General features: G+C 63.2%; 57 protein-coding genes (1 of these 57 only partly in view). 35 read left to right on the forward strand and 22 right to left on the reverse strand.

The features are described from left to right. Window positions 1–26: 26 nt before the first annotated feature. The 9 genes from IF803_RS06745 to IF803_RS06785 are packed head-to-tail and all read right to left on the reverse strand — an operon-like array spanning window position 27 to window position 8,165. Entirely contained in the window at window positions 27–902 is an 876-nt protein-coding gene (locus IF803_RS06745; protein WP_461191670.1) for a 5-oxoprolinase subunit B family protein, read from the reverse strand. 42 nt (window positions 903–944) lie between these two features. After that, complete coding sequence (locus tag IF803_RS06750; RefSeq protein WP_461191671.1) at window positions 945–2,345, reverse strand: acetyl-CoA carboxylase biotin carboxylase subunit; 1,401 nt, start codon at window positions 2,343–2,345, stop codon at window positions 945–947. A 16-nt stretch (window positions 2,346–2,361) separates the two neighbouring features. After that, window positions 2,362–2,604 carry an acetyl-CoA carboxylase gene (locus IF803_RS06755; RefSeq protein WP_018270951.1) on the reverse strand — a complete coding sequence of 81 codons (243 nt, stop codon included), beginning with the start codon at window positions 2,602–2,604 and terminating at the stop codon, window positions 2,362–2,364. Between the two features lie 38 nt (window positions 2,605–2,642). Next, window positions 2,643–3,509: a 5-oxoprolinase subunit PxpA gene (gene pxpA / locus IF803_RS06760; protein ID WP_461191672.1), complete on the reverse strand. Its 867-nt coding sequence runs from the start codon at window positions 3,507–3,509 to the stop codon at window positions 2,643–2,645. Beyond that, window positions 3,461–4,648: an ABC transporter substrate-binding protein gene (locus IF803_RS06765; RefSeq protein WP_461191673.1), complete on the reverse strand. Its 1,188-nt coding sequence runs from the start codon at window positions 4,646–4,648 to the stop codon at window positions 3,461–3,463. Before IF803_RS06765 ends, pxpA begins: the two co-directional genes overlap by 49 nt. Before the next feature lie 31 nt (window positions 4,649–4,679). Further along, window positions 4,680–5,753: a branched-chain amino acid ABC transporter permease gene (locus IF803_RS06770; RefSeq protein ID WP_016846056.1), complete on the reverse strand. Its 1,074-nt coding sequence runs from the start codon at window positions 5,751–5,753 to the stop codon at window positions 4,680–4,682. A gap of 3 nt (window positions 5,754–5,756) precedes the next feature. Beyond that, window positions 5,757–6,671 carry a branched-chain amino acid ABC transporter permease gene (locus IF803_RS06775; RefSeq protein ID WP_038381946.1) on the reverse strand — a complete coding sequence of 305 codons (915 nt, stop codon included), beginning with the start codon at window positions 6,669–6,671 and terminating at the stop codon, window positions 5,757–5,759. 1 nt (window position 6,672) lies between these two features. After that, complete coding sequence (locus IF803_RS06780; RefSeq protein WP_461191674.1) at window positions 6,673–7,395, reverse strand: ABC transporter ATP-binding protein; 723 nt, start codon at window positions 7,393–7,395, stop codon at window positions 6,673–6,675. After that, window positions 7,392–8,165, reverse strand: coding sequence for an ABC transporter ATP-binding protein (locus IF803_RS06785; RefSeq protein WP_304499640.1), 774 nt, complete (start codon window positions 8,163–8,165; stop codon window positions 7,392–7,394). Before IF803_RS06785 ends, IF803_RS06780 begins: the two co-directional genes overlap by 4 nt. Window positions 8,166–8,265: 100 nt before the next feature. Between IF803_RS06785 and IF803_RS06790 the strand changes: the two genes are divergently transcribed. Continuing rightward, window positions 8,266–9,186, forward strand: a complete 921-nt coding sequence (locus IF803_RS06790) for a LysR substrate-binding domain-containing protein (RefSeq protein WP_461191675.1) — start codon at window positions 8,266–8,268, stop codon at window positions 9,184–9,186. Window positions 9,187–9,329: 143 nt separating this feature from the next. Here the strand turns inward: IF803_RS06790 and IF803_RS06795 are convergent, their stop codons facing one another. Continuing rightward, complete coding sequence (locus IF803_RS06795; RefSeq protein WP_461191676.1) at window positions 9,330–9,692, reverse strand: hypothetical protein; 363 nt, start codon at window positions 9,690–9,692, stop codon at window positions 9,330–9,332. 8 nt (window positions 9,693–9,700) lie between these two features. After that, window positions 9,701–10,231 carry a hypothetical protein gene (locus IF803_RS06800; RefSeq protein ID WP_461191677.1) on the reverse strand — a complete coding sequence of 177 codons (531 nt, stop codon included), beginning with the start codon at window positions 10,229–10,231 and terminating at the stop codon, window positions 9,701–9,703. A 66-nt stretch (window positions 10,232–10,297) separates the two neighbouring features. On the opposite strand from IF803_RS06800, the gene IF803_RS06805 reads away from it, so the two are divergent. Both IF803_RS06805 and IF803_RS06810 read left to right on the forward strand, forming a co-directional pair. Beyond that, window positions 10,298–10,909: an exopolysaccharide biosynthesis protein gene (locus tag IF803_RS06805; RefSeq protein WP_461191678.1), complete on the forward strand. Its 612-nt coding sequence runs from the start codon at window positions 10,298–10,300 to the stop codon at window positions 10,907–10,909. Window positions 10,910–11,017: 108 nt separating this feature from the next. Then, window positions 11,018–11,290, forward strand: a complete 273-nt coding sequence (locus tag IF803_RS06810) for a DUF2312 domain-containing protein (RefSeq protein WP_016842183.1) — start codon at window positions 11,018–11,020, stop codon at window positions 11,288–11,290. A 215-nt stretch (window positions 11,291–11,505) separates the two neighbouring features. Here the strand turns inward: IF803_RS06810 and IF803_RS06815 are convergent, their stop codons facing one another. Continuing rightward, the gene (locus IF803_RS06815; RefSeq protein ID WP_461191679.1) at window positions 11,506–12,099 is read right to left on the reverse strand and encodes an alpha-ketoglutarate-dependent dioxygenase AlkB; all 594 of its coding nucleotides are present in this window, start codon (window positions 12,097–12,099) and stop codon (window positions 11,506–11,508) included. A gap of 511 nt (window positions 12,100–12,610) precedes the next feature. Between IF803_RS06815 and IF803_RS06820 the strand changes: the two genes are divergently transcribed. From IF803_RS06820 to IF803_RS06860, 9 genes are all read left to right on the forward strand, one after another. Further along, complete coding sequence (locus tag IF803_RS06820; RefSeq protein ID WP_051002594.1) at window positions 12,611–13,597, forward strand: ABC transporter permease; 987 nt, start codon at window positions 12,611–12,613, stop codon at window positions 13,595–13,597. Between the two features lie 59 nt (window positions 13,598–13,656). After that, complete coding sequence (locus IF803_RS06825; RefSeq protein ID WP_028334112.1) at window positions 13,657–14,679, forward strand: sugar ABC transporter substrate-binding protein; 1,023 nt, start codon at window positions 13,657–13,659, stop codon at window positions 14,677–14,679. A 115-nt stretch (window positions 14,680–14,794) separates the two neighbouring features. Beyond that, window positions 14,795–16,906, forward strand: a complete 2,112-nt coding sequence (locus IF803_RS06830; protein ID WP_411784126.1) for an ABC transporter permease — start codon at window positions 14,795–14,797, stop codon at window positions 16,904–16,906. Between the two features lie 3 nt (window positions 16,907–16,909). Beyond that, window positions 16,910–18,028 (forward strand): SMP-30/gluconolactonase/LRE family protein, encoded by a 1,119-nt coding sequence (locus tag IF803_RS06835; RefSeq protein ID WP_461191680.1) that lies wholly within the window; start codon window positions 16,910–16,912, stop codon window positions 18,026–18,028. Continuing rightward, window positions 18,025–19,566: a sugar ABC transporter ATP-binding protein gene (locus IF803_RS06840; protein WP_411784134.1), complete on the forward strand. Its 1,542-nt coding sequence runs from the start codon at window positions 18,025–18,027 to the stop codon at window positions 19,564–19,566. The genes IF803_RS06835 and IF803_RS06840 overlap by 4 nt, the downstream gene beginning before the upstream one ends. 49 nt (window positions 19,567–19,615) lie before the next feature. Further along, window positions 19,616–20,371: a GntR family transcriptional regulator gene (locus IF803_RS06845; protein ID WP_028345041.1), complete on the forward strand. Its 756-nt coding sequence runs from the start codon at window positions 19,616–19,618 to the stop codon at window positions 20,369–20,371. Between the two features lie 110 nt (window positions 20,372–20,481). Then, window positions 20,482–22,161 (forward strand): AMP-binding protein, encoded by a 1,680-nt coding sequence (locus IF803_RS06850; RefSeq protein WP_411784128.1) that lies wholly within the window; start codon window positions 20,482–20,484, stop codon window positions 22,159–22,161. Window positions 22,162–22,172: 11 nt separating this feature from the next. Then, entirely contained in the window at window positions 22,173–23,477 is a 1,305-nt protein-coding gene (locus tag IF803_RS06855; RefSeq protein WP_411784130.1) for an acyl-CoA dehydrogenase family protein, read from the forward strand. Between the two features lie 134 nt (window positions 23,478–23,611). Continuing rightward, window positions 23,612–23,806 carry a hypothetical protein gene (locus IF803_RS06860; protein WP_057017127.1) on the forward strand — a complete coding sequence of 65 codons (195 nt, stop codon included), beginning with the start codon at window positions 23,612–23,614 and terminating at the stop codon, window positions 23,804–23,806. 129 nt (window positions 23,807–23,935) lie between these two features. Here IF803_RS06860 and IF803_RS06865 read toward each other — a convergent pair whose 3' ends face one another. After that, a complete protein-coding gene (locus IF803_RS06865; RefSeq protein ID WP_461191681.1) occupies window positions 23,936–24,319 on the reverse strand; it encodes a hypothetical protein in 384 nt (127 codons plus the stop codon). Window positions 24,320–24,451: 132 nt separating this feature from the next. Between IF803_RS06865 and IF803_RS06870 the strand changes: the two genes are divergently transcribed. After that, window positions 24,452–25,744, forward strand: coding sequence for a c-type cytochrome (locus IF803_RS06870; protein WP_461191682.1), 1,293 nt, complete (start codon window positions 24,452–24,454; stop codon window positions 25,742–25,744). 65 nt (window positions 25,745–25,809) lie between these two features. On the opposite strand, the gene IF803_RS06875 is transcribed toward IF803_RS06870, so the two are convergent. Both IF803_RS06875 and IF803_RS06880 read right to left on the reverse strand, forming a co-directional pair. Beyond that, window positions 25,810–26,100 carry a hypothetical protein gene (locus tag IF803_RS06875; protein WP_304499651.1) on the reverse strand — a complete coding sequence of 97 codons (291 nt, stop codon included), beginning with the start codon at window positions 26,098–26,100 and terminating at the stop codon, window positions 25,810–25,812. 4 nt (window positions 26,101–26,104) lie between these two features. Continuing rightward, entirely contained in the window at window positions 26,105–28,075 is a 1,971-nt protein-coding gene (locus tag IF803_RS06880) for a 4Fe-4S binding protein (protein ID WP_461191683.1), read from the reverse strand. 152 nt (window positions 28,076–28,227) lie between these two features. On the opposite strand from IF803_RS06880, the gene IF803_RS06885 reads away from it, so the two are divergent. The 10 genes from IF803_RS06885 (at window position 28,228) to IF803_RS06930 (ending at window position 37,397) form a co-directional block, all read left to right on the forward strand. Continuing rightward, window positions 28,228–28,983, forward strand: a complete 756-nt coding sequence (locus tag IF803_RS06885; protein WP_461191684.1) for a biotin/lipoate--protein ligase family protein — start codon at window positions 28,228–28,230, stop codon at window positions 28,981–28,983. Further along, window positions 28,980–29,519: a DUF6505 family protein gene (locus tag IF803_RS06890; RefSeq protein WP_461191685.1), complete on the forward strand. Its 540-nt coding sequence runs from the start codon at window positions 28,980–28,982 to the stop codon at window positions 29,517–29,519. Before IF803_RS06885 ends, IF803_RS06890 begins: the two co-directional genes overlap by 4 nt. Then, complete coding sequence (locus IF803_RS06895; protein WP_461191686.1) at window positions 29,516–30,523, forward strand: DUF6352 family protein; 1,008 nt, start codon at window positions 29,516–29,518, stop codon at window positions 30,521–30,523. Before IF803_RS06890 ends, IF803_RS06895 begins: the two co-directional genes overlap by 4 nt. After that, window positions 30,520–31,035, forward strand: a complete 516-nt coding sequence (locus IF803_RS06900; protein WP_028345030.1) for a DUF3305 domain-containing protein — start codon at window positions 30,520–30,522, stop codon at window positions 31,033–31,035. Before IF803_RS06895 ends, IF803_RS06900 begins: the two co-directional genes overlap by 4 nt. Further along, window positions 31,032–31,652: a DUF3306 domain-containing protein gene (locus IF803_RS06905; protein ID WP_461191687.1), complete on the forward strand. Its 621-nt coding sequence runs from the start codon at window positions 31,032–31,034 to the stop codon at window positions 31,650–31,652. Before IF803_RS06900 ends, IF803_RS06905 begins: the two co-directional genes overlap by 4 nt. 116 nt (window positions 31,653–31,768) lie before the next feature. Continuing rightward, complete coding sequence (locus IF803_RS06910) at window positions 31,769–32,560, forward strand: Cro/CI family transcriptional regulator (protein WP_461191688.1); 792 nt, start codon at window positions 31,769–31,771, stop codon at window positions 32,558–32,560. Window positions 32,561–32,589: 29 nt separating this feature from the next. Continuing rightward, on the forward strand, window positions 32,590–32,808 hold the full coding sequence (locus IF803_RS06915) for a twin-arginine translocation signal domain-containing protein (RefSeq protein WP_028345027.1): 219 nt from the start codon (window positions 32,590–32,592) through the stop codon (window positions 32,806–32,808). A gap of 2 nt (window positions 32,809–32,810) precedes the next feature. Further along, complete coding sequence (locus IF803_RS06920; RefSeq protein WP_461191689.1) at window positions 32,811–35,753, forward strand: formate dehydrogenase subunit alpha; 2,943 nt, start codon at window positions 32,811–32,813, stop codon at window positions 35,751–35,753. A gap of 13 nt (window positions 35,754–35,766) precedes the next feature. After that, window positions 35,767–36,363 carry a formate dehydrogenase FDH3 subunit beta gene (gene fdh3B / locus IF803_RS06925; protein WP_011088224.1) on the forward strand — a complete coding sequence of 199 codons (597 nt, stop codon included), beginning with the start codon at window positions 35,767–35,769 and terminating at the stop codon, window positions 36,361–36,363. Window positions 36,364–36,404: 41 nt separating this feature from the next. Beyond that, window positions 36,405–37,397, forward strand: a complete 993-nt coding sequence (locus IF803_RS06930) for a formate dehydrogenase subunit gamma (protein ID WP_411783995.1) — start codon at window positions 36,405–36,407, stop codon at window positions 37,395–37,397. 31 nt (window positions 37,398–37,428) lie between these two features. On the opposite strand, the gene IF803_RS06935 is transcribed toward IF803_RS06930, so the two are convergent. Continuing rightward, window positions 37,429–37,551: a hypothetical protein gene (locus IF803_RS06935; RefSeq protein WP_304499659.1), complete on the reverse strand. Its 123-nt coding sequence runs from the start codon at window positions 37,549–37,551 to the stop codon at window positions 37,429–37,431. A gap of 690 nt (window positions 37,552–38,241) precedes the next feature. Between IF803_RS06935 and IF803_RS06940 the strand changes: the two genes are divergently transcribed. Both IF803_RS06940 and IF803_RS06945 read left to right on the forward strand, forming a co-directional pair. Then, the gene (locus IF803_RS06940) at window positions 38,242–38,895 is read left to right on the forward strand and encodes an ATP-dependent Clp protease proteolytic subunit (RefSeq protein ID WP_461191690.1); all 654 of its coding nucleotides are present in this window, start codon (window positions 38,242–38,244) and stop codon (window positions 38,893–38,895) included. 439 nt (window positions 38,896–39,334) lie between these two features. Then, window positions 39,335–39,652: a hypothetical protein gene (locus IF803_RS06945; RefSeq protein ID WP_038385254.1), complete on the forward strand. Its 318-nt coding sequence runs from the start codon at window positions 39,335–39,337 to the stop codon at window positions 39,650–39,652. A gap of 36 nt (window positions 39,653–39,688) precedes the next feature. Here IF803_RS06945 and IF803_RS06950 read toward each other — a convergent pair whose 3' ends face one another. Next, on the reverse strand, window positions 39,689–40,117 hold the full coding sequence (locus tag IF803_RS06950; protein ID WP_461191691.1) for a hypothetical protein: 429 nt from the start codon (window positions 40,115–40,117) through the stop codon (window positions 39,689–39,691). Between the two features lie 403 nt (window positions 40,118–40,520). On the opposite strand from IF803_RS06950, the gene IF803_RS06955 reads away from it, so the two are divergent. Then, window positions 40,521–41,600: an AI-2E family transporter gene (locus IF803_RS06955; protein WP_461191692.1), complete on the forward strand. Its 1,080-nt coding sequence runs from the start codon at window positions 40,521–40,523 to the stop codon at window positions 41,598–41,600. Next, entirely contained in the window at window positions 41,600–42,037 is a 438-nt protein-coding gene (locus IF803_RS06960) for a potassium channel family protein (RefSeq protein ID WP_028345020.1), read from the forward strand. Before IF803_RS06955 ends, IF803_RS06960 begins: the two co-directional genes overlap by 1 nt. A gap of 8 nt (window positions 42,038–42,045) precedes the next feature. On the opposite strand, the gene IF803_RS06965 is transcribed toward IF803_RS06960, so the two are convergent. Then, window positions 42,046–42,714, reverse strand: a complete 669-nt coding sequence (locus IF803_RS06965) for a helix-turn-helix domain-containing protein (RefSeq protein ID WP_028345019.1) — start codon at window positions 42,712–42,714, stop codon at window positions 42,046–42,048. 249 nt (window positions 42,715–42,963) lie between these two features. Here IF803_RS06965 and IF803_RS06970 point away from each other — a divergent pair, with 249 nt between their 5' ends. The 3 genes from IF803_RS06970 (at window position 42,964) to IF803_RS06980 (ending at window position 46,101) form a co-directional block, all read left to right on the forward strand. Then, complete coding sequence (locus IF803_RS06970; protein ID WP_461191693.1) at window positions 42,964–44,808, forward strand: sensor histidine kinase; 1,845 nt, start codon at window positions 42,964–42,966, stop codon at window positions 44,806–44,808. 117 nt (window positions 44,809–44,925) lie between these two features. Beyond that, window positions 44,926–45,558, forward strand: coding sequence for a response regulator transcription factor (locus IF803_RS06975; RefSeq protein WP_080687042.1), 633 nt, complete (start codon window positions 44,926–44,928; stop codon window positions 45,556–45,558). A gap of 168 nt (window positions 45,559–45,726) precedes the next feature. Then, complete coding sequence (locus tag IF803_RS06980; RefSeq protein WP_028345016.1) at window positions 45,727–46,101, forward strand: response regulator transcription factor; 375 nt, start codon at window positions 45,727–45,729, stop codon at window positions 46,099–46,101. A 16-nt stretch (window positions 46,102–46,117) separates the two neighbouring features. Here IF803_RS06980 and IF803_RS06985 read toward each other — a convergent pair whose 3' ends face one another. Further along, window positions 46,118–46,699: an invasion associated locus B family protein gene (locus IF803_RS06985; protein ID WP_028345015.1), complete on the reverse strand. Its 582-nt coding sequence runs from the start codon at window positions 46,697–46,699 to the stop codon at window positions 46,118–46,120. 27 nt (window positions 46,700–46,726) lie between these two features. Then, on the reverse strand, window positions 46,727–47,614 hold the full coding sequence (locus tag IF803_RS06990; RefSeq protein ID WP_461191694.1) for an alpha/beta hydrolase family protein: 888 nt from the start codon (window positions 47,612–47,614) through the stop codon (window positions 46,727–46,729). Between the two features lie 163 nt (window positions 47,615–47,777). Between IF803_RS06990 and IF803_RS06995 the strand changes: the two genes are divergently transcribed. The 3 genes from IF803_RS06995 to IF803_RS07005 all read left to right on the forward strand — a co-directional run bounded on the left by IF803_RS06995 (window position 47,778) and on the right by IF803_RS07005 (window position 52,934). After that, on the forward strand, window positions 47,778–49,472 hold the full coding sequence (locus IF803_RS06995) for a SulP family inorganic anion transporter (RefSeq protein ID WP_461191695.1): 1,695 nt from the start codon (window positions 47,778–47,780) through the stop codon (window positions 49,470–49,472). 185 nt (window positions 49,473–49,657) lie between these two features. Beyond that, window positions 49,658–52,408, forward strand: a complete 2,751-nt coding sequence (locus IF803_RS07000) for a decarboxylase (RefSeq protein WP_461191696.1) — start codon at window positions 49,658–49,660, stop codon at window positions 52,406–52,408. Window positions 52,409–52,499: 91 nt separating this feature from the next. Next, a complete protein-coding gene (locus tag IF803_RS07005; RefSeq protein ID WP_304499672.1) occupies window positions 52,500–52,934 on the forward strand; it encodes a hypothetical protein in 435 nt (144 codons plus the stop codon). 41 nt (window positions 52,935–52,975) lie between these two features. On the opposite strand, the gene ppk2 is transcribed toward IF803_RS07005, so the two are convergent. Continuing rightward, window positions 52,976–53,776 (reverse strand): polyphosphate kinase 2, encoded by an 801-nt coding sequence (gene ppk2, locus IF803_RS07010; RefSeq protein ID WP_411784544.1) that lies wholly within the window; start codon window positions 53,774–53,776, stop codon window positions 52,976–52,978. A 22-nt stretch (window positions 53,777–53,798) separates the two neighbouring features. Continuing rightward, window positions 53,799–54,254: a hypothetical protein gene (locus tag IF803_RS07015; protein WP_461191697.1), complete on the reverse strand. Its 456-nt coding sequence runs from the start codon at window positions 54,252–54,254 to the stop codon at window positions 53,799–53,801. Window positions 54,255–54,410: 156 nt separating this feature from the next. On the opposite strand from IF803_RS07015, the gene IF803_RS07020 reads away from it, so the two are divergent. Both IF803_RS07020 and IF803_RS07025 read left to right on the forward strand, forming a co-directional pair. Continuing rightward, window positions 54,411–54,848 (forward strand): hypothetical protein, encoded by a 438-nt coding sequence (locus IF803_RS07020; RefSeq protein WP_461191698.1) that lies wholly within the window; start codon window positions 54,411–54,413, stop codon window positions 54,846–54,848. Next, window positions 54,841–55,914: the 5' portion of an HlyD family secretion protein gene (locus tag IF803_RS07025; RefSeq protein WP_304499676.1), read on the forward strand. It continues 159 nt past the right edge of the window; only the first 1,074 of its 1,233 coding nucleotides appear in the window; its start codon is at window positions 54,841–54,843; its stop codon lies beyond the right edge, outside the window. Before IF803_RS07020 ends, IF803_RS07025 begins: the two co-directional genes overlap by 8 nt.

A 55,914-nucleotide genomic window follows, 5' to 3' on the forward strand; every position in this document is an offset into this window, starting at 1 on the left:
TGGTCGCAAGACCCGGCTTCAAAACCCTAACGGCCATGGAGAACTCCATCGAGCTTGCTGTTGTAGCCATCAATGTCGCGGTTGAACTCGGTCAGCGAGAACGAGACGTCGCGGATCACGGGCGCAAATCGGCCGGCGTCGACGTCGGCGACCGCAGAGTCATAGGCTGCCCGGTCGATCGGTTTCCATTTCACGATGTCGCCCGGTTTGAACAGGCACATGAAGTCGCGCAAATAGCTGATAGTCTGGTTGGGATCATAGATCGGCATCGGCGTGATGCCGAACATCTGGTAACCGCCGGCGCCGCGCACCGAATAAATGCAGCTGAAACAGCCGCCATGCCCGACGGTGAGCTTCGGCGTATCCGTGCGCGGGCGCAGATATTTCGGGGCCTGAAGCTGCCGCTTGCGCTCGACCATCTGGTAGAGGAAGGGCAGGCCGGCGACGAAGCCGACCATCGAGACGAACCAGGGCGCGCTGGAATGCGCCTTGATGAAGGCATCGACGCTGTCGAGGCCGTTGATCCGCGCGGCGTATTCGAGGTCGGTGCCATCAGGATCCTGGTGACGCTCGCGGAAGCGCATCAAGGTCTCATGGGTCCAGGGATCGTTGTAGAGCACGGGAATCTCGATGATCCGCGTCTTGATCACCGGTTCCGATTTCTCGGATGCGGAATCCAGCCGCTTCAGCTCGGCGAGCAGATCGTCCGGCTTGATCTGATCCGGATCGAACTTGACCTGATAGGACGCGTTCGCCGGGCAGATCTCGGTGACGCCCTTGATCCTGGCATCGCGCACCGCATTGGTGATGAACAGGCTCTTGAAAAAGGCCTCGAGCGACATCGCTTCGCCGACCTCGGCGAAAATGTGCTCATCGCCGCCGAAGGAAAATCGAGTTTGCATGCTAGCGGCCTCCTGTTGCTGACGGGGCGGATTTTCTCGCCATCATGAGGCGACCTTCGCGGCTGATGGCGGCTGATCGGCGGCAAGGGCGGTGGCATGGGACTCAAGCCATGGTTCGAGCCATGCCGTATGGAAGCGTCCAGCCTGGACGTCGGCGTCGCGCGCCAGCGCCTGGTGCAGGGGCTTGGTCGTGAAAATGCCTTCGACGCTGAGCTCGGCAAGCGCGCGCTCGAGTTTCTTCATGGCGCTCGGCCGGTCCTTGTCGTGCACGATCAGCTTGCCGAGCAGGCTGTCGTAGAAGGGAGGCACCGTGTAGCCCTGATAGAGCATGCTGTCGAAGCGAACGCCGTCGCCGACGGGCACGCTGAGCGCGCTCACCGTGCCCGGGTTCGGCAGGAAGTTTCTGGCGGGATCCTCGGCGTTGATACGGACCTCGATCGAATGGCCGCTGACGCGCATCTCGTTCTGGCTGATGCGCAAGCGTTCGCCGCCGGCGATCTGGATCATCTCGCGGACGAGGTCGATGCCCGTGATCATTTCCGTGACCGGATGCTCGACCTGGATGCGGGTGTTCATCTCCAGGAAGTAGAATTCGCCGGTGGCGTCGTCGTAGAGATATTCGAGCGTCCCGGCGCCGCGATAATTGACCGCTTTGGCGAGTGCCACGGCCGAGGTGCAGAGTCTCTCCCGCACGGCCGGGGTGAGCGAGGGCGAGGGGGCTTCTTCCCAGACCTTCTGGCGGCGGCGCTGCAACGAGCATTCGCGCTCGAAGCAATGGATCACGTCGTGTCCGTCGCCGAGCACCTGCACCTCGATATGCCGCGCGCCTTCGATCAGCTTTTCGACGTAAAGCCCGCCGTCGCCAAAGGCCGCGAGCGCCTCGGCCTGTGCCTGCGGCATCAGATGCTGAAACTCCTCTGGCGACCGCGCAATGCGGATGCCGCGTCCGCCACCTCCGGCGGCGGCCTTGATCATCACGGGGAAGCCGGTTTTCTCGACCAGCGCGAAGGCCGCCTCCGCCGACTCCAGCCGCCCCTGGCTGCCGGGGACGGTCGGCACGCCGGCCGCGGCGGCGGCCTCGCGTGCCGCGACCTTGTCGCCCATCAGCCGGATCGATTGCGCGGTCGGGCCGACAAAGATCAATCCCGACGCTTCGACGGCGGCGGCGAACTCGGCGTTCTCGGCCAGGAAGCCGTAGCCGGGATGGATGGCGTCGGCGCCGGTGCTCCGCGCCGCGGCGAGGATGGCCGCCTGGTTGAGATAGGATTTCGACGCCTGCGGCGGACCGATATCGACCGCTTCGTCGGCCAGCCTGACTGCAAGCGAGTCCTGGTCGGCCTTGCTGTAGACCTGCACGGTTGCAATGCCGAGATCGTGCGCTGCGCGGATGATGCGCACCGCGATCTCGCCGCGATTGGCTATGAGGAGCTTCTTGATCGCCATGGCTGGTCGGAGAGCCCTAAACGTCGATTTCGGCGATCGGCTGGCCGGCCATCACGGCATCTTCATTCTCGGCCAGGAAGCGGACGATCTTGCCGGCGATGCCGGCTTTCACCTCGTTGAACGATTTCATCACCTCGATAAGCCCGATCGTGTCGCTCTCGGCGACGGCGTCGCCGTCGTTCTTGTAGACCGGCTTGTCGGGCGCGGGCTTGCGATAAAAGATGCCTGGGAGCGGCGAGAAGATCTGCTGCGTTGCCATTGTTTCCTCGTGTTGTATTGGTTCGTTGCCGCGTCGGTTCAGCGCGCGGTGAGATATGGGCGCACCGCCTCGCGGACGGCCTCGGCGATGGCGACGGCGTTCGGCGTGTCGGAGTGGATGCAGATCGAATCGGAGCCGACCACGATGTCGTTTCCCGCCACCGTGCGCGTTTTGCCTTCATTGACTGCCCTTGCGCATCGGGTGGCGGCGTCGGCCGGATCCTTCGCCTCGTGCTCGCGGGTGATGATCAGGCTGCCGTCGGCATTGTAGTCGAGGTCGGCATAGTATTCGGCGACGAAGGCATGACCGCGCCGCTCGTAGACCTTCTGGTGCAGCGTTCCCTTCATGCCGAGCAGCGGCACCTTGTAGACGTCAGCGGCATCAGCCACGGCCTCGGCGATCTCCTCGCTACGCGATGCCATGCCGTAAAGTGCGCCGTGCGGCTTGATGTGATTGAGCGCCATGCCTTCGGCATCCAGGAAGGCCTTGAGTGCGCCGATCTGATAGAGCAGGCAATTGGCCAGCTCCTCGCGGTCGATCTTCATCTCCCGGCGACCAAATCCCTGCAGATCGGGCAGCGACGGGTGCGCCCCGACCTTGACGCCAAATTGCTTGGCGAGCTGCACGGTCTTGCGCATGTGATTGAAGTCGGAGGCATGAAAGCCGCAGGCGACGTTCGCGACGTCGATATGAGGCATCAATGCCTTGTCGTCGCCCATCTTGTAGAGGCCGTAGGCCTCGCCCATGTCGCAGTTGATCACGACCATCTCCTGATTTCCTTCCAACTGGCTTTGCATATGACCGGCGAAGGCCGCCCCGGGTATGACTGGCGCACCCAGGGCGGCGCATTGCCGGGTTACTTGGACACCAGATAGTCGAGCGGGATCTTTTCCGAGATCGTCCACTGGTCGATCACCTGCGGCTTGCCGGCCTCGGTGTCGACGATCAGGTAGCGACCCTGGTTCTGGTGGTGGATGTCCTTGGTGAATGTGCGCGGCCCGAACAGCGTGGACTCGTTGTTCATCTTCTCGAGCTCGGCCACGACGGCTGCCGCATCGGTCGATTTGGCGCGTTCGACCGCCTTGGCCCAGACGTCGATCAGGACGTAGCCCGGATAGACGTACTGGCTGGAGGGGTCACCGCCGGTGACCTCCTTGTACTTCTTGTTGAACTCGTTGACCTTCGGGTTCGGATCGTCGCCATAGACCGAGCCCTGCACCGGGACGTAGAAGTTCGAGAGATCAGGAACGGCGTTCATCCAGTAGCTGCCGTCGACACCCGACCCGTTGAGGATCATCGACTTGATGCCGGCGGCACGGATCTGCTTGATGGCGGAGACAGCGCCCGGCATCATCGTGCAGAGCATGATGGCGTCAGGCTCCTTCGGCAGGCTCTTGATGCGCGTGATCTGCGAGGCGATCGAGGCATCGTCGTTCTTGAAGGTGTCGCTGCCGACCAGCTTGGCCTCCTTCAGGCGCGGCAGCATCCAGTCGAAGCCGTCGCAGATGCCCTTATTGTAGACGGTCCAGCTGTCGAGCAACCGATAGAAGCTGCGTGCGTTCTTCTTGGTGTAAGCCCATTCCGACATGGTCGCTCCCTGCACCGGTGCCAGCACCGAGGCCGAGAATGAGAACGGGCCGACGCCCGGGATGCCGGCCTTGATCGATTCGGCGCAGAGGAAGAAGGAAACCTTGCCGGCAGCCTGCGCCTGCAGCGCCGCGGGCGCGCCGAAATCGTAGTCGCAGGAGACGATGACGAGGTCGGCACCCTGGTCGAGCACCGCAAGGCCGGCTTTGGCACCCTCGGCCTGATCGGTCTTGGTGTCGGCAAAGACGGGCTTGATCTTCTTGCCGAGCAGGCCGCCGACCTTGTTGATCTCCTCGATCCGGATCAGCGCCGCGTCTTGCGCCGGCTTGTCATAGGCCTGCATGAATCCGGATGCAGCGGTCGCAAATCCAACAACGATCTCGTTGGCTGCCCGGGCCGGCGTGAACCAGAGCGCGGATGCTCCGGCCAAGATGCTGAGTAATGTCGTAAAGCGCATAACCCCACTCCTCCAATTGTACAAACGAGCGTCAGTGCAGTTCCTTCAGCGCGGTCTGGACCGGTGGCGTCAGGCGGCGCTGCAACGGCCATCGACGCCAGGAGAATTCCTGGTTGCGGGTCAGTCCCGTCGGCAAGTACATCAGGATCGCGATGGTGATGATGCCGATCGCGATCTCCTGGACACCGTTCGGCAGGCCGACGGTGTGACCGCCGAGGCTGATGCCCTTCTCGAGATTGCGGAACAGCTCGATCAGCACGGATATCGCGACCACGCCCGAGACGGCTCCGCTGAGGCTGTACATGCCGCCGACCACCAGCATCGACAGCGTGATGAACGTCGTCCGCAGATAGAATGCGCCGGGATTGACGATGCTCAGGAAATGCGCGTAGAGCGCGCCGGCGAGCCCGATGATGAAGGCGCTGACGACGAAGGCGATCAGCCGCTCGCGAACGATATCGATGCCGGAGGCGCTGGCCGCGACGGCTTCGTCTCGCGTGGCGCGAAGTGCCAGTCCGGAGCGCGAGATCGAGTAGAGATAGGCGATCGCGATGGCCACGGCGCCGCCGATCCATCCGGTCCAGACATTCATGGTGGGCGGAATGCCGACGATCGAACCCTGTCCGCCCGTCACCGAATCCCAGTTCGAATAGACATTGTTGATGACGCCGAGCAGGCCAAAGGTCGCAATCGAGGCGGCGATGCCCGACAGGCGCATGATGACGCGGCCGACGATCAGCGCGAACAGTGCCGCAAACAGTCCGGATATCGGCGTCGCCACCCACATCGGCAGTTGCGCGTGGAGCAGCCACGCCGGCAGGCCCTTGAGCGTGATCGACTTCATCACCGGTGGAATCGTGAGCCAGGCGGTCATGTAGGCGCCGAGGCACATGAAGCTGATATGGCCGAACGACAGCAGGCCCGAATTGCCGACGAAGACGTAGAGCCCGACCACCACCATGATGTTGATGAACATCTCGACCACGGTGCGGTTGAAGGCCCGGCTGCCGAATTGATAGGAGAGGGCGGCCATGATGAGCAGCGCCACGATCAGCACGATCGGCGTGATGATCGTTTGCCGGATGACGGACGGCCGCTGCGACATCGATCAGACCCTCTGCTTGGCGGATTTCGGTGCGAACAGGCCCTGCGGCCGCACCAGAAGGACGACGATGACGGCGCCGTAGACGAAGGCGTCGCGGAATACCCTGGCGTCGTGTGGCAGGGTCGCCTGGAACACGACGCTGGCCGCACCGATCAGGAAGCCGGCGGCAACGGCGCCGGGAATGCTGCCGAGGCCGCCGATCACGGTCGCGATGAACGCGATCAGCATCACGTTAGCGCCCATGCCGATGTCGGCGGTGCCGGAATTGGTCGCCAGGATCAGGCCGATCGCCGCCGCCAGCATGCCGCTGATGGCGAAGGCCAGCAGGATAACGCCGTTGGCGCGGACCCCGAGCATGCGCGCCATGGTGAAATTGTCGGCGGCCGCGCGCATCTCGAGCCCGTAGCGCGTGCGCTTGAGGAACAGGACGAGGACCACCAGCACGGCCAGCGTAATGATGATGGTCACGACCTGGAGCATCGGGATGTGAGCGCCCAGGAGTTCGACCGGCAGGCCGAGGCTCGGCCACAGCGTGATCGACTTCGGCCGGCTGGAAAACAGCATCAGCAGGAGATGCCGGATCACGAAGCCGAGCGCGAAGGAAGCGATCATCATCGTCGCCGGATTGGCATTGCGGAAGCGGCGGAAGACGACGATCTCCGACAGGATCGACAGCGCGGCTCCGATCAAGAGCAGCAGCGGGATCAACAGATAGAACGGCAGCTGCCCGGCAAAGACGATCGCCGCCGCATCGATCGACGGCCACAGCATGGCGAAGACGCAAAACGCGATGAAATCGCCGTGGGCGAAGTTGACGAGCCGCATCACGCCGAAGATCAGGGCGATGCCGAGCGCACCAAGGGCGTAGAGGCTGCCGAGGCTGAGGGCATCGAAGATGATCTGGAGCAGCTCGCGCATCTCAATGATCTCCGAAGCCGAAATAGGACTGCTTCAGACGATCATCCCTGACCATATCGGCCGCAGGGCCCTCGAGCACGATGCGGCCGCCGCGGATCAGGACCATCCGTCCGCCCGTCATCATGGCGCGTGTCGAGCTCTGCTCGACGATCAGGAGGGTGAGCTTGCGCTGCGTCCGCAGCCGCACCAGGATCTCGTAGACTTGGTCGATGATCTTTGGCGCAAGGCCGAGCGACGGCTCGTCGATCGCCATGATGCGGGGCGCGGCCATCAAGGCGCGGCCAATGACGAGCATCTGCTGCTGGCCGCCGGAGAGCATGCCCGCCGGGGTGTGGCGGCGCTCGGCCAGCATCGGGAATTCCTCGTAGACCTGATCCAGATCGTCGGCGATCTTCTTGCGGTCGGCGCGCATCCCGGTCCCGACCTTCAGATTCTCCTCGATCGTCAGCGCGCCAAAGACATTGCGTCCCTCCGGAACCAGGGAGAATCCACGCCGGGCGATGTCTTCGGGCGCGGCACCCGTGATCTTTGCGCCATCGATCATGATGGACCCGGAGCCCGGTGGCACGACGCCCGCGATGGCGTTGAGCAAGGTCGACTTGCCGGCGCCGTTCGGGCCGGTCACGAACAGGATTTCGCCTTCCTTGATGTTCAGCGTCAGGCCGCGGAGAGCCGTCAGGCGCCCGTAGCTGACGGTGATGTCGTCGACGGCAAGCAGCGTCATGACGCGACGGCCTCTTCGGCGGCGACCGGCGGAAGCAGCTCGTCGCGCTGCGTACCCATATAGGCGTGCCTCACCGCATCGCTGTCACGGATCTGAGCGGGCGGGCCGACTTCGATGACCTCGCCGGAATCGAGGACGTAGATCCGTTCGCAGAGCTCGAGCACGAGGCCGATATTGTGCTCGATCAGCAGCACCCCGACATTGAGCTCGCCGGCGATCCGCCGGATGATGGCGGCAAGTTCGTGGCTCTCGTGCTCCGACATTCCAGCCGCCGGTTCGTCGAGCAGCAGATAGCGCGGTGTGCACATGATGGCGCGGCCGATCGCGACGCGGCGCTCGTCGGTATAGGGCAGGGCGCCGGCAATCGTGTTGGACAGATGCGAAATGCCGAGCCAGGCCATCACGCGCTCGGCTTCTCCGATCGCCTCCGGACGGGATTGGCCCAGGCCGACGCCGGTCACCTCAAGGTTGTCCATCACCGGCAGGTCGCGGAAAAGCCGGCCCGACTGGAAGGTCCGCGCCACGCCTTTGCGGCGCAGCTTGTGCGCTGCAATGCCATTCAGCGTGTCGCCCTCCAGTTCCATGGTTCCGGCGCCAACCGGCTGGAAACCTGTCAGCACATTAATAAGGGTGGTCTTGCCGGCTCCATTCGGGCCGATCAGCCCGACGATACGTCCCCGCGGTACGGTCAAGGTCACGTTGGACAGCGCCTTCAGGCCTTCGAATTGGACGCTGATATCGCGAGCGACCAATTCCAGACCATCGGACATGACCTCAATGCCTCTCACTCGCGAACCGACGGATTGATTTTTCCGTTCCCCCGGGGGATTGTAAAATTCGAAATATCGTTCGCTGATATCGGAAATTTTTATGTCTCTGACGTTCCGTCAGGTTCGGCATTTCATCGCAACCGCCGAGACCGGGCGCGTTTCGGCCGCCGCGGCGGCGCTCAGCGTGACGCAGTCTGCGGTCACCGCGTCCATCAAGGCGCTCGAGGCGGAGCTCGGCCACAAGCTGTTCGACCGTCACTCGAACGGCGTGACGTTGACCTTCGACGGACGGGAGTTCTTGCAGCGTGCCCGCGCCATCGAGGCCAGCGTGTCGGATGCCATACGTGGGCCGCATCGCTGGGGAATGCAGGTCGACGGCACCGTCGATGTCGCCGTCAGCTACACCATCGCTGGATATTTCCTGCCGCCCTTGTTGTCGCGCTTCTGGCGATCATTCCCGGGCATCACGGTGCGTCTCCACGAGTTTTCGCGCGACGCGATCGAGCAGAGCTTGATCAGCGGTAGCGTCGATGCGGCCATCATGCTGATTGCAAACTTGCATGACCGGCACTCCATTCGCTCGCGGCTCTTGTTGCGCTCGCCGCGTCGCTTGTGGACTTGCGTCAATCATCCGCTGCTGCGCAAGGACAGCATCAAGCTGGCGGACCTGGCAAGCGAGCCCTATCTGATGTTGACCGTCGATGAAGCCGAACGCTCCGCGATGCGTTACTGGCAGCATACGGCGCACGTGCCGAACGTCATCTTCCGGACCCTGTCGGTCGAAGCGGTTCGCAGCATGGTCGCAACCGGCATGGGAATTACCATCCTGTCCGACATGGTCTACCGTCCCTGGTCGCTGGAAGGACATCGCATCGATCTCAAGACGCTCGATGACGATGTCCACACCATGGATGTCGGGCTTGCCTGGAAGGACAAGGCGAAGCTTTCTCCGGCGGCTCGCGCGTTCTGCGAGTTCGTTGCTCATTCCTATCCCGGATCCGAGCCGGTCCAATTTGAATAGCGGACTTGCCCCTGCCAGGGGCAGGCTTGCGCAGCGTCTTTCCTTGGCCGGAGCCTGGTTAAACTGCTCATGATGGATTGGACTGAAGGTTGCCGACACGTGCCTCTGCCCCAACGTCGAACAGGCAGAGGCGGCGCAGGATGTCAGGGGTTACCTGTAGGCTTGGACATCGCTGAACGCGCGCGTCTCAGGGCAGAGGCGGCGACAACGCCTGCGCAACAGCCGGCGCCTTTGACGAATATGTCTTTTATGTAGCCATGCCTGCCGGCGAGCAGCTTTTGAATGAGTTCGAAGCCGACAATGACGGCGAGAAGTGCCAGCAGGATTGGCAGGACATGCTTCGGATAGGCGAACGAAAAGACGGCACCGACAACGAAGAGCGCGGCAAAGCGATCGGCGTTTGGCGATATCAACGTGTGGGGACGAAATGCCAGCGTTGTATCGGTGACGATGAAGAGGCCCAGGATCAAACCCCAAGCCAAATATCGGAATGCGGTTTGGGGCATTTCTGGGCTCAATGGGCCATGCCGCCGGGCGCGGCATTGAGCGGTGCGCCGCCAATCGAAACGGGACCCGAGGACCTGGCTGCCCGAGGCGGCGGCTTTCTCGGCTGCGGGGCGGGTGGCGCGATCGGGGCGCGCGGCACCTCGGCCGCAACAGGTGGCGGCGGCGCTGCCGGCGGGGGCAGATGCTGTAACTCGTCGACCTTCGAGGTCAGGGCCGCCAGCTGGTCAGCGATGGCCTTCAACTGCGCCTGCCCGTCGGCTACCGACCGATCGAGTGCGGCGAGGTCTTCCTCGAGCTTCTGCTGGGCCGCGAGGAGAGTTGGCAATGCCTCCTTGTCGCTCGTCGTCATCGCCTCGCCGGACGATTCGTGGCTTATGGCGGGGACCAACGCCGCGACTTCGGGCCAAGCGTAGACGCCGCCGGCGCCGACAAGGGCGAGGACGACGATCAGAAGGAACCACGGCCAGCGGCGGCGACCGGCGGGCAGGGGGCTTTTCGGCGCATGGCCGTGCCACGCCTGGTCGGAATCGTTGTCCATCAATGCTTCCTAGGCGCCTCTGGCATTCGTTGCAATCGATACGGAGTTCGACCATGTTACCGGGCAATGCTCCATTTGCCCGTTTCCCCCTCAGCGCCTACCCGTACTTCCCAACTCCTCGAAGAACTCGTCGCGCAAGCACCTGACGGCCCCGTCGACCTTGAATGGCTCCTCAGCCATCTGGACAGGCGCTCGTTCGGGCTGCTCCTGCTGTTGCTGGGGCTACTCGTGATCGTCCCTGGCGTGGCCACGGTTGCGACGCTGGCCCTCCTGTTTCCGGCGGTCGAGATGATGTTAGGGCACAGTGCTCCATCTTTTCCCCGCTTCCTGTCGAAGCGGCCGTTCGACTTCAAGCGATTCAAGCGGTTTACCGTCAGGGCGGGCCCGCTGCTGCGCGCGATCGAGAACATCAGCCGGCCGCGCTGGAACGCGCGCCATGACGTGACTGACCGGCTTGTTGGCTTGGTCGTGTTCCTGTTGGGTCTGTTGGCGGGCTGGCCCCTGCCTCTGGTCAACGTCATTCCCGGGATTGTGGTCGTCCTGATCGCGATTGCTTACCTGCAGGAAGATGGTCTGCTGTTGGCTGTGGCAATGGCGGCCGCGGTGATGTCCTTGCTCGGCCTTGGATGGACGCTCTGGACGTCGGCCGCGGCCGTAATCAGCTGGATTGCGATCTGAAATACCGCGGCAAGCCGCGGGGTAGATGCGTTACAGGACCGCTGAAGTTTAAGACATTGGTTATCACTTTGCTTTCATTTTCACCGCCTCATTCAACAAAGAGGCACCATGTCTGACATCACCATTCCCGGCGGAAAAATTCGTTCCTTCATTGAGCGGATCGAGAATCTGGACGCTGAACTGCAGGAACTGAACGAGCAGAAGAAGGAAGTGTTTTCGGAAGCCAAGGGTGAGGGTTTCGACGTGAAGATCCTCAAGGAGATCGTCAAACTGCGAAAGCAGGATCAGGATGAGCGCGACGAGCGCGAATCGCTGCTCGATCTCTACATGCGCGCCATGGAAACGGCACCGGCGGACAAGGCTGCTGCGAAAGCGGCGTGAGAAGCCCGGTGCGTTCCCCGCGATCGAGATCCGGGGGCGCGCGATCTCTCGGCGGACGAACTTCCCAAGCTCGTCCGCCTCCGTCCCATCAACCATTCGCGCGGCGTTGGTCGCGCCTTCCGCTCATGATTGCGTCTTCCGATCGGATCGGAGCAGTGCTCGATCAGGGTTGATGCGGCAATGGGCAGCGGAGCGCTGGAACCGGCAATCCAAGGTCATCGCGACGCTTTGGCGCCCCGCGCCGTTTCGACCATGGTTCGAAAGGTGATCGAGTATCTGGGGGCCTCGACCGGCGGAATGCTGTGCTCCCATATCTGCCGTGCATCACCGGCCATCAGGTAGAGTGATCGGGACGCCGCATCGAGCGTGAACCGCTCCCATCCGTTTTCCGTCCGACGACGAAAGCGGAACTTGCATGCGGATCCCAGGGACAGTCCAAAGATGCGGTCGAAATGCGGCTTGTCGCGGCGCCAGCCGATGCCGACGCCGCGATCATACTCGGTGCACAGGATCTGCCCGATCTCGGTCGACGCGCCGCCGAAGGTTTGGATCGCGGCGACGATGCCGTTTAACCACGAGGGGATCGGTTCGGCACATTCCAGTCGGCGCGACGCATAGTCGTACCGGTAACCGAACGAAGCCACGCGGCGCTTGCCTTCGAACTGTCCGAACTGGAAGGGGGCAAGCGGAAGTGCCCGGATGTGGCGGATGAGCTCGCCCTCGGTCGCTTTGGAGATGAAATCCGGCGCGTAGTGCAAACCCGCCGGTCCTGCGGCGGGCGCATCGAACATCGACAGTTGTTCGGACAATCTGGTGCCGTCAGTGTTTGCGAACCTGTCACGAATATGGGCGCGCCGAGACAGAATTTAAACCGGCCGTCAGGTCACTCGGGCTTCCACCTGGCGCGGCTTCGATGGGCGAAAGACGGCGTCAACGCTCGGTTTCGGCATTCTCTTTCGCCACGATCTTCAGGCCTTGGCCAGGAAGCGATTGCCGCAACGTCGTCGGCTTCGTCCCGTCGCCGCGGGTGATGGCGCTGTGAGGACCAGTTGACCTTAGGCACGGGTTCCCAGGCCGAATGTATCCAATATCGTATTATCGGCTTCAGAAAGGCCGATAGAACTCGGAAAATGCGCTTCGATTGCGGGTCACCGAAATATAAATATATCCATTTAGATATAGATAGTTATGGAGTGTCTCAGGTGTGAATATATCCTCCAGTCAAACCAGTTGCTGTCCAAATCTTGGATACGGGCGTTGACTTTTGGATACATTCTGTTCAATTTCCGCCCACAATAAAATCAATCCTGGGAGGACCCGGTGACCGGCAGTTCGGGCGCGCGCGGGGCGAAATTGACGCAGACGACGGCCGTGCTGGTGATGTGCGCGGTCCTGATCGTCATTTTTTCGATCTTCCTGAAGGGCTTCCTGACGCTGGGCAATCTGTTCGCGCTGGCGCGCAACATTTCGATACTCGGCATTCTCGCGCTCGGCATGGCGGTGGTCGTGATCGGGCGTGGACTGGATCTGTCGCAAGTCGCCTCCTTTGCCGCCTCCACCGCGATCGCGATCATCCTGATGAATTCGGGCTACGCGACGCCGGTCGCGCTGCTGATCGGCTTCGTGATGGCGATCGTCATCGGCATCCTGAACGGGTTTCTGATCTCGGTGATCGAGATGCCGCCACTGCTGACGACGCTGGCGTCGAGCCTTGCGGTGCTGGGAATCGTACGCACCACAGCCGTGCAGCACTATGTCGTCTATCTTTCCAAGGGGCATGACGAATTCCTGCGGCTCGGCGGAAACATCTGGGGCGGTGTTCCGATCTCGATCCTGATCTTCGCGGCCACCGCGGTCGTGGTGCATCTCTTCCTGTCGCGCACCGTGATCGGGCGCTTCGTCTATGCCCATGGCGACAATCCTGACGCTGCGCGTCAGACCGGTCTGCCGACCCGCCCGCTGACCATGATCGAGTACGCGCTGTGCGCCGCGATCGGGTATGTCGGCGGTGTCGTGATGGTCGCGCAGACGGCGCTGATGCATCTCCAGGTCGCGGAATCGACGATCATTTTCGACGTCATCATGGTTGTGGTGCTGGGCGGCGTCAGCCTCGTCGGCGGCCGCGGCAACGTGATGAGCGTCATCGCCGGAACGCTGCTGATCGGCGTGCTGCTGAACGGCATGACCATCATGGACATGGACGTGCAGACCCAGAACATCGTCAAGGGAGTCGTGCTGCTGATCGCGATCCTGCTCGATTCCCGGCTGCATCCACGTGACGAGGAGACGTCGAAGCAGGGCGATTAAAGCTCTGCATCAACCAACGGGCCGCAACAGTCGGCCGACATAACAGGGGAGGAATTGACATGACGAAAGCTGTGCACAGAAGGGCGTTTGCCGGCATCGGGCTCGCCGCGATGGTGGCAACCGCCGCACTGGTGGCGGCGCCATCACAGGCGGCCGGGCCGCGCGACCAGCTGCGCGAGAAATTCGACAAGTCGCTCAAGGGCAAGACGGTGGCCTGGTCGCCGGTCTGGATGGGTGTTCTGGAATCCGAATGGACGCGCGTGATGAAGGATCGCTTCGACGATTACGGCATCAAGCTCGTCACCCGCGACGCCAACATGAAGTCCGACATCCAGCTTCAGACCGTCAGCGACTATATCAACGACAAGCCCGACGTGATCGTGGTGCAAAATCCGAACGTCACGCTGCTCGCCAAGGAGCTGAAGCGTGCGATGGATGCGGGCATCTATGTCGTGCAGGTCAACATGGCATCGAATACCCTGACCGACGCCTATGTCGGCGTCGATGCCAAGGATCTCGGCACCAAGATCGCGCGCGAGGTCATCAATCAGTGTGGCGGCGGCAAGGGCTCCGGCGAGGTTGCGATCCTCGAAGGTGAGGCGACCGCGGCCTATTCGCTCGACATGAAGAATGGTGCGATGGAGGTGTTCAAGACCGACCCGTCGATCAAGGTCGTGTCGTCGCAGCCGACAAGCTGGGACGCCAACAAGGCCGGCGACATCACGACCACGGTGTTGCAGCAGCATCCCAAGCTGTGCGGGATCCTCAGCGTCTGGGGACCGCAAACCGCGGGCGCGGCGCAGGCGATCAAGGCGGCCAACATGGGCGACAAGGTGAAGGTGTTCGTCGCCAGCGACGGCCAGCCTGCGGATTGCGATCTGCTCGAGCAAGGCGCGTTCTCCGCGAACCTGTCGTATCGCGCCGACGTGCAGGGCCAGACCATCGCCGACGCGGTCATTGCGCTGTTGCAAAGCGGCGACAAGCCGGGCGCGAAGAACATCGCCTATTACACGACCCCCGCCTGGGTGAAGTCGAAGGACGATCGCATGTACTGCTTCAGCATCCCGAAGGGCGCGAAGTAAGTCGTTCCGGCGCCCGCGCCCACTGCGGCGCGGGCAGGCCGGAGCTGTCGATCCAAATCCCCCGCGTCGTCCCGCCGTTCGGCCGCTTCCGCGCCGAGCCCGCCGGAGTCTGTTGATGAAGAGCCTGCAACGAGCCTGGCACCGCCACTCGCCCCAGTTGTTCCTGGGCGAACTGCTTGAGAAGCGCTGGATGGAGCCGATCATTCCATTCACGCTGACGATCGCGGTTTTCCTGGCCTTCGCGATCATGATCCCGCGCTACCTGACGGCGGGCAGCCTGCAGGAACTGATGCGGAATTTCGCGGAGCAGGGGATGGTCGCGGTCGCGATGGCCTTCTCCGTGCTGTCGGGCGGCATCGACCTGTCGGTCGGCGCGGTGTTCGCGATGTCGAACTTCCTCGCGCTCTATCTGTATCTCATCCTCGGGCTGCCGCTGCCGGTGACCATCGTGCTTGTCGTCCTGTTCGGCGCGGCGATGGGCGCGATCAACGGCGGCCTGATCGCCTACGGCAAGACCCGGCCGTTCCTGACGACCCTCGTCGTCCTCATCATCGTCCGCGCCGCCTACAACAAGGTGACGGTCGCGTTCACCAACGAGCTCGCCAGCATCGACAGCGGGTCCGGTACGTGGGACTTCATGGGATCGGGGAGGGTTCTCGGCATTCCCTTCAACATGCTGGTGCTGATCCTGCTCGCGGTCGGAACGCACTTCTTTCTCACGCGCGTCAAGCCCGGCGTCCACATCATGGCGGTCGGGTCGAGCCGCAAGGCGGCCCGCCACGCCGGCGTCAACGTCAAGCGCGTGCTGTTCTCGGCCTATGTGATGTCGGGCGCGATCGCGGCGCTGGCGGGAATCCTCTATGCCGCGCGGCAGAGCAGTTCGGGCACCGACACCGGCGTCGGCTGGGAGATCAACGCACTGGCCGCGGTGGTTCTCGGCGGCATCAGCCTGTCCGGCGGCCGCGGCACCATCGCGCGCGCCGTCATGGGCGCGGCGATCATCTTCATGCTCACCAGCGGCATGGTCCGGCTCGGCATCTCCGGCAACCTGACGACCGCCATCATCGGCATCATCCTGCTGCTCGCGGTCGGCTTCAACGTGAAGTGGGTCAAGAACAAGGGCAAGGTGCTGCAAAAGGTCTACGTCACCCCAAGCTGGGTCGATTTCGAGCCGCCGCCGTCGGTCGAGCGGGGCAGCGGCACGCCGTTCGCGGAGAACGACCGCCTGAAGAACGCGGAAGCGATCGCGCTCAACATGATCGAGGGCCCGGAAGACATCATCCTTGACCGCAACGACAACCTCTACACCGTCAACCGCAACGGCTCGATCATCCGCTTTCTTGCGCCGGATTATAGCGTCCGCGAGGAATTCGCGCGCATCGGCGGCCGGCCGCTCGGGTTGGCGTTCGATCGGGATCAGAACCTCCTCGTCTGCATCGCGGGCATGGGCGTTTACGGCGTGAAGCCCGATCGTTCGGTCTTCAAGGTCACCGACCGCACCACGCGCACGCGCACGCGCCTCAAGGACGATTCGCGACTCTATCTCGCTGACGATCTCGACGTCGCGCCCGACGGCAAGATCTATTTCAGCGAGGCCTCGACCCGCTACGAGCTGACCGACTGGGCGCTCGACGGCTTCGAGGGGCGCGGCAACGGCCGGCTGATCTGCCACGATCCGAAGACCGGCACCACCAGGACGGTCCTCAAGAACCTGACGTTCCCCAACGGCATCTGCATCTCGCATGACGGTCAGTCGGTGCTGTGGGCCAGCACCTGGCTGTGCCAGATCAACCGCTTCTGGATCGCCGGCCCGAAGGCGGGCACCAGCGAGATCCTGATCGACAACCTTCCGGGGTATTGCGACAACATCAACCGCGCCTCCGACGGCAAGTACTGGCTCGCCTTCGTCGGCCTGCGCACGCCAGTCTACGACCTTGCGATGCGCAACCCTGTTTTCCGCACCCGCATGGTCAAGCAAATCCCGCCGGACGAGTGGCTGTGCCCTGGCATCAACTACGGCTGCGTGGTCAAGTTCGATGACAACGGCGTGGTAACGGAATCGCTCTGGGATCCGGGCGGGCTTTCGCATCCGACCATCACCTCGGTCCGCGAGCACAAGGGCCATCTCTATATCGGCGGTCTGGAGAACAACCGCATCGGCCGCATCCGCCTACAGGACGCCGACCCGACCTGGGAAGCGCACAAGTCCTATTGGGGAGGGGCCTGAGCCATGTCTCTGCTTGGCGATATCATCGATCGCGTGTTGTCCCCGAACCGGGAAATTCACGGCATTCCGGTGCTCGACGGCGCCTTCTCCCCGAACCAGCGGCTCGATCAGGCCCGCCAGCTCGGCGACGAGATCGAGCGACCGGACGACATCGCGCTCGGGCGGGACAGCGTGCTCTACGTCTCGACCGGCAACCGCGTCCTGCGTTGCACGGGGGACGACTTCAAAACGCGCACGGCGTTCGCAACGCTCGACGGCCCGGTCGGCGGGCTCGCCTGCACGCCGGACGGCCGGCTGCTCGCCTGCGTCTCTGGCGTGGGGCTGGTGGCGCTTTCGCCAACTGGCGAGATCGTCGGCAAGCTCGAAAGCGTCGGTGGCGAGAAGATTGCCTGTCCGTTGTCGGTGGCGGTCGCGCCGGACGGGGCGATCTACCTGACCGACGGCTCGCGAAACAATCGGCCGGAGCATTGGCTGACCGACCTGATGCAGAACCGTGCCCCGTCGGGCCGGCTCATCGTCTGCAATTCTTTGCTCGGCGGTGCGAGCGTGCGTGCGGACAAGCTCGCATGGCCGCTCGGCTTGGTCGTAGCCGGTGACGGCAAGGAGGTCTGGGTCGCCGAATCCTGGGCCCACCGCCTGACCGCTTTTTCACGCGCGGGTGACGACAAGCGCGTGATCGTCAAGAATCATACCGGCTATCCGGCGCGTCTTGCCCGAAGCGCGAATGGTGAGGTCTGGATGGCCTTCCTCGCGCTGCGCACGCAATTGACCGAGTTCGTGCTGCGCGAGCGGGCATTCTGCGAAGAGATGATGCGGACGGTACCACCAGAGCTTTGGATCGGGCCGGCGCTGGATGGCCGCCTCAATCCGCGCGAACCGACCCAGATCGGCCGCATCAAGAAACTCGGCATCCAGAAGCCATGGGCGCCGCCGCGTTCCTATGGCCTCGTCGCCCGGCTCGACGCCAGGGGCGCGGCGACGGAGACGCTGCACAGCCGCGTCGATGGTCGTGTTCATGGGATAACCGCCGTCCGCCCGATCGGCTCGCGTGTGCTGGCGGTGTCCAAGGGACGCGATTGTCTCGTCGAACTGCCGCCTGGCCGCGGCACGCAAGAAGGATGAACGCCATGGCGGCCAAACAACAGGCAGGAACCCCGCTTCTTCAGATCGTCAATGGCAGCAAGGTCTATGGCGGCCTGCACGCGATCGATGCTGTCAATTTCGATCTGCGGCCGGGCGAAATCCACGCGCTGCTGGGGGAAAACGGCGCGGGGAAATCGACGCTCTGCAAGGCGATTGCCGGTGCGATCGTGCTGACCTCCGGCGACTACCTGATCCAGGGGCGCAAGGTTTCGTTCGCGTCGCCAAAGGAAGCGCTCGAGGGTGGGGTCGCGATGGTCTACCAGGAATCCAGCCTGGTCCCCTCGATGACGGTGGCGCAGAACCTTGAACTCGGCATGGAGAAATGGGTCACGGTCTACAGCAAGATCAACATCGCGGCGACCCAGTCACTGCAATCGATGAACTTCAACGTCGACCCGCTGGTGCTGGTGGAGAATCTCGGAACGGCCAAGCGGCAGATGGTCGAGATCGTGCGTGCGGTTCGCCACAACGCCCAGGTCTTCATCTTCGATGAGCCGACCGCATCGCTGACCCCCGAAGAGACGCAGCATCTGTTCCATCTTCTCAACACCCTGAAAGAGAAGGGCGCCGGGATCATCTTCATCTCGCATGCACTGGAAGAGGCATTGAACATCGCCGATCGCATCACCGTGCTGCGCGACGGCAAGCTGGTCGCCACCGTACCGGCGAAGGACGTCACGCGTGACGCCTTGGTGCGGATGATGGTTGGCCGTGAGGAAACGGCAGCGCAGTACGCGACCCACGGGGCTGATCCGGATGCGCCGAAGCCGCATGCCTCCCACGGTGAGAAGGTGCTTTCGGTCGAGAACGTGACGATGGGCAGCATCGTCAAGAACATGTCGTTCTCGGTGTTCAACGGAGAAGTCGTCGGCATCTTCGGGCTGGTCGGGGCAGGACGCTCCGAGATCGCGCAGATCGTCAGCGGCGCGCGCAAGCGCAACTTCCTGCGCGGCGGGATGATCTATCTGCGGGACAAGCCGGTCCGCTACCGGGTGCCGCGGCAGGCGGTGCGCGACGGAATCGCCTATATCACCGAGGACCGCAAGGTCGACGGCTTCTTCGAAACAATGACGGTGGATCAGAATATCTATCTTGGCTATCTGTCGTCGCCGCGCGTCAAGCGGTTCCTTTACTCGACGCGCGAGATGAAGCGGATCGCCGATCAATGGATCTCGGCGCTCTCGATCTCCGCATTGAAGCGGACGCTGAAGATTGTCGAATATTCCGGCGGCAACCAGCAGAAGGTCGTGGTGGGAAAGTCTCTGGCCCAGGAACCCACGGTGGTCATCTTCGACGAACCGACGCGAGGCGTCGATGTGAGCGCCATTCCGCAAATTCACGAGGCGATTCGCAGGCTGGCGCGCGAGAACAAGGCGGTTGTCGTTATTTCTTCCTATCTGCCGGAGATTCTGGCTATCTCGGATCGGATCCTGGTCGCTCGCGGCGGACGTATCGTCGAGGAAATGGCTCGGGCTGATGCGACCGAGGACAAGATCATGTACGCGGCCATTCATTGAAGGAGGGCCTTTCATGAGTCCTTATCAGCGGCCTCCCCATTGGAAGGACATGACGCGGGACGGCAATGAGGACGATCCGGAGTCCCGTCGCCTGATGAGCGAGAGGATAGCAAGCGAGATTCGCAGCGCGGTGCTGAGCGGCGAGATGCGGCCAGGCACGCGGATTCGGCAGGAGCTCCTTGCGGCTCATTTCGGAGCAAGCCGCATTCCCGTGCGCGAGGCGCTGAAGCAGCTCGAGAACGAGGGGCTCGTCGTGATGGCGCCGAACCGTGGCGCCTGGATTGCGGACGTCAATTCGGAAGAATCGATCGAGATCTACAAGATCCGTGAAGCGGTCGAGCCGCTCGCCATCGGCGAAAGCGTGCCAAATCTGACCGACGAGGACATCGAGACGCTCGATCGCATTGTGCGCGAACTTGAGCAGGTCACGACGCTCGAGGAATACATCCAGCTTGATCGGGAGTTCCATCTGCGTACCTATTCGCGGGCGCGGATGCCGCAACTGCTCGCGATGGTCGAACGCTTCTGGAACAGCACGCAGCATTTCCGGCGGCAGTTTGTGAGCGAGACCTACGCCAAGGACGGATTTCCGTTCTCCGATCCCCAGCATGTCCTGATCATGGACGCGATCCGGGCGCGCGATGTCGAAGCTGCGCAGGTGTTGGTGCGTCTCCACATCCGGCGCACGCGCGTTGTCATTCAAGCAAAAGAGAGTGGGGCGGCCCAACCGCCCCTTGCAAGCCGTGCCGCGCTACCGCATGCGCGTCTTGGCTCGGTTTATCGAGGAAAAAGTGCCAATGAGTAGTGGCGGCGAACGCCTTTTGCCACGGTTCCTGCTGCGCCAGGTGGCGGCGGGCTATAGCGGCCGCCGGGCCGGACGGGGCGCCATCGTTGCGACACTGGTGGCAAGCGTCGATGACTGTTGACCTGGATTCCGTGTCGCGTGCGCGCGCCTACGAGGAAGCCGCGGGCCGGCTGCGCGCGCGGCTCGGGGAAGCGTCGGTCGCTCCGCCCGATCCCGGAAGGCGGACGGCGCTTGATCTGTTTCGAGCCGCGCCGCGCGAGGCGCCGGCCGTGTTCTATTTCGATGCGACGCAGACCTATGCCGATATCGATTGGCTCAGTGACCGGCTCGCTGCCCGCTTCGCGCGGAAAGGGGTCGGGCGCGGCGATCGGGTCGCCGTCATTCTTCAGAATGTGCCGCAGTTCGTCATCGTCAGCGTGGCGGCGTGGAAGGTCGGGGCCATCGTCGTCAGCCTCAACCCGATGTACCGCACGCCGGAGCTTCGCAAGCTGTTCGGAGATTGCGAACCGAAGGCGGTGATCTGCCACGACGATCAATGGGAGAACGTTTTCCCGGCCGCCGGTTCGGTCGATTCCGAGCTGGTGTTCTGGACCGGCGCTGGCGAATTCCAGACGCGTAACGATGTCCGGGTGCTGCCGGAGCCGGGCGCAGCGCCGCAGGCCCATGCGCTGGCGACGGTTTTCGCCGAGAACGCAGCCGCCCCACCGGCACCGGTTCTGACGTCCGACGACATCGCCCTTCTCTTATACACCTCCGGAACCACGGGCGTTCCAAAGGGCGCCATGCTCACGCATCGTAATCTGGTGGCGACCGCGTTGATCTGTTGCGATCATTTCGAATTGAACAGCATGTCGCGCATGTTTGGCGTCGCGCCGCTGTTCCACATCACCGGCTTTGAAATCCAGATGGTCGCGGCGTTTGCCGCGCGTGCGGCGATCGTGCTGACCTATCGCTTCCAGCCCCAGGTCGCGCTCGATGCCTTCCTTGAATGGCGGCCGACATTCATCGTCGGTGCCATCACCGCGTACATTGCGCTGATGAACCAGGCTGACGCGACGAGCCGGCATTTCGAAAGCTTCGTACATATCTATTCCGGCGGCGCACCGATCGCGCCGTCGGTCATCGATGCCTTTGCGAGACGGTTCGGACGGGCGATCCGCAGTTCCTACGGAATGACCGAACTGACCTCTGCAAGCCATCTTGCGCCCAACGAAGGTCGGATTCCGGTCGATCCTGACTCAGGCGCGCTATCGATCGGCAGGCCGACCTCGGGCGTCGATGCAATCGTCGTCGACGACGAGCGCCGCCCGCTCGGAGCCGGCGCGCACGGCGAGGTGGTTGTGCGTGGCTCAGGCGTGATGGCCGGCTACTGGAGAAAGCCGGCGGAAACCGATGAGGTGCTGACCAACGGCTGGCTGCATAGCGGCGATGTCGGCTTCTTTGACGAGAGCGGCTGGTTCTACCTCGTCGATCGCAAGAAGGACATGATCTCCGCCTCCGGCTTCAAGGTCTGGCCGCGCGAAGTCGAAGACGTGATCTATGGCTTTCCGGGCGTGCGCGAAGCAGCCGTCGTCGGCGCCGCCGATCCCTATCGCGGCGAGACGGTGGTCGCCTTCGTCTCCGCTCAACCCGGCACCGTGATCGACGTCGCCGCGCTCTCGCGCTTTTGCCGCGAGCGACTGGCGGCCTACAAGTGCCCGGTCGACATTCGCGTGCTGGACGATCTGCCGAAGACGGAATCCGGAAAAATCACCCGAAACACGCTCAGGGACGGCCTGCGCGGCCGGTAAGGAGAATTTACGTGGATATCACCCAAAGCGAGCGTAGCCAGCAACTGGCCGCGCATCTCCAGCGCTTCATGACGGAGCACATCTACCCGAATGAGCGCCGATACTATCAGGAGGCCGAGCGGCTCGGGCCCTGGGCCGTGCATCCCGTTGTCGAGGTACTGAAGCCGCTCGCACAACAGGCCGGCCTATGGAACCTGTTTCTGCCCGCTCACGAGGACGGGCTGACCAACCTCGAATATGCCCCGCTATGCGAGATCATGGGACGTTCGCATCTTGCTCCCGAGGTCTTCAATTGCAGCGCCCCTGACACGGGCAACATGGAGACCATCCTGCGCTACGGTACGGAGGCGCAGAAGGAACGCTGGCTGAAGCCCTTGCTGGCCGGCGAGATCCGGTCTTCCTTTGCGATGACGGAGCCCGACGTTGCCTCGTCCGACGCGACCAATGTGGCCAGCTCGATCGTCCGGGACGGCGACGATTACGTGATCAACGGTCGCAAATGGTACACCACCGGCGCCACCGATCCGCGATGCAAGATCATCATCTTCATGGGGCAGACCGATCCGCAGAATCCGGATCGTCACAAGCGTCAGTCGATGATCCTCGTGCCCAAGGAGACGCCCGGCGTGCATGTCGTCCGTTCGCTGCCTGTGCTCGGCTTCTACGGCGTACCAGACCGTGCATCCGAGGTGATATTCACCAATGTACGCGTGCCGGCCGCCAACATGCTGCTCGGCGAGGGGCGCGGATTCGAGATCGCGCAGGGGCGATTGGGTCCCGGCCGCATTCATCATTGCATGCGGCTGATCGGCCTTTCCGAGCGCGTGCTCGAGCGCATGTGCCGGCGCGCGCTGAAACGTGTCGCCTTCGGCAAGCCGCTCGCCGAGCAAACCGTGACGCTCGAGCGCGTGGCCGAAGCGCGCATGAAGATCGATCAGGCGCGGCTGCTGACGCTCAGAGCTGCCTATATGATGGACACGGTCGGCAACAAGGCAGCGCGGCAAGAAATCGCGATGATCAAGGTCGTCGCGCCGAACATGGCGCAGACCATCGTCGACTGGGCGATACAGGCGTTCGGGGGAGGCGGCACCAACAACGACCATTTCCTTTCGGCAGCACTCGCAACGACTCGCTTGTTGCGACTGGCCGACGGCCCCGACGAAGTCCACCGCAACCAGATCGGCAAGCTCGAATTGCGCCGATGGCTCAATGTCGATCCCGCACGAACCGGCGGTGGCGCGGATCCGTTGTCGCCAGATGAATCTGAATCCTGGTCCGAAGGCGGCTTGTGGCCGCGCCCGAAAGATCTGCCATAGGCGTTGGGAACGGGCTGGAGCCGGAGGGCATCGGCTCCAACGCTGATCAACAAAAGGAGAGTTGTGAGCGATCTCACAGGGGGACGTCGAGACCTGCACTAGTCAGGAATCGCTCAGAACCAACGGAGATTCGCATGAAGCTCCTGATGATCGCCGGCCTGACCGCCCTCGCGCTTTTTCTAGCTGCGACGAATGTCCCGAGATCGCATCCATCGTCCGTCAGCCACACGTCAGTGGCAGGGATGCCCGCTGTGCAAGAACAAGACAAACTGCCGGTCGAAGATTTCGACGATCGATCGCTGGTGTTTCCGAGGGGAACTCAGCAATAGAGAGAATGGTGCCGTCGCATCCGAACGCATTGCGGTTCGGGATGAGCGGGCTGGAAATCGTCTGGCGTTGAACAGCGCGACGCGTCGGACGGCTTGTCCGCTTGCGCAGCCCCCGTCGCGCGCTGTGTTTCAAAAACTCATGAAGATCGGGTTGATCCCAGCGGGATCGCCGACATGTTCCGGGAATTGAAACGGCGCACCGTGGCGATCGACGATCAGGATCGCCAGGAGTAACGCCAACACGGCGACGATGTAGATCAGCAGTGGCGACGCGTCCCGGCTGGCGGGATTGCGATCCCGCGGCGGCAACACGCGAAAATGCCAAATGCGCGAGATGAACTGCAGATATGCTTTCGGATGTATTTGCATGTTCGACCTCGATTGTGAGGCGCCTTTCCCAAGACTGCGACCGCGTGGGCCGCCCTTCAAGGCGCCGCTTGTCGCACCCCCGAACCGAATACGAGCTCCCTTGTTGATTACTGGTGAAATGGGCCCGTTGTTGCCGGGGGCCAAGCCCGTCGCCCACGGACACGCCAGATTCAACGATCGCTGGCGGGCCCGATGGACGCCAAGGGAGCACTTTGGCCGGGCAGCAAAAACGGGCAGAATGGCCCGGGGGCTTCGCTGCGAGTGTCTCCGACGGCCATGGATTTGATTTTTCGTCTCGCCACGTTCCTTGTGACGGCATCGTTGCTTCTTGCGCTGCAACCCGCGCAGGCGCAATTGGCCGGACACGGCGGACCCGTCCGCGCGATCGCCGTTTCAGGCGATGGCAAGACGGTTCTGTCGGGCAGCTTCGACACTGCGGCGATCCGATGGTCGCTGGCAACCGAGTCTGCGGAGCAGGTCCTTCGCTTCCATTCGGGTGCGGTGAACGCAGTTGCCTTCCTCGGCGATGGAAGGATGGCAACGGCTGGTGCGGACGGTCAGATTGCGATCTGGACGTCGGGTCGGCCTCAGCCGGACCGGGTTTTCGCGGACCATGCGGGACCCATCGTCGGGCTCGCCGTTTCGCCCGATGCATCGAGGCTCGCATCGGCCTCGTGGGACCAGACCGTGCGGATCTCGTCGTTGTCCGACGGGGGCACGCGGGTGCTGCAAGGCCACTCGCAAAACGTGAATGGCGTGGCCTTTGCCGCCGACGGACAATCGCTGGTGAGCGTGGGCTACGATCTGACCGTGCGGATCTGGCGCCTGCCGGACGGCAGCGCCGAGATCGTCACGGTGCCGTCGCCCCTGAATGCCGTGGCGATCTCGCCTGATGGCGAAATCGTCACCGGCGCAGCGGACGGCAAGCTGCGCATGATGTCTGCCGATGGCAGGGCAAGCGGCGAGGTCGTGGCCGGTGCCACGCCAATCGTCGCCTTGGCGGTCTCGCATGACGGCGCCTTGATCGCCGCGGCGGCAATTGACGGCACCGTGGCGATCGTCGACCGCAAGGCGCGCAGCGTGCTGCGCACGCTTGCCGGGCTGCGCGGGCCGGTTTGGTCGGTTGCATTCCTGCCCGATGGCGTGACGCTCCTGACCGGCGGCGCCGACGGCAAGATCAGGCGCTGGAACGCACTGACCGGCGCGGCGATCGGATCGAACCTGATGGGCACGCCAGCGGATCCGCTCGCCGCTTATGCCGGCGATCACGGCGCTGAAATCTTCAGGGCCTGCGTCGCCTGCCACACATTGTCGGAGACGGAGCTGCAGCGTGCCGGTCCGACGCTTGCCGGACTGTTCGGCCGGAAGATCGCCTCGCTGCCTGGCTATCGCTTCTCCGACGCACTCAAGACGATGGACATTGTCTGGACGCCGGAGACCGTCTCCAAACTGTTCGAGATCGGGCCGAACGCCTATACGCCCGGCACGAAGATGCCGGAGCAGCACATCGGCTCGGCCGAGGATCGCCGCGCGCTCACGGACTTCCTGGCGCGTGCGACGTCGAAATAGCTCGATCTGGCGGCAGCCACGTTGCGGCGTCCTCAAGCGAAGGCGTCAAGCCGCGGTATGAGGCTCTAATACCCCGGCCATTGCTCCACCGGGATCTTCGTCAGCTCCGGGTTCTCCTTGAGCATGTGGGCGATATTAATGCTGGGATGTTCCTTGAGCGCCGCCACGACGCACTGGTTGACGTATTTGCGGCGTGACAGCCACTTGATCTTCTTGCCCTTCGCCTCGGCCTTGCAGGCGACGACCGCCTGCTTGAGGGCAACCTTTTGCGCCTTCGTAAGGGCTGCCTCGACGGCCGTGCCGGAGAGGACCGTGGTGACAATGCACGTCGACAGAACCATCGTGAATCGAGGCATGCGGCTAGTCCTTGTTCTCGCGTTGACGCAGATAGTCATCCGTCGTCCGTGGTGGCGCGCGTTCCGGCACGTCCTGGATCGGATCGAACTGTTGTTCGCTCATGACAATGACCCGGCAATCGGCGCACATCCGCAAGGTCTCGGTCCGGCGGTCCCCGGCAGGGTACATCCAATGCCGTCCCTCGAGTTTGGTCGCGATCCGATCGATCGTGCTCTTGACGCCGAAGGGCGTGCCACAGCGAACACACAGGGCCGGTTCTTCTTCCTTGATCACCCGCGCCGGCGCTCGTCTTGCCCGGAAGTCGATCTGCGGGGTGAGCTTGATAACTTTTTCAGGACAGGTGCTCTGACACAAACCGCATTGCACGCAGGCATCTTCCACGAATTTGAGGACGGGGCGGTCGGGATCGGCGCGGAGCGCGCCGGTTGGACAGGCCGAAACACAGGACAGGCACAGCGTGCAACCGCCGACATCGACGGTGATCGCACCGATAGGTGCACCCTCGGGCAAGGCGATCACGTCAACCGGCTTGGGGGCGAGGCGATGCAGCTCGCTCAAGCCGAAGCGAAGCAGATCGCCGCGCTTGCCGACCGTCAGGAAAGTCGCGGGATTATCGAGGCCGCCGAGGGGACCAATCCCCGTCAGTTGCTCGGCCAGGGTGTCGGGATCGTCGGTTTCGATCGTGCTCACACGGCGGCCGTCAAATCCGAGTCCGGAAAGAATGGTCTCGGCCATCCGGATCGTCTGCAAGGATCCGGTCACGTCGTGTCGTGGCTTGGCGCGCAGCAGGAGCCGCACGGCAGCCGCGCCATAGGCGAAGGCCCCGATGATGGCTTCCAGGCCGATCTGCGTCAGCTCGTTGACGGCGAGGGGAAGCACATTGGCCGGCAATCCGTCGCCATGGCGGGCGAGCGCATCGATCAGCGGCGTGCCGTGCTGGCTGTCGTGCAGCAGCAGGACCGGATGCGTGCCGCCGGCCTCGCGATAGGCGCGCAACATGGCGCGGAGGATCTGCAACTGGGTATCGGCGGGGGGCAGCGCGTAGGATGCCGCTCCCGTGGGGCAGGCGGCCGCGCATTGCCCGCAGCCCGCGCACACCTCCGCGTTGACTGCGACATGGTCGCCGTCTGGCGTGATCGCGCCGGTCGGGCACAAATCGAGGCAGCGATGGCATCCGGTCAGCTTCGAGCGCGAATGCGCGCAGAGGCTGGGTGTGAAGTCGACATATCTCGGCTTGTCGAAGCTTCCGACGAGGTCGCGGGCCGCAAGCACCGCACGCAGCATGGCCGCGGGATCTCTCGGATCCGCGCGGAGATAGCCGTCCCGCAGATCGTGTGCGGGAAACAGAGGCGGCTCGCCGGAGAGGTCGAGCACGAGATCGCAGCGCGAGATCGCGCCGTTGCGCGGGGCTTCGAACTCGAAGCGGGCGCGTGAGGACGGGCGCGGCTGCGCGTAGTCGTCGGCCGTGAGCTCGAAGCCACCAAAATGCCCGCGCGCGTTGCGTATCGTGCCCTTCACGATCGGGAACACCGCCGCGGCAGGCGGCACGACGTCTGCCGGCTTCCTGAGCATGACCGTGACGTCGAGATGGTCCGCCAGCAGCCGGCCGGCCTCGATCGCGGTCTCGTCGCGCCCATAGATCAGGATGATGCCGTCGCTCGACAATGTGACCAGCGGATAGTCCGGCGCGGGAATCGCCGCCGCCGCGAGCAGCGCCGCCATCTTCGGGCCCGCATTCGCGCCGTCGCGCGACCAGCCCGCCGTCTCGCGGATGTTGACGAAGTTGATCGCGCCAGGGCGTTCGCCCATCTCATTGGTGAACTGGCCGGCCTGCTGCGTGCAGGCGACGGTCAGCGGGCCGTCGACTTTTGCGGCGGCGCGGAAATCTTCGAGCTCCGCGCCGCAAAGATGACGATGGCTCCTGATCTCGCAGTTGGGACAGCCCCGCTGGATCGCGGCCACGTCAAGGCGCATCGTGTCTTCACACGAGCAGATCAGGACGGTCTTCGCTGGCTGCTCCAGGTCGATCCCTCCGCGGGTGCGGCGCCGTCTTGCGGACTCGCGCCATTCCTTCACCTCGTATAGATATTCACTATCGGAAGGAAAAGGAAAGTGGAGGACGGCCCTTGCGGTCGACCCCGACCAGCCGCGTCTCCGTGGCGGAAGCGATCCATCTGCCGCCGCCATTCACGCTCGTCCGGTTGCGTGAGAGCGGAGACGCCTTTGCTCACGCTTGCCGCATTGCACCTAAAAGCGGTGCCGGCACGCTGGTCTGCGTCGGGCGGTTCGATCTTGCCGAATTCGCCGTCGTGCTCGAGCCGGGCGAGCCTTTGGGCACCGCTCGGCGCGTCTTCTATGCGGGCATGGTTGCGCTCACCGATGCTCTGCGCGCCTATGCGCCGCCGCACAAGACGGTCGCGATCGGCTGGCCTGACACCGTCGTGATCGACGGTGGGCTGGTCGGCGGCGGACGGATGGGATGGCCGAGATCGGCGCGCGAGGACGAGCCGCCTGCCTGGCTGGTGTTCGGCGCCATGATCCGGACGGTCGCAATGGCCGATCAGGGACCGGGCATCCATCCGCTCGCGTCCGCGCTGGATGAGGAGGGGTTTGGCGAAGCGGGAGCCGTGCAGGTGACCGAGAGCTTTGCGCGGCACCTGATGCGGGCGATCGATAGCTGGCAGACCGATGGCTTTGGCAGCCTCGCGCGCGATTATCTCAGCCGGGTTCCCCGCGAGCGGCGAACCGTGCTGCGGATCGACGACGGCGGCGATCTCCTCACGCGCCGCGTCGGTGCCGACAGGATTGAACGCAGCGTACTCGTCAAGGCACTCGGAACGCCGTCCTGGTTCGATCCGAAGCTCGGAGGGCCGCGACTATGAAACTGCTCCGCAGCATCGCGCTCGATCCCTCCGACACCTTCGTATTCGATGTGGCGGCCGAGCCGGGCGAATGGGCCGTCTCCGGTGCCTTCCGCTTTTGCGATCAGGATCCGACGAAGCTGACCGGCAAGGCGCGCGTCGCGTTCCGCAGTGGCTTCCTCGGGGTGCAATCCTGGGGCTGGTCGACGCTGGTGCAGATTGTGCCTGCGACCGAGAACGATTGCAGCGCGCTGATCGACCGCCTCGCGAGGCAACTGATCGATCGTTTCGGTGCGCCGGATCTGGCAACCGCGCGGACGGCCGCGGAGGAGGAGGTCGCCTTCGCGCGGTCGCTCTGCAACCATCCGGTCAGCTCGCTCATTGCCGTTCACCGTTCGGTGAACGACGGCGAAGTTCGGGAATCGTTCCGCAGGCTGCAACTGCGCCAGGGTCAGGGACACAGCAAGGCGTTCTCGTTCATGGAAGTCGAGGACGATGTCGAGCCCGACGCTGATCTCAAGCTTGCCGATATGCGCGGGGAGTCGCAGCACCGATGAATGATTTCTGGATCGCGTGCGGCCACCATCTGCTCGATCGCGACGAGAACGGCGGGCTTTGCATCACCGACGAGTTCCTGAAGGCCTATTTTGTTCGTCCGGAGCTGATTCCGCCGGATGAAGCATGCCCGGTCGAGCGGCGGCTGCACCGCGCGCTGCTCGCTTCTCCCCGCAGGCCGGTCGGCGCGGACGAGATTGAAGCGATTGTCGATGCGGATGCCCGGGAGAACTGGCGGCTCGTGCTTGCCTTCCGCGATCTCCTCGTGCGGCATCCGACGCTGGAGCAGGCCTATCTTGCAACCGTCCGGTCCGGGACGAACGACTTGCCGCCGCTGTTCGTCAATCAGCTTGTGCACGTGATCCTGCGCAATGCACTCGACGGCTGCGATGATCCGTTCGTGCTGCGCGCAGCCGAGCTGTTCTTCCGTCCCCAGCGCATCCTGCCGCAGGAGCAGGCCCTGCTGCTTGGCGATGAAGAGGTCGTCGGTGGACCAAATCCGACCCCGGTGCTCTCGCTGATGTCGATGCTGGGGGCGGTGACCGATGCCGAGCTGGATGTCTTGCGCGAGGACAATGCTGACGACTACTGGCGCCGAAGCGACCATTTCGACATGGCATTCGACCTCACCGCGGGCGGCCGCGGGCCGGCGGCGCTGGCGCTGGCGATGGCGCGATGGATCTCCCATCTGCTCGGGATCGACGTCAGCATTGAGCCGCTGCGCGAGCTGCGTGATGCACGTCTCACCTGGTACGTCGGGCTCGACGCCGACGCGACCAGGCTCGGCGACCGTCTCTGGCATGGCGAGCAGCTCGACGACCGCAGCGCCGGACGCGTGCTCTCATTGTTCCGCCTGACGTTTGCGGACACGAGCGCGGCCGCAGACGAGATGCGGGGCGAGCCGGTCTATCTCATTCTGTCGATGAACGCCGATCAGAAGCTCCGGATGAAGCCGCAGAATTTGCTGACGGGGCTGCCGGTCAAACATCTGGAGATGGCGACATGAGCCCGGCTGCGCTGCCGCTTGTGCGCGTTCCCGTCGGCGTCGTGGTGGAGCGGCACCAAGCGGATTCGCCGTGGACCGACTTTGTCTGGCGCGCGGTTGCCGTTCTGCCCGACGAACCGGATACCAAACCCTGGACCGTGCTTCGCGAAGAGAACGGGACGACGCTGTTTTATGCCGGCAGCGCCACGGTCGATCTCTATGGTTCCGAGACGGCGCGCTACCGCGACAATCTCGCCTCGGGCAGTCCGGGCATCTGGACCGTATTGTCGCCGGCGGAAGGCGCCTGGCCCTATTCGGTGGCTGCCGCGACCGCCGATCCTTCGGAAGGGGAGGCGTTCACGGAGGCCGGTGCGAATCTGGTCGAGGCCGTCCCCATGCCGGAGATGCTGCGTGAGCAGATTGAAAGCTTCATTGCCGAGCACCACGTCGAACGTGAGTTCTTCAAGCGCAAGCGACGGCAGGCCGATCCGGAGGCGCTCGCGCGCCGGCAGCATGAAGGCGGACACGAATGAGTGAGGACAAGTTCCTGGCGCGCTGGTCCCGTCGCAAGCAGGAGGCAAAGGCGAACGCCACGCAACCGGACCCAGCCATGCGCGACGACATGCAGTCGATGCCGCCGCTTGCCGTGAACGACGACGACACGGAATTCGACCTATCGAGCCTGCCTTCGATCGACTCGATCACGTCGGCGACCGACATCACGGCATTCCTGCGCAAGGGAATTCCGCAGGAGTTGACGCGTGCGGCGCTTCGTCGCGCCTGGAGCGCCGATCCCGTCATCCGCGATTTTGTCGGGCTTGCCGAGAATGCGTGGGACTTCAACGACCCGACCGCGATGCCGGGCTTTGGCCCGCTGGATTGCTCCGAGGCAGAGCTCGCCGCGCTCATCGACAGGATCGTCGGCGGCCTCAGCAAGCCGGCCGAGGCGCTGCCTGAGCCTCCGGTTGAAGTCGTGGATTCTTCGCAGGAATTGTGCGAGGCCGAGTTGCCGGGCATCGCGGCCGAAGAAGCCGCGACCACGGGATCCGCACCTGATCCTGCTGCAACGCAACGAACGGTCGCCGACAGCACCGTAAGCGAACGGCCGTCGGTTGAGCGCCGCACGCACGGCAGTGCGCTGCCCCGCTAGGGACCGCGACGAAAGGCCATAGCCTCAGACTATGGCGCCGATTGACCCCCCGTTGGACCGGGACTAGGCTTTGCTAGCGCTTTGTAACAAAAGCAAAATCAGCAGACGGGACTTGGATGGAGGTCCACGTGCGTGATGCTGGCCTTGAGCGAGCCATTGACGCCGCTGGCGGCGTTGCGGAGCTTGCGCGCAAAATCGGCATCAGCCAGCCCTCTGTTTCGAACTGGAGCAAGGTGCCCGCGCAACGGGTGATCGCTGTCGAAGCCGCCACCGGCATATCGCGCGATAATTTGCGGCCTGATCTGTACAGCGAGCCGCTCCTCTCCGAAGAGCCGATCGATTCTGTCGATGCCGCACGTGCGCAGGAATATCTGCTGCTCGCGGCGCTGTTGTCCGCCGCACCATCGAAGAAACTGCTCGATCAACTGGCTGCATTGACCGTCGATGCGACCCCGCTCGGGCGCGCGCATGCCGCGCTGGCTGAATCCGCCGCCAATGCAGTCGCGGCCAAGGTCGAACGCGAATATTTCGATCTGTTCACTGGTCTTGGCCGCGGTGAGCTCTTGCCCTACGCCTCCTACTATCTGACCGGCTTTCTCAACGAGCGGCCGCTGTCGCGTCTGCGTGCCGATCTCGCTGCGTCCGGGATCGAGCGCATCGCGAATAATTCCGAGCCGGAGGATCACGCGGCTATCCTGTGCGAGATCATGGCAGGCTTCGCGGGAGGGCGTTTCCCGGCGCCCTTCGACACGCAGCGCGCCTTCTTCGGCAAACACGTCGCGTCCTGGATGGGGCGGCTGTTTGCCGACATCGAGCGCGCGGAGAGCGCCGTCTTCTATCGTACGGTCGGTGCGCTTGGTCGCGCCTTTATCGAGATTGAGACAGAAGCATTCACGTTCGCGAACTGACCTGCATCCGCAGGTCCAGGAGAGATGCGATGAGTGAAGACAGGACTACCACAGTCGGGCGCCGCGATTTCCTGCGCAAGGTCGGCGTCGGCACGGTGGGCGCCGGCGCGACACTCGCAACGCCGCTGGTCGGGGCGGCGCAAGCCGACAGCGAAACCAACGATGAGAAGCGCAAGGCGCGCTACAAGGAAACCGATCACGTCAAGGCCTTCTACCGCGTCAATCGTTATCCGGCCAAGGGAGGTTGACCGTGCTGATCAAGCGAACAAACCAGCGCTCCCTGCGCCAAGGCTCCGCCGCCGGCTTCCCTGCAGATCAAGCCGGTGGCCTCGACCGCCGCAGCTTCCTGCGCAAATCCGGTCTTGCCGGCGGCGCGCTCGCCGCGTTCGGCACCTTGCCGCTCGGCAGCGTGCGCAAGGCGGAAGCCGCGGTGGCCGGTCCGCTTACGGCGGGCGCGACCGTCCGCAAGAGTATCTGCACGCATTGTTCGGTTGGGTGCACGGTGACGGCCGAGGTCCTGAACGGGGTATGGATCGGCCAGGAGCCGAGCTGGGATTCGCCGATCAATCGCGGCTCGCATTGCGCCAAGGGCGCTTCCGTGCGTGAGCTCGTGCACAGCGAGCGGCGGCTGCGCTATCCGATGAAGCTGGTGGGCGGGCAGTGGACCCGCGTCTCCTGGGACACCGCGATCAACGAGATCGGCGACAAGTTCCAGGCTGTACGTGAGAAGTCGGGTCCCGATTCCGTCTATTGGCTCGGCTCGGCCAAGATGACCAACGAAGGCGCCTACCTGTTCCGCAAGCTCGGTGCTTTCTGGGGCACCAACAATACCGATCACCAGGCCCGCATCTGCCATTCAACCACCGTCACCGGCGTCGCCAACACCTGGGGCTACGGCGCGATGACCAACAGCTATAATGACATCCGCAATGCGAAGACGCAGGTCATCCTGGGCGGCAATCCGGCCGAGGCGCATCCCGTCTCGCTGCAGCATCTGCTCGAGGGCAAGGAGCTGCAAAAGGCCAACTTCATCGTTATCGACCCGCGCCTGACGCGCACGGCCGCGCACGCGACCGAATATGTGCGGATGCGGCCGGGTACCGACATTCCGGTGCTCTACGGCATGATGTGGCACATCCTGCAGAACGGCTGGGAGGACAAGGAGTTCATCCGGCAGCGCGTCTACGGTTTCGACGACCTCAAGAAGGAGGTCGAGAAATGGCCTCCTGACGAAGTCGAGCGCGTCACCGGCATTCCCGGCGAGCAGCTCAAGCGCGTCGCCAAGATGTTCGCCACCGAGAAGCCGGCGACGCTGATCTGGGCCATGGGCCAGACGCAGAAGACCGTCGGCACCGCCAATGTGCGGGCGAGCTGCATCGCGCTGCTGATGACCGGCAATGTCGGCAAGGCCGGCGCCGGCGCCAACATCTTCCGAGGCCACGACAACGTGCAGGGCGCGACCGATGTCGGGCTCGATATCGTCACGCTGCCGTTCTACTACGGTCTCGCCGAAGGCGCCTGGAAGCACTGGTCGCGGGTCTGGGAGGTCGACTATGACTTCCTGAAGTCGCGGTTCGATTCCAAGCAGATCATGGAAACCCCCGGCATTCCGTTGACCCGCTGGTTCGAAGCGGTGACGTTGCCGAAGGAACAGGTTGCCCAGAAGGACAACGTGAAGGCGGTGTTCGTGCAGGGACACGCCTCCAACAGCATCACCCGTATCCCTGAATCCCTCAACGGCCTGAAGGCGCTCGAGCTGCTCGTCATTGCCGATCCGCATCCGACGACCTGGGCCTCGCTCGCGGTCGAGGCGGGGCGCACGGATGGCGTCTACATTCTCCCGGTCGCCACGCAGTTCGAGTGCAAGGGCTCGCGCGTCGCTTCCAACCGCTCGCTGCAGTGGGGCGAGCAGATCGTGAAGCCGATCTTCGAATCGAAGGACGATCTCGAAATCATCTATCTGATGGCGAAGAAGCTCGGCTTCGCCGACCAGATGTTCAAGAAGATCAAAGTCGAGAACAACCTGCCCGAGGCCGAGGACGTGCTGCGCGAGATGAACCGCGGCAGCTGGTCGACCGGCTATTGCGGACAATCGCCCGAGCGCCTCAAGGCGCACATGAAGAACCAGGCGAAGTTCGACATGCTGACGATGCGGGCGCCGAAGGACGATCCCGAGGTTGGCGGCGACTATTACGGCCTGCCTTGGCCGTGCTGGGGATCACCCGAGGTCAAGCACCCGGGCACGCCGCTGCTCTACAACACCAATCTGCATGTGATGGACGGCGGCGGCACGTTCCGGCCGCGGTTCGGCGTCGAGCGCGAGGAGAAGCTACCGGACGGCACGACGCGGAAGGTAAGCCTGCTCGCGGACGGCTCGTATTCGTTGGGGTCGGGAATCCAGGATGGTTATCCGGAATTCACGCTGGCGAGCCTGAAGAAGCTCGGCTGGGACACCGAGCTCACCGAAGCGGAAATGGCCGTGATCAACAAGATCAATCCGGCCAATCCGGATACAGTGTCGTGGTCGCTCGATCTGTCGGGCGGCATTCAGCGCGTCGCGCTGGCGCATGGCTGCGTGCCCTACGGCAACGGCAAGGCGCGCATGAATGCCTTCGGCTTGCCGGATCCGATCCCGGTTCACCGTGAGCCGATCTATACGCCACGCGTCGATCTCGTCGCCAAATACCCGACGCTGCCCGACGCCAAGCAGTTCCGGATGCCCAATATCGGATTCTCCGTGCAGAAGGCCGCGGTGGAGAAAGGCATTGCAAAGCAGTTCCCGCTGATCCTGTCGTCCGGCCGTCTGGTCGAATATGAGGGCGGCGGCGAGGAGACGCGCACCAACCCGTGGCTCGCCGAGTTGCAGCAGGACATGTTCATCGAGATCAATCCTGCTGATGCGGCCGATCGCGGGGTCAAGGACGGCGGCTGGGTCTGGGTCACCGGCGCCGAGAACAATTCCAGGGCAAGGATGAAGGCGCTCGTCACCGAGCGGGTCGGCAAGGGTGTTGCCTGGATGCCCTTCCATTTCGGTGGCTGGCTTGCGGGCAAGGATCTTCGCGGCAATTACCCGAAGGGCACGGATCCGATTGTGCTCGGCGAAAGCGCGAACACGATCACCACCTACGGATACGATCCCGCGACGGGCATGCAGGAGCCCAAGGTCACGCTCTGCCAGATCGCGGCGGCATAAGGGAGCAACGACGATGGCACGTATGAAATTTCTCTGCGACGCCGACCGTTGCATCGAGTGCAACGCCTGCGTCACGGCCTGCAAGAACGAGCACGAGGTCCCCTGGGGCATCAACCGCCGTCGGGTCGTCACCATCGCCGACGGCAAGCCGGGCGAACGCTCGGTCTCGATGGCCTGCATGCACTGCACGGACGCGCCCTGTGCGGCGGTGTGCCCGGTGAACTGTTTCTATACCACCGCCGACGGCGTGGTTCTGCACTCCAAGGATCTCTGCATCGGCTGCGGCTACTGCTTCTACGCCTGTCCGTTCGGCGCGCCGCAATACCCGAAGGTCGGCAATTTCGGCTCGCGCGGAAAAATGGACAAGTGCACCTATTGCGCCGGCGGCCCCGAGGCCGATGGCAGCAAGGAAGAATATGAGAAATACGGTGCAAACCGGCTTGCCGAAGGCAAGCTGCCGCTGTGCGCGGAGATGTGCTCGACCAAGTCGCTGCTCGCCGGCGACGGCGAGATCATTGCGCAGATCTATAAGGAGCGCGTGCTGAAGCGCGGCTACGGCTCGGGCGCATGGGGCTGGAAGACCGCCTATCGCGAGACGATCGAGTCCTGACGACGACCTAGCGCGGGTCGCGTCGATATCGGGAGGACCTTATGGCGTGTTTTGCACGATTTGTTCGGCTCGTCATTGGCGTGGCCGGGCTCCTGCTGCTCGTCTCCGCGGCTTCCCCGTCCATGGCCCAGCAGGTCAACCCGACCGCAAGTTCGGTCAAGGAGCAACAGCTGCTGCAGGAACTGAACCGGGTGCAGGGACGCGTCAGCATTCCCGACCAGCGCTCGGGGGTTCTCGAGCAGCCCGCCGGCCGTGAGTGGCGCGAGTTCCGGAATGTGACGCTGCGCTGGATCGGTGGCATCGCGATTGTTGGCATGCTGGCGGCGCTGGTCATCTTCTATCTCAGCCGCGGGATGGTGCGGTTGCAGAGCGGGCGTTCGGGCCGGACCATCGTGCGCTTTAGTGCGTTCGAGCGCTTCGTGCACTGGATGACGGCGACTTGCTTCATCATTCTGGCGATCTCGGGATTGAACGTCACTTTTGGACGTCCATTGCTTCTGCCGCTGATCGGCCACGAGGCGTTTTCCGAATGGTCGCAATGGGCAAAGTATGTTCATAACTATCTCAGCTTCCCGTTCACCATTGGCGTCGTGCTGATCTTCCTGATGTGGATCGCCGGCAATATCCCGAACAGGGCGGATGTCGAGTGGATCAAGCGCGGTGGCGGCATCGTCGGGCACGATCACCCGCCGGCCTACCGTTTTAACGCCGGCCAGAAGGCGGTCTACTGGATCGTGGTCATCGGCGGAGGTCTGGTGGCAGCGACGGGATATGCGCTGATGTTCCCGTTCTACCTGTCAGGCATCGAAGGGATGCAGCTCGCGCAGATCGTCCACTCCATCGTCGCGGTGCTCTTCACGGCAGTGATGCTGGCGCACATCTATATCGGCACGATCGGCATGGAAGGCGCGTTCGAGGCGATGGGAAGCGGCACCGTCGATGTCAATTGGGCCAGGGAGCACCACAGCCTCTGGCTTGAGGAGGAGAATGCGCGCGACGCCCGACCCCAGCCCTCCGTTACCGCGGCGGAGTAGGCAGGGCGCGCGGCCGTTCGACGCGGACGCGCTACAGCCGTACGCCCGTCGTCGCAAAGGCCTGTGCGACCGGCTCTTGCACGCGGTTTAGCGCCAACGCCCCGATCGCCGCCATGACGATGGCGACGACGCAGGCGAGCAAGAAGACTTTCATTGTCGTTCTCCCAAACTGATCGGGATGCCCTTGAAAGTCTACACAAGATGGCGCGTCGCGAACAGCGTTGTCCCGCGCGCGTGAGCAGCCATCGCCCAAGCCATGGGGCGCAAGCGGCGGCTTTCGGGACGCTGCACCATCGAGACGTCGCATCCCGCGTTAGGTTGCCTTGGCAACCAGCAATTCGCGCGGAGCGTCGATTGATCTCGCATTTTGAGCCTGAATGGGCTTCCTCAGTCGGTCCAATCCCTTCAAGGATCGGGCAACGAAAATAAATAAACCAAATGAATGGCTTAGGTTGAAAATTCTTCGTGACCCCAATACTGGGTTGGACTGGCTGATCTTAAAGTCCGTAGATGATGTTTGCTCTCGGCATAGAGCGTGCGCGTGAGGGCCAGCGTCCCTCTCTAGAAGTCTCCCGCCTGCGCGCTTGCTGAATTGGGTTTGATTCAGATCAACCCACGATGCGCTTCAATGCTCTCTCAATCGTGTGAGGTCCCGGGTCAGATGGGGAGCGTCGTGGCAGCCAGGAAGCACGCTTTGAGGGTCCTCCGCGCGACATTTATCGACGCCCAGGCAACGAGCCGGAGCGCCGCGCATGGGGTGCGGCCACTCCGAAGCGATGTCGCAACGGGACAGCTTCGTTCTCGAGCGCCTGCAGTTCGCTCGATGCGAATTGCAGGATGCGTTTTGAGCATCGCGGTCGTGCTGACGTCGACGAGTTGTCTCGCGATGGAGTTTTCCCGTGTCCGAGGATGTTTTGGAGATGTTTTGAAGCTCAGTGGAGATGTCAGGGATGGGGACTTTGTCCGCTTTCGCGGATATCTGGCGACTGAGCGCCGGATCGTCGGCCTCGATCTCGATTCCCGAGGCGGGTCTCTCTACGAAGGCTTCCGAATCGCCATGCTCGCGCACCAGAGGCAAATCGCCACTTATGTTTCCGGAGAATGCGACTCGGCATGCGCTTTTATTTTCCTGGCGAGCAGGAAGCGTTATGTGGCGCCAAATGCCAAGATCGGCGTCCACTCGGTTTCCAATCTACACGGCAACGAGGACAGTCGAACGATTCGTGACACGATCAAGCTTGCGAGGTTGTCGGCCAAGCTCCGTATTGCTCCGGCGGCCATCGGCAAGATGGTGATGACTCCGCCGGGAAAGATCTCCTTTTTGAACAAGGAAGAGCTCGCTTCGCTGAAGGTCATGGAGCGGAATCCGTTTGATCGCACCGCGCGCACGGCGACCGCGGAGTCAAGGAGTAGCTCCATGTGCGGCGCGGCGCCCTCGAAGAGCGCGTCGGAGCAGGAACGTCCGATGCGGAACGCCACCGGCTCGAGGGGAAGCTAGGACGCTGGTTGAGCGGGCCTTCGGCCGAACCGGCTCGTATGGCCCAATTGGGTCAGTCAAGCCGTCGCACGTGATCCTGACTGCTTGGCACAAGCTGCACTGGTCTCTCCATTCCACCGCGATCTACAATGGCAGTCATGGGGTATGCCAGCGACAGATTTCGGCGAGTGCGTGGCGCAAGCCAGCCGGCTGGCGCTCGCAATTGGCTGCATCGCTGGCTTGAATTGGCCGACGGCGATATTGCCTTCAGGGTCGTGGTCGTGACGGCCGGGATGCTGTCGACCGCGGCGATCGCCTTTGGATTGCTGTCGTCCTGAGCGAGCCTCATGTTGGCCATGCGTGGTGCCGAATTCGTCGTTCTGAGGTGCTTCGCCAGCGAAGCTCTGACAATATGAGCTATCGTCTTCAGCGCGACACGGATCATTCCCAGCGGCAATGAATGCACTTCAAATTGGCTGAAAAGTCGAACGGACGCAGAGACCGTCAGGCGGCCAGGTTGGGCGTCGGGGCCTGCGCCGCGATCTTCCTGTTTTGCTGCGCGCAACAGACGGCTGCGCTGCCGCTGACGCCGTTCCGCTATGAAGCCCAGGCTCAGCGGCATTGCCCCGGCGATAGCGTGGTCTGGCTCGATTTTCGGCGCGGACGCTACTACCTCAAAGGGCAAAGCCGCTATGCCAGGGGCTTCGATGGCGGCTTCGTGTGCAGGAATGAAGCGCGCGAGAGCGGCTACCGGCGTTCGCTGCTCGGCCTTCGGTGACATCACCGAAGGCCGGCCTGGCATCCGATGTCCAGACTACCATCCATAGTAGCGCGGCCGAGCGTAATAAGCCGGTGCATAGCCATAGCCGCCGCCCGGCGGGCAATAGTCGTAGCCATAGCCGCCGCCATAGCCGTATCCACCGCCATAGTAGGGATATCCGCCGTAGTAGGCCGAGCTCGCGATGGCTCCGCCAACGAGCGCACCGGCGGCCGCGGCGCCCCAGCCTCGATAGCCCCATCCACGATAGCCTCCCCAGCCGCCGTAGCCTCGCCAACCGCGATAGCCCCAGCCGCCGCCGCGCCAGCCGCCCCAACCGCCCCAGCGCACCTGAAGGGCGGTGTTGTTCTCGACCATGCCCTTCATGGCCGCGACGTTGGTCGGCAGCGGCGCCGCCTGGCCAGCGCCAATGCCGCCCATGCTCGCAAGCAGGATCAAGGCCGACAGGGTCTTGGTATTCTTCATGACGTCCTCCACATCGGGGTGACACAGGCAGTCGTGATCGAAAGGCAGCCAAATCGAGAGCGGCTTTCCAGTCCATGAGCATGCCGAGCCTGTCAGCCGCGGCCGGCCGAAGCTTGATTTGAATCAAAGTGGCGAGGGGGCGGTGCGGACGATTGATCCTTCGCCTTGGGACAATTGCCGCGGATAGGCAGGCCGCCGCCTCATGGGGGCGCGCTCGCGCTCGTGATCCCGACCGCGAACGCATCCCGGCGAAGTTGGAGCGGACCGATTCCTGCCCCCGAACCGGGGCCGCTTCTTCGGCGAAAGTCCGGACGCATCACGCTTGATCTGAATCAAGCCGTGCGCGGCAAGGCGATGGCACCGCTTCCTGCGTAGCAGCTGATGCTCAATCGAAAGCACGCTCTTGAAAACCCTTCGCCAGCTCGTGACCGGAGACGAGTTCATCCAGCTCGCAATTCGCCTCGGATTGCTGGCGCTGTTGATCTACTGGTCGTTCGTCCTGGTCAGCCCGTTCGTGCCGATCCTGGCCTGGAGCGTGGTGCTCGCGGTCGCGCTCTATCCCGTCTTCACCTGGCTCGCAGCAATGCTCGGCGGCCATGCCGGCATCGCGGCGCTCGTGCTGACCTTGATCTCTCTGGGAGTCGTCATCGGGCCGGCGACCTGGCTCGGAATCGGAGCTGTAGAGGGGATGAAGGAGCTCGCCGAACAACTGGGCGCCGGCAACGTTGTCGTGCCGTCGCCGCCGCCGGAGGTCAAGGATTGGCCGCTGATCGGCGGCCCACTCCATGAGATCTGGGATCGGGCGTCGACCAATCTGCGCGCCGTGCTTCGCGAGGTCGTGCCGCATCTGAAGCCATTGGCCGGGACCCTGTTTGCGTTTGCCAGTGATGCCGGGATCGGGATGGTGAAGTTTCTGCTGGCGGTCGTCGTGGCGGGATTTCTGTTTCCGTATGGCTCGCAGCTTGCAGCGGCGTGCCGGAGCTTCCTGTCCCGCATCGTGCCGGAGCAGAGCGAGCACTTCCTCGATCTTGCAGGTGCGACCATCCGGGCGGTCTCCCGCGGCGTCATCGGTGTCGCCGTCCTGCAATCGCTGCTGGCCGGCATTGGCTTCAAGCTGGCCGGGATCCCGAGCGCAGGACTGCTGGCGTTTGTCGTGATGCTGCTCGCGATCGTGCAGATCGGGGCGGCAATCGTGCTGTTTCCGGTCATCATCTGGCTATGGTCGGCCAAGGACTTCCCGACGGCGCTCGCCCTCACGTTCTTCTTCCTGGTCGTCGGCGTCCTCGACAATGTGCTGAAGCCGCTGGTGATGGGGCGGGGCCTGACCACGCCGGCGCTCGTCATCTTCGTCGGCGTGATCGGCGGCACGCTTGCCCACGGCATCGTGGGCCTGTTCATCGGTCCAATCATTCTCGCGGTCGCCTGGGAATTGATCACGGCATGGATCCGGGACGACCGCGCCCGGCTGGCGGGAGAGCGATGATGCTGTTTCAGCTCCTCGTGGGATCGGCGGTGAGCGCGATCAACATCGCGATCCATTCGCTCTGGACAGTCGCGGCCATCGGGTTGCTTCGCAACGTCGCCTTGAGCGCGGCCGGCCGGGCCGGGCTACAGCTCAGCGGCGTGATGGTCGCCACCGCGCTTGCGCTGATGCTGGCTCACACGCTCGAGATCGTGGTGTGGAGCCTGGCCTATTGGGTGCTCGGCGCCGCGCCCGCCGGCAGCAATCTGCTCTATTTCGCCTTCGTGAACTACACCACGCTCGGCTATGGCGATGTTATCCCGGTCAAGCAGTGGCTGTTGATCGGACCGATGGCGGCCATGAACGGCATTCTCATGTTCGGGTGGTCGACCGCGGTGCTGTTCGAAGTGTTGCAAAAGACCATCGAGCGCCAGGAGGCGCTCACGAAATCCCCCTGACCTCGCGGTCAGTTGTCCAGCCTGGACAGCTGGTCGCGGTCAACCAGCATGATTTCGCGCTGGTTCGAGCCAAGGAAGTTGAGCGCGCCGTAGGCGTGCAGCTTGGACAGCGCGCGTGACACGGTTTCGAGCGTCAGCCCGAGATAGTCGGCAATGTCACGCCGGCACATCGGCAAGGCGACGACGCCGACTCCGGTCAGCCGGCGATCCATTTCGAGCAGAAACGCGGCAACCCGCTCCAATGCGGTCTTGCGGCCGAGCAGCAGCATGTGCTCTTCGGCATGCCGCAGGTTGCTGGTGGTCATGACCAGCAGGTTGCGAGCCAGGGCGAAATCGGAATCGGCCACGCGTTCGAGGCTCATCCGCCTGATCAGGTGCACGTTCGTGTCGACGATGGCTTCGGCGGTGAAGCGGTGGGTTTCGGCATTCTCGAGGCCGAAGATGTCTCCGACAAGGTGAAAGGCGCCGATCTGGCGGCGTCCGTCGGAGAGCAGCTTGTAGCTGCGGACCGCCCCCGAAACGACCTGGTAGACGTACTCCGCCGGCTCCTTCTCCCCGTAGATCTCGGTGCCTTTCCTGTAGTGGAATTCGCTGGTGGTGCAGTTGGCGTGCCGGGCGGTCAGCCCGCCGAGGATGCTCGGTACATTGGCCGGTCTGATATTGACGCGAGCGAACATGGACTAACTCTCTTGGGTAACGACTGTTGCAGCGTCCGCGGCGGCTCGAAATGCTTGTCCGCGCGCAATGACTACGACAGGGCCCGGCCAGTCTCTATTGGTCTTGAGGTCATTGTCCTAAAGGACAGGGTGCGCCAAATGCGGCAATTTGTTCGCAATTGATGCGCACCATCTTAGATTACTTTTCAATATTCACGCCGATAACCGGGTGCTATTTTTTGAACCCGTTGGTCTCCGGCTCCGAACGCTATGGGCAAGGCAATTCGGCTCTCTGGACTGGTCATCCTGCTGGCTGCGCTGTTGGCGCCGGCTGTGCTCCGGGCGCAAGAGATGCGCCCGCATTCCATGCTGGTGCTGGACCAGTCCGATCGACGTGGCCCCTTCTACTACCAGGTGTTCGTTGGCTTGAGGGATGCGGTGAGCGCTCACGGTCACGCGCCGACCACCGTCTACACGGAGAGCCTCGATCTCAATCGTTTCGGTGGCGAAGCCTATCAGGAGAATGTCCGGCGGTTTCTCGAGGCGAAATATCGCGATCGGCCGATCGGCGTCGTGGTCACCATTGGAGCGGCTGCGCTTGAACTGGCGCTCCGCTGGCGTCCGCAGCTTTGGCCCGATACGCCAGTCGTGTTTGCGCTGGTCGAAGAGGCCGATTTCAAGCGATTGCGACCGCCGGCCTCCGTGACCGGCGGCATCGTGGCATCGAAGCTCCAGGATGCCGTCACGGCCGCCCGCGCCGTCGTGCCGGAGCTCAAGACCATCGTGCTCGTTGGCGCAGACTGGGGGCGGCAGGTTCTGTTTCGTAATTGGAAAGACCAGGCGGCGGCCGGCATTCCGGGACTCGACATCGTCGAGATCATCGGACGTCCGATGCCTGATATCGTCGAGCGGGTCGCAGCGCTTCCCGACCATAGCGCGATCATCTACACCGGCCTCTACAGCGACGGCAAAGGCAACTACTATCCGCCCTCGGATGCCCTCTCATTTGTCGCAGCGAGAGCAAATCGTCCCATCGTGGTTGCGGCGGAGACGTTCCTCGAACCGGGCGGCATCGGCGGATTTGTCATCATCCCATCCCTGGTCGGTGCCGAAGCAGCGGGCAGGGCGCTGCGGATTCTGGATGGCGAGCCGCCGGAAAGCTTGCCGCCGTCGGCTGTCGATACCGTGAAGCCCATTTTCAACTGGCGGCAGATGCATCGCTGGAACGTCAGCGAAGCCAACCTGCCACCAGGCAGCGAGATCCGCTTCCGCGAACCGACCTTCCTGCAAAAATATCGTTGGCGGGCCGTCGCCCTGGCCACGGCACTATTGGTTCAAACAACTCTGATTGCGTTTCTGCTACATGAGCGTCACATGCGGCGGAGTGCCGAAGTCGAAGCCCGCAATCGCCTGTCTCAGCTCGCCCATATCAATCGGCAGGCGACTGCCGGAGAACTCTCGTCCTCGATTGCTCATGAGCTCAACCAGCCGCTGGGCTCGATCCTGACCAATGCCGAGAGCGCGGAACTGATCCTCAGTTCGCCGACGCCCGACCTTCAGGAGGTGCGGGAAATCATTTCGGACATCAAGCGCGATGATCTGCGGGCAAGCGAGGTGATCCGCAGGATGCGCAGCCTGCTGAAGCGTGCGCCATTTGAGAAGAAGGAGATCGACCTCAACCAGACCATGCGGGAAGCATTCGATTTCCTCAAGCTGCAGGCCTCGGCGCGCAACGTCGCAATCTACCTGCAGACCTCACCGCAGACCCTGCGGGTGAAAGGCGACCCCGTCCAGTTGCAGCAGGTCATTCTTAACCTCGTGGTCAACAGCATGGACGCGATGGCCAAAATGCCCTACGGGCGCACCATCATCGGCCGTACGGAGGTCAATGGGGACGCGTCGGCGGTGATCTCCATCAGCGATTCCGGGCCGGGAATTCCGCAGGACAGGCTGAACGACATCTTCGATCCGTTCTTCACCACAAAGGAGCAGGGCATGGGCATCGGCCTGTCCATCGCACGGACGATCGTTCTGGCGCATAGCGGTCAGCTCTGGGCCGAGAACCAGTCCGGAGGAGGCGCGGTATTCCACCTCTCACTGCCACTGGCGGCGTAGCGCGTTTGGGTCTTGCTTGCCGAGGTGCAAGGTTCGATTTACGACCAACGCAGTATTTTCAGCCACGGCTGATGGTCATTCAATAAGTAGCGGCGATCGGCAGGCGGTGGAGCAATAATGCACGCTTACGTGCACATAGTTGACGACGATGCCTCGTTTCGTACAGCGCTCGAGCGCCGGCTCAAACTTGCAGGCTATCGAGTTGCTACGTACGCATCGGCCCGGGAATTGCTCGATCAATTGCCCGACGACGAGGAGACCGGCTGCATCCTGCTGGATGTACGCATTCCCGGAATGAGTGGTCCGGAGCTGCAGCGTCGCCTCAACGAGCTGGGGTCGACACTCCCGATCGTGTTCCTGACCGGATATGCCGACACAGCGACGACGGTCCAGGCGATCAAGGCAGGTGCCGAAGATTTTTTGACCAAGCCGATCGCGTCGGAACAGCTGATCGAGGCGATCAATCGCGCCGTTGCGCGGCACGAACTGGCCCGTGGCCAGCGAACCAGGCTCGACTCACTGCGCGCGCTGCTGGCGAAGTTGACCCCACGCGAGCGGCAGGTGTTCGATCTGATCGTGTGCGGTCGGATCAACAAGCAGATTGCCCACGAGCTTGGCACGACCGAACGCACGATCAAGGCGCATCGTCACCAGGTCATGGAGAAGATGCAGGTGCAGTCACTTGCCGAGCTGGTTTCGATCGCGGAGCAGCTCGGCACGCGCGCGTCCGGGGGCGAAGTCAAGGCTTGATCTGCCGGGCAGCGCTGCCCTCCTGTCCCATGGTACAATATGAAAGCTCTGTGACGCGGCGTATCTCCGATATCGGCCGCGAGAATATTGCGCGCCGGTAGCCGCTTGACATGCCCTTTGTCCATACGCGGGCGAAGGTCATTCAGCGATAGGTAAAGGCTTCAGGATTTGCCGACCGCGAAACTCGTTTTCGTCGTGGATGATAATCCCTCGATGCTCCGTGGAATCGGACGGCTTCTGCGGCAATGTGGATTTGCATCCAGGCTGTTCGAGACCGGAAGCGCGTTGCTGAGACATGGCAGCTTCGACAGCGCGGTTTGTCTGATATTGGACATCAATCTCAGCGATGGGTCCGGGATCGAACTGCGGCACCGCCTGGCAGATCAGGGCATCGAAATCCCCGTCATCTACATCACCGGCAATGACAACCCGGCGACGCGCATGGCTGCAATGGCATCGGGATGCGCGGCCTATCTGACCAAGCCATTCACTGCCAATTCGCTGATCCAACCGCTTGAACGGCTGTTGACTGGCGTGGTCTAGCGGCTGCCGGTCCCAATCATTCATCGATGGCTTGATCGAGTGTCAACGCGGGCGACCCCTTGCGCACGGTCGCAAATCGGTCGAGCGGGACCGATGTGGTCATCGTCAGAATACTGGTGTCGACGACCTCGATCGAGAGCGTCTTTCCGCCATCCATGTCCTCGAGAAGCTTGGGATCGGCAACATCGGCCGCGATGCACATGTTGGTCGCGCACCAGGTGTAGGGAAGCCGATGAACGGCCTTCTGGTCGACCGATAGCTTGACGCCAGCCTGCAGATACATCCCGACCGGCAGGAACAGCTGGACGCGGTCGCTGCCGTCCTCTCGCTCGATCAGATCGACGCGAACGGCCGTCTGCCCGGTTGGGAAGGTGCCGGTGATCGTCGTCCGGCATAATGTCTTGGCGCCGGCAGCATTGAAGCAGAGCTTTCGCCACTCGCCATACTTGATATCTCGCACCGGCGCGCGTGTCCCCCGCGGGGCCACCTCGCCACCGTCCTTCGCCGCAGCCGGTGGTGAGGGCGTCTGCTGACCGTGGGCAGCACTGATGCCGGCCGCAAGCAGCACCAACTTCACCAAGGCACCATATCGGACCATGGATGCTCCTCCAGCGGGAAGGGCCGCCTAGCGAACCTTGTTGAGAAATCGTTCGACCAAAGGCGACCATGTGGGAATGGAATCGGGAGAGCCGATCAGGAAATGCCCTTCGTCGCCGAACGGCGGCAATAGATGGTATTCGGCTCGCCCGCCGGCGCGCGTGAAGGCTTCGTGCATTCGCTTTGACAGGGCCGGGCCGAAGAACGTGTCGTTCTCGATGTAGAGCCACAGCATCGGCACCCGCGAGGTGTGGCCAAACGCGCCGGTCGCTTCGACCAGCCTGTCGGGGCCGCAATTGTTGTTGGGTTTGCCGTCGACACGGCCGCCGCGGCCTGCCGCGAAGGTGATGATGGCCTTGACCTGCGGCGGGTTGAGGCTCGATAACGCGATCGCAGCCCAGCCACCGGCAGACTGTCCGACGACGATGACGTCCTTCGGCACAATGCGCCTTTCGGCCGCCATGTAATCAATGATCCAAAGATCGACCTGCGCGACGGCGAGGCCCGCATCGAGGAAATTGGGATTGGTGCATTTCCCGATCTTGGAGAAGAACGGGCCATAGAGACCGCGTTCGGGAATATCAATGGCCGCCGCGCCATAGCCGGTCCCGACCGGAGCCACCACGAGGTAGCCGCGCCGCGCGAACCACATTGCGGCATCGCGGAATTCGACCAGCGGGAAGAAGCTGCGATCCCTGGCGTTCAACGACACGCCATGGTTCATGATGACCAGTGGGAAAGGGCCATCGCCGAGCGGACGGACCAGATAAGCGAACATCGGCAGGGGCGTGGGCAACACCCAGATCTCTTCCTGGATGCGCTGGGGTGACTGTTGGTCATCGGCGCGTGCTGGAGCGGTCAGGCCAAGCAACAGCAGCGCTGCGGTTGCGAGGGTCCGTAAGCGGTGCTGACGCATGCCATGCGCTCCGGCAGTCATCTGGCAAATCTGCAGGTCACGACGATCGAGCCGCGCAAGATCTGAAGCACATTGAGGGCTGCAAGGCTTGATCTGAATCAACGCGCATCGGACCCGCCGGCGCAACCACATGCGACCATTGTGGCGTCATACGGCGGGCTTGATGTCGATCCAGGCAGAGACGAGTTGGATGCGCTGGTTTCCGCCGGCGAACTGGCTCGCCGACTACCGCGCATCCTGGCTCGGGGCGGACGCAATCGCCGGGGTCACGCTGGCGGCCTACGCGATCCCGGTGTCGCTGGCCTATGCGGGGCTCGCGGGTCTGCCGCCGCAGATCGGCGTCTATGGCTATCTGCTCGGCGGCGTGGGTTACGCCCTGCTGGGCTCGTCCCGGCAGCTCGCGGTCGGACCCACGTCGGCGATCTCGCTGATGATCGCCGGCGCGGTCGGCATATTGGCCGGCGGCGATGCCGCGCGTTATGGGCAGATTGCCAGCCTCGTGGCCTTCAGCGTCGCAGTGCTCTGCCTGATCGCCTGGCTGTTCAAGCTCAGCCTGCTGGTGCGGTTGATCAGCGATAGTATCTTGGTGGGCTTCAAGGCCGGAGCGGGCCTCACCATCATCATGAGTCAGCTGCCCAGCCTGTTCGGCGTCGCTGGAGGCGGCCACAACTTCTTCGACCGCGTGATCAGGCTTGCCGGCCAGCTCGGCGATACCAGGCCGCTGGTGCTCGGCATTGGTGTGGCTGCGACGGTGCTGCTCCTGCTCGGCGAGAAGAGACTGCCCGGAAAGCCCGTTGGGCTGGCGGTGGTCGCGCTGTCGATCCTCGCGGCCAGCGCATTCGGGCTCGCAGAACTGGGCTTGCCGGTGACCGGAGCGATCCCAACCGGCTTGCCGACCCTTTCGCTACCGACATTTGGTCTGCTCGAATTTGACGATCTCTTTCCGATCGCCGCCGGATGCCTCGTGCTGGCCTATGTGGAAGGGGTGTCCGCCGCACGAAGCTTTGCGGCAAAGCACGGCTACCCGCTGGATGTCAGGCAAGAGTTTCTGGGACTCGGCGCGGCCAATCTCGCCGCAGCCTTCGGGCATGGCTATCCCGTCGCCGGCGGGTTGTCGCAGTCGGCCGTGAATGACGCCGCCGGCGCACGCACGCCGCTGGCGCTGGTGTTCTGTTCGGCAACCCTCGCACTCTGCCTGCTGTTCTTCACCGGCCTGCTGACCAATCTGCCGAAGACCGTGCTCGCCGCGATCGTTTTCTCAGCCGTCTACAAATTGGTCGATATTTCGGCGCTGGCCAGAATGTGGCGGATCAGCCGGATCGATTTCTATGCCGCAATCATCGCGCTGGTGTCCGTGCTGTTCCTCGGGATATTGCAGGGTGTGCTGCTGGCGGCCGTCGCCTCGATCTTCCTGCTGTTGTTGCGGGCGTCCCAGCCCAATATCGCGTTTCTGGGCCGTCAAGCCGGCAGTGGGCGCTATTCCGACCGGGCGCGACACGATGACGTCGAGCCCTTGACCGGGATCATCGCGTTCCGCCCGGAGACCTCGCTCCTTTATGTCAACGCGGAGACGATCTTCGAAACGGTGCTGGCGGCGCTTCGGGTGTCGCCCGACGTCAAGCTGGTGGCCTGTGACCTGTCGGCCTCGCCGTTCATCGACCTTGCGGGCTCGCGCATGCTGCACGACCTTCACCAGGAACTTGCATCGCGCCAGATCACATTCTGCATCGTGGGCGCGCACGCGCAGTTGCGGGATCTGCTTCAGGCGGATGGTCTTGCCGACAAGACCGATAGCGGTGACTGGATGCGTACGCTCGACAGCGTCTTGAGCAACAGGAAGCCACAGGCAAGCACCTAGCGTGCGCGGCCGTGCGAACTGCTGCGACATTCCAGCCTTGTTGCGCCGCAAGACGTCGTGATCACCCGCGCTTGGGGAGCTGTCTCAATCCAGCTTGCAGCTTGACTTGGATCAAAGGATGCAATGGGCCCGGTTTGTACGATCGGACAGAACCAGCGCTGAGATCACGAGATCGGGAGACTCTCATGGCCAACGACGCGAAGCCGGCACAGCAGCGCATCGACCAGTTCTTCTCCGGGCCCGGTGGACGAGCCGACAATTGGCGCGATCTGGTTGAGGCGGCGAAGGTATGGAGCAGGGGCGGCAACCGTGCGGCATATGACGCGGCGCTGTCGGCGCTTGCGGTGACGGAGGAGTTCCACGGCTACCCGGGCCTTCGTTTGATGGCGGCGCTGAAGGAAGCCGCAGCGGCGGGCGACGCCGCCACCTCGCATATGCTTGCGACGCGGATCGCGCAGGCACTTCAGACAAAATCCTTCCGCCAGCATGCAGGTGACTGGAGCACGCAGGACGAGGGCAATGGCGACGTTCCCGATCTGCTTCCGCCAACCCTGGGACAATCGGCGGCGCGCCGTCCTTACTTCGAGACCCTGATCGTGACCGGGGTGCCGGCCAACAACTGGCCCGGGCTCCTGGCGGAATGGCGCAAGCTGCGGCGTCCGGTCGACGCCTTCATCTATGAGCCCGTGGTCGTGGGCAACCTCGAGGACGCCTTCTGTGCGGCAATGCTGAACCCCAACATTGCGGCGGTGGTGATCAATGAAGGCTTCGGGCTGCGCTCGCGCCACGATGCGCCGGTGCTTCGTGCCATGACCGGCGCCATGGGGCTGAACGACGAGTCCGATGCGTCCGCGCTGCGGTTGGCCCATATCCTGAAGCGGGTGCGTCCCGAGCTTGACCTCTACCTCATGTCCAATCGCGACGTCGAGGAGTTGGCCGGCAATCCCGAGGCCGATGTGGTGCGCCGGGTGTTCTACTCGGTCGAGGATATCCTCGAATTGCACCTTTCAATTCTGGAGGGCGTGCAGGATCGCTTCGACACGCCGTTCTTCGACAATCTGAAGAAATATGCGCAGCGGCCGATCGGCACCTTCCACGCGCTGCCGATCGCGCGCGGCAAGTCCGTGTTCAAGTCGGACTGGATCCGCGACATGGGGGAATTCTACGGGCTGAACCTGTTCCTTGCCGAGAGCAGCGCGACCACCGGCGGCCTCGACAGCATGCTGGAGCCGACCGGCAACATCAAGAAGGCGCAGGAGAAGGCCGCGCGCGCGCTCGGCGCCGACCGCGTCTACTTCGTGACCAACGGCACCTCGACGTCCAACAAGATGGCCGTGCAGGCGCTGCTGGGTCCCGGCGACATCGCAATCGTCGACCGCAACTGCCACAAGTCGCACCATTACGGCATGGTGCTGGCCGGCGCGCAGCCGCTCTACGTCGAGGCATTCCCGATGACGGAATACTCGATGTACGGCGCCGTGCCGTTGCAGACGATCAAGCAGGCGCTTCTGAACGCGAAGGCCGACGGCCGGCTCGACCGGGTCAAGATGATCGACCTGACCAATTGCACCTTCGACGGCCACATCTACAACACGCGGCGGGTGATGGAGGAATGCCTCGCGATCAAGCCTGACCTGATCTTCCTCTGGGACGAGGCCTGGTTCGGCTTCGCGCGGTTTTCACCGTTCCTGAGGCGGCGAACCGCGATGGGCGCGGCGAACGAGATCGAAGCCTGGATGCGCGATCCCAAGTCGGTCACCGCCTATGAGAAACAGCAGGCCGAGCTCGGCAAGAATCCTTCCGACGAGGTCCTGCTCGAGACCCGGCTGATCCCCGACCCGCGCCAGATCCGGCTGCGCGTCTACCAGACCAACTCGACCCACAAGTCGATGTCGGCGATCCGGCAGGGCTCGATGCTGGCGGTCAAGGACATCGAATTCCACACCGTCGAAGCGCAGTTCAAGGAGGCCGTATTCACGCACGCCTCGACCAGCCCGAACCAGCAGCTGATCGCCAGCCTCGACGTCTCGCGCCGGCAGATGGAGCTCGAGGGATATGGACTGGTAGCCAATGCCATGGAGATCGCGTTCGCCATCCGCAACGCGGTCAACAGCAATCCGTTGATTTCGAGATATTTCCGCGTTCTCGGCGCGGATGCCATGGTGCCGGGGCAATACCGCCAGAGCGGATTCACCGACTATCTGGCGGCCGGGACCAACTGGGCGAGCGCCCTGAAGAGCCTGAACGACGACGAGTTCTGTCTCGATCCGACCCGAATGACGCTGGTCTGCGGCACGGCCGGGTACGACGGAACGTCGTTCAAAGGGCTGCTCGCCAGCCGCTACAACATCCAGGTCAACAAGACCTCGCGCAACTCGGTCCTGATCCAGTCCAACATCAACAATACGCGGAGCGACGTCGCGCATCTCGTCCGGGTGCTGGCCGAAATCTCCGGTGAAATCGATCGCGGCCTGGCCAAGGGCGGCGCGAACGCCAGGGTCGACTTCGACATGCGGGTCAACAGCCTGATGAAGGATGTACCCGATCTGCCGAACTTCTCGCATTTCCACGACGCCTATCGCGGCGATGCCGGCACGAAGACGAATGAGGGCGACATCCGCGGCGGCTTCTATTCGGCCTATGATGCCGCAGGATGCGAATATATTCGACTGAACGATCCCGAGATCGACAGGCGGCTGAAGAACGGGCCCGATCTCGTCTCCGCCAGCTTCGTGATACCTTATCCGCCGGGCTTCCCGATCATGGTCCCTGGCCAGGTTATCACGCAGGAGACCATCGATTTCATGCGCAAGCTGGATGTGAAGGAGATCCATGGCTACGACGCGGCCGAGGGCCTGAAGCTCGTGACGACCGAGGCGCTGGCCAGGATGGGCAGGCCGCGAGCGGCCGCGCAGAAGTTCAAGGCTGCTTCATAGACGAAGGAGAGTCCGCAAGGCGTCTTCGCATTCTTGCGGCGATGAGTCTTGCGCAACAAGTCGCAACGCAACCGGTTTCCGGAGGGACACCATGAGGAAAGTGAGTTTGATCGGAGTTCTTGCTACACTGGCGGTTGGATTGGCCAGCTTCAGCACGCCGTCATTGGCTGAAACCGGCTCGGTCGCCGTCATCTTCACCAAGGGTGGATTCATCGTTGGTGTCGGAGGCGGCGAGGGCGTATTGACCCTGCGCGGCAAGCACTATCCGTTCACGGTGTCGGGCATGAGCGTCGGCTTCACGATCGGCGCTTCGACCACCAAGCTGGTCGGGCGCGCCCTCAATCTCAGAGGGCCTGCCTCGATCGAAGGCTCCTACAGCGCGGCAGGCGCCGGTGGGGCGATCGCCGCGGGCGCCGGAGGCGTGCAGCTCCAGAACGCCAATGGTGTGATCCTGCAGCTCAGCGGCCCGAAGGTCGGCGCCGAGGTATCGGCCGCCGTGGGCGGGGTTTCCATCCGCTTGAAATAGGTCTGGAGTGATCCAGGCCGCGCCCGGCGCGGCCTGGACCTCTAGTAACGTTCCTCGACGAACTTCATTCCGCGCAGTCCGGCCTGATCGTTGTAGCGCCCCTTATTGGAGCGCTTGGGAAGCTTGACCTTGTCGCGCTTGACCCGTCCGTGAGGAATTGTCTTCAGCAGGAATGAGATGCAGTTCAACCGCGCCCGCCGCTTGTCGTCGGAACGGATGACGTTCCAGGGCGCGTGCTCCGAGCTCGTCGCCTTGAACATCAGGTCGCGCGCACGGGAGTAATCATACCACCGGCGGAAGGATTCCGTGTCCATCGGGCTCAGCTTCCACTGCCGCAGCGGATCGTCGATCCGGGCCCTGAAGCGGCGCTCCTGCTCATCCATCCCGACCTCGAGCCACAGCTTGATCAGGATGATGCCGCCCTCGATGATGTATTGCTCCATCTGCGGGCAGAGCGAGAGGAATCGTTTGTGCTCCGCCGGCGTGCAGAACCCCATCACATATTCGACGCCTGCGCGATTGTACCAGCTGCGATCGAAGATCACGATCTCGCCGGCCGCCGGAAACTGCTGCATGTAGCGCTGGATGAAGAGCTGGGACTTCTCGCGATCCGAGGGCGCGGGCAGGGCGACCACGCGAAACACGCGCGGGCTGACCTTCTCGGTCAAGGCCTTGATCGTTCCGCCCTTGCCGGCCGCATCGCGTCCTTCGAACAGGATGATGACCCTGAGATTGTTCGCCTTCACCCATTCCTGGAGATGGCAGAGCTGGATCTGCAGCTTGTGCAGTTCTTCCTCATAGTCCTTGCGCTTCATCTTTCCAGCGGGCTTGGCGTTCGCCATGGATATCCGTCCATCGTTTCAACTAGTCGCCCCAGGAAATGACGATTCCGATGTCGCCGGGCATGCCGCCGGGGTAATCGACGATCTGATAGCGGATGCGGTAGCCGCGCGGCTGCAAGTAGTCAGCCCAAAGCTGGTATATTTCCTTAGGGATACCCGTCAGCGTCTTCTCCCAGCCGGCCTCCATCTGATTGATGGCTCGCCCCTTGTCGGTGCACAGCGTATTGGGGAAGCGATAGACCTGCACTTCGCTCAACCCGTTGCGCACCGCCCGCTGAATCACCGTCGACGCCAGTTTGACCTTCTCGTCCTCGCTGAGCCCGGAGGGCTTGCTCAGCCGCTCGATCAACGCGCGCTTCTCGGCTTCGATAGCGGCCGCACGCTTGGCGTGCTCCTCAGCTTTCTCCGCTTCCTTGAGCGCGGCCTGCTTCTGGATCTCGTGTGCCTTGGGGATCAGATCATCGATCTTGTCTCGCATGGCTGGGGACTCCTAAGCCCGATCTTCCACCTTGCCCCCGGAACGGTAGGGATGAGCCGAACGGCTTCCTTGATCCAGATCAAGCAAGCGCGATAGGATCGTCAGCAGTGTCGATCAAGATTCGCTTGCGGTGTTATTGCGACCGGGAGACTTGGCTTGAGCGAACAGATGCATCCGGCGGCCCCCCATCATCTGCCGTTTTTCATTCCCGGCGCCGACGGGTCGGACACCCTGATGGTGGTGATGGGCATCTTCCTCGTAGCCACCGTCTTCTGGGTTGGCACTCTGTACTGGAAGCTGCACAGCCTGCCGGAGCGCATGGCGCACAAGAGCCAGAAACTTCAGTTTGAGATCGTCGCCGTCCTCGGCCTGATATCGCTTTTCACCCACATGCATATCTTCTGGGTGGCCGGCCTGTTGCTGGCACTCATCGACCTGCCGGATTTCGGCACGCCGATGCGCAGCATCGCCGATTCCGTCGAGCGCATAGCAGACGCCACGCCGGGCGCTGCCGAACCGGAAGCCGAATCCGTAGCTGGCGGCAGTCCCGACGTCCGGACGCCCGCGAAGCAAGAGGTGCACAACCATGCTTGAGCTGATGATCTGCTCGCTGGTGACAATTCTGCCGGATTACCTCTACCGCCGCTATCGGCAAGGCAAGCGGTTCGGCAAGGAGATTACGTTCTTCTCCGTCTGGTATGAACTGAGATGGGGGATCACCGGCTGCCTGATGCTCACGATCTCGCTGATCACGATGATCTTCTACTTTCATCCTTCGACAACCTCCGCGGCGATCTACTTCAGGACCGTGCCGATCCTGCCCGAGGGCTCCGGCCGTGTCGTCGAGGTCAATGTCGACTTCACCGCGCCGGTGAAGAAGGGTGACGTTCTGTTCCGGCTCGACAGTTCGAAGCAGGAGGCCGCGCTCGAGACCGCCAAGCGAAAGATCGCCGAGGTCGATGCGTCGTTGATCGCGTCGCAGGCCGACGTCGTCAAGGCGGACGCTCAGATCGGGGAGGCGAAAGCCTCCTTGCAGCAAGCCAAGGACGAGCTGGAGGTGAAGAGCGAGTTGCAGCGCCGCAATCCCGGCATTGTGCCGCAACGTGACATCGAGAAGCTGCAGGTGCTGGTTGATCAGCGGCAGTCCGGCGTCGATGCTGCCAGCGCCGCCAGGGAATCGGCGACGCTACGCGTCTCCACGCTGTTGCCGGCCGAGAGGGCGAGCGCCGATGCCGCGCGGGCGCAGGCGCAGGTGGACCTCGACAAGACTTTCGTCCGTGCCGGCGTCGATGGCCGCGTCGAGCAATTCCTGGTTCGCCCCGGGGACCTCGTCGCCCAGATCATGCGGCCGGCCGGAATCCTGATACCGGACGAGGCGGGCCGCAAAAGTTTGCAGGCGGGATTCGGGCAGATCGAGGCCCAGGTGATGAAGCCCGGCATGGTAGCGGAAGCCACCTGTATGTCGAAACCCTGGGTGATCATTCCGCTGGTCGTCACCAGCGTGCAGGATTTCATCGCCGCCGGCCAGTTTCGGGCCAGCGAGCTGTTGATCGACCCGCAGAGCCTGCAAAAGCCAGGTTCGATCCTCGTGTTCCTGGAGCCGCTTTACAAGGGCGGCCTTGATGACGTGACACCAGGCAGCAGTTGCATCGTCAATGCG

The sequence above is a fragment of the Bradyrhizobium sp. UFLA06-06 genome, assembly GCF_054820065.1.

Bases quoted from the DNA above. Each gene is read 5' to 3' on its own strand.
- IF803_RS06745 (WP_461191670.1), bottom strand. From the start codon at position 902: ATGCAAACTCGATTTTCCTTCGGCGGCGATGAGCACATTTTCGCCGAG.
- IF803_RS06750 (WP_461191671.1), bottom strand. From the start codon at position 2,345: ATGGCGATCAAGAAGCTCCTCATAGCCAATCGCGGCGAGATCGCGGTG.
- IF803_RS06755 (WP_018270951.1), bottom strand. From the start codon at position 2,604: ATGGCAACGCAGCAGATCTTCTCGCCGCTCCCAGGCATCTTTTATCGC.
- IF803_RS06765 (WP_461191673.1), bottom strand. From the start codon at position 4,648: ATGCGCTTTACGACATTACTCAGCATCTTGGCCGGAGCATCCGCGCTC.
- IF803_RS06770 (WP_016846056.1), bottom strand. From the start codon at position 5,753: ATGTCGCAGCGGCCGTCCGTCATCCGGCAAACGATCATCACGCCGATC.
- IF803_RS06775 (WP_038381946.1), bottom strand. From the start codon at position 6,671: ATGCGCGAGCTGCTCCAGATCATCTTCGATGCCCTCAGCCTCGGCAGC.
- IF803_RS06780 (WP_461191674.1), bottom strand. From the start codon at position 7,395: ATGACGCTGCTTGCCGTCGACGACATCACCGTCAGCTACGGGCGCCTG.
- IF803_RS06785 (WP_304499640.1), bottom strand. From the start codon at position 8,165: ATGTCCGATGGTCTGGAATTGGTCGCTCGCGATATCAGCGTCCAATTC.
- IF803_RS06790 (WP_461191675.1), top strand. From the start codon at position 8,266: ATGTCTCTGACGTTCCGTCAGGTTCGGCATTTCATCGCAACCGCCGAG.
- IF803_RS06795 (WP_461191676.1), bottom strand. From the start codon at position 9,692: ATGCCCCAAACCGCATTCCGATATTTGGCTTGGGGTTTGATCCTGGGC.
- IF803_RS06800 (WP_461191677.1), bottom strand. From the start codon at position 10,231: ATGGACAACGATTCCGACCAGGCGTGGCACGGCCATGCGCCGAAAAGC.
- IF803_RS06805 (WP_461191678.1), top strand. From the start codon at position 10,298: ATGCTCCATTTGCCCGTTTCCCCCTCAGCGCCTACCCGTACTTCCCAA.
- IF803_RS06810 (WP_016842183.1), top strand. From the start codon at position 11,018: ATGTCTGACATCACCATTCCCGGCGGAAAAATTCGTTCCTTCATTGAG.
- IF803_RS06825 (WP_028334112.1), top strand. From the start codon at position 13,657: ATGACGAAAGCTGTGCACAGAAGGGCGTTTGCCGGCATCGGGCTCGCC.
- IF803_RS06830 (WP_411784126.1), top strand. From the start codon at position 14,795: ATGAAGAGCCTGCAACGAGCCTGGCACCGCCACTCGCCCCAGTTGTTC.
- IF803_RS06835 (WP_461191680.1), top strand. From the start codon at position 16,910: ATGTCTCTGCTTGGCGATATCATCGATCGCGTGTTGTCCCCGAACCGG.
- IF803_RS06840 (WP_411784134.1), top strand. From the start codon at position 18,025: ATGAACGCCATGGCGGCCAAACAACAGGCAGGAACCCCGCTTCTTCAG.
- IF803_RS06845 (WP_028345041.1), top strand. From the start codon at position 19,616: ATGACGCGGGACGGCAATGAGGACGATCCGGAGTCCCGTCGCCTGATG.
- IF803_RS06850 (WP_411784128.1), top strand. From the start codon at position 20,482: ATGACTGTTGACCTGGATTCCGTGTCGCGTGCGCGCGCCTACGAGGAA.
- IF803_RS06860 (WP_057017127.1), top strand. From the start codon at position 23,612: ATGAAGCTCCTGATGATCGCCGGCCTGACCGCCCTCGCGCTTTTTCTA.
- IF803_RS06870 (WP_461191682.1), top strand. From the start codon at position 24,452: ATGGATTTGATTTTTCGTCTCGCCACGTTCCTTGTGACGGCATCGTTG.
- IF803_RS06875 (WP_304499651.1), bottom strand. From the start codon at position 26,100: ATGCCTCGATTCACGATGGTTCTGTCGACGTGCATTGTCACCACGGTC.
- IF803_RS06880 (WP_461191683.1), bottom strand. From the start codon at position 28,075: ATGCGCCTTGACGTGGCCGCGATCCAGCGGGGCTGTCCCAACTGCGAG.
- IF803_RS06890 (WP_461191685.1), top strand. From the start codon at position 28,980: ATGAAACTGCTCCGCAGCATCGCGCTCGATCCCTCCGACACCTTCGTA.
- IF803_RS06895 (WP_461191686.1), top strand. From the start codon at position 29,516: ATGAATGATTTCTGGATCGCGTGCGGCCACCATCTGCTCGATCGCGAC.
- IF803_RS06900 (WP_028345030.1), top strand. From the start codon at position 30,520: ATGAGCCCGGCTGCGCTGCCGCTTGTGCGCGTTCCCGTCGGCGTCGTG.
- IF803_RS06905 (WP_461191687.1), top strand. From the start codon at position 31,032: ATGAGTGAGGACAAGTTCCTGGCGCGCTGGTCCCGTCGCAAGCAGGAG.
- IF803_RS06910 (WP_461191688.1), top strand. From the start codon at position 31,769: ATGGAGGTCCACGTGCGTGATGCTGGCCTTGAGCGAGCCATTGACGCC.
- IF803_RS06915 (WP_028345027.1), top strand. From the start codon at position 32,590: ATGAGTGAAGACAGGACTACCACAGTCGGGCGCCGCGATTTCCTGCGC.
- fdh3B (WP_011088224.1), top strand. From the start codon at position 35,767: ATGGCACGTATGAAATTTCTCTGCGACGCCGACCGTTGCATCGAGTGC.
- IF803_RS06930 (WP_411783995.1), top strand. From the start codon at position 36,405: ATGGCGTGTTTTGCACGATTTGTTCGGCTCGTCATTGGCGTGGCCGGG.
- IF803_RS06935 (WP_304499659.1), bottom strand. From the start codon at position 37,551: ATGAAAGTCTTCTTGCTCGCCTGCGTCGTCGCCATCGTCATGGCGGCG.
- IF803_RS06945 (WP_038385254.1), top strand. From the start codon at position 39,335: ATGCACTTCAAATTGGCTGAAAAGTCGAACGGACGCAGAGACCGTCAG.
- IF803_RS06950 (WP_461191691.1), bottom strand. From the start codon at position 40,117: ATGAAGAATACCAAGACCCTGTCGGCCTTGATCCTGCTTGCGAGCATG.
- IF803_RS06960 (WP_028345020.1), top strand. From the start codon at position 41,600: ATGCTGTTTCAGCTCCTCGTGGGATCGGCGGTGAGCGCGATCAACATC.
- IF803_RS06965 (WP_028345019.1), bottom strand. From the start codon at position 42,714: ATGTTCGCTCGCGTCAATATCAGACCGGCCAATGTACCGAGCATCCTC.
- IF803_RS06970 (WP_461191693.1), top strand. From the start codon at position 42,964: ATGGGCAAGGCAATTCGGCTCTCTGGACTGGTCATCCTGCTGGCTGCG.
- IF803_RS06975 (WP_080687042.1), top strand. From the start codon at position 44,926: ATGCACGCTTACGTGCACATAGTTGACGACGATGCCTCGTTTCGTACA.
- IF803_RS06985 (WP_028345015.1), bottom strand. From the start codon at position 46,699: ATGGTCCGATATGGTGCCTTGGTGAAGTTGGTGCTGCTTGCGGCCGGC.
- IF803_RS06990 (WP_461191694.1), bottom strand. From the start codon at position 47,614: ATGCGTCAGCACCGCTTACGGACCCTCGCAACCGCAGCGCTGCTGTTG.
- IF803_RS06995 (WP_461191695.1), top strand. From the start codon at position 47,778: ATGTCGATCCAGGCAGAGACGAGTTGGATGCGCTGGTTTCCGCCGGCG.
- IF803_RS07000 (WP_461191696.1), top strand. From the start codon at position 49,658: ATGGCCAACGACGCGAAGCCGGCACAGCAGCGCATCGACCAGTTCTTC.
- IF803_RS07005 (WP_304499672.1), top strand. From the start codon at position 52,500: ATGAGGAAAGTGAGTTTGATCGGAGTTCTTGCTACACTGGCGGTTGGA.
- ppk2 (WP_411784544.1), bottom strand. From the start codon at position 53,776: ATGGCGAACGCCAAGCCCGCTGGAAAGATGAAGCGCAAGGACTATGAG.
- IF803_RS07015 (WP_461191697.1), bottom strand. From the start codon at position 54,254: ATGCGAGACAAGATCGATGATCTGATCCCCAAGGCACACGAGATCCAG.